Raw genomic sequence first — 57137 nt, forward strand, 5'->3', positions numbered from 1 at the left:
GCGTGGATAGCTGGGTGAAGTGAGCGCGGTAGCGGGATCGAGCGGGACTCGCCGGATGGATGAAGCTTAAGCGGCGAGTTTGACGCGGTTTTACGAGCAGTCGTTTCAAGGAGAGCGCCGCTAAAAAAGCGGCGTTTTTTTTTATTGCAGCACCACTGTTCTACCGACGTCGGATGGCAGCGTCGCGCGCTCATTCCATGTCAAGCCCGCATTCGTCGAGCAGCCAGCGGCGAAACGCACTGACGGCCGGAGTGGCTGCGCGCTGCGTGACGAGCAGATAACCACGCTCGGTCACCACAGGCGTGTCGAACAGTTCGACCAGTTGCCCGGTGGCAAGCAGCTCGTTGACGAGCGGCGTCCAACCGAGCGCCACGCCCTGGCCCATGATGGCCGCGTGAGCCACCAGCGTAAAGCTATTGAACGTAATGCCCCGGTGCGCCGCGGGCGCGTCCAGACCGTGCACGGCGAACCAGTCGGCCCACGAGAGCCAGCGCGCCGGCTGGGTCGGTTCGAGATGCAAAAGCGGCAGGTTCATCAGGTCGCACGGCTCGCGCAGGCCCGGATGCGTCGCGAGAAAGGCGGGGCTGCACACCGGCGTCACACGTTCTGGAAATAGCTTGATTGCGCCGCGCGCGGTCCAGTCCGCGTTTTCGTCGCCGAACGGGATGACGATGTCCGCCTGATCGTGCGCCGGATCGAACACCTTTTGCGAGGTGATGATCTTGACGTCGACGTCCGGCATCAGCGCCTTGAACTGCGAGAGGCGCGGCATCAACCAATAGGTGGCGAAGCCGAAATCGGTGGAGAGCGTCAGCGTGTGCGGCGTGCGTCGTGCGCGAATCTCGGCCGTGGCAACGCGGATCGTATCGAGCGCACTCCGCACCGCGTCGAAGAGATGCACGCCGTCTTCAGTCAGCGTGACGCCGCGATGGCCGCGCTCGAACAGCGGGACACCCAACGATTCTTCGAGTTGCACGACGCGCTGACTGACCGCTGGCTGCGTCGAACCCAGTTCGCGCGCGGCGGCTGTGAAACTGGCCAGACGCGCCGCGGATTCGAACATCGTCAACGCCTGCATTGGCGGTAATCGATCCAGCTTCGACATAACACCCCCTTATAGGCACATAACGATTTGCCGTCTTCACAGCGGCGAATTGGACGGCAATAGTGATGCTCATCGCGGGATCGCACACCGGCTCCCAGCTTGCACCCACACTTGTGATTTTATTCGAGGCGCGCTCCGATGCTTGACACCAAAAAGAATATTCTTATTCTGATGGCTGACCAGATGACACCGTTCGCGCTGGCCGCGTACGGTCACCGTTTGACGAAAACGCCCCACTTAGACCGCCTCGCCAGGCAGGGCGTAGTATTCGAGTCGGCTTATTGCGCGAGTCCTCTGTGTGCACCATCGCGCTTTTCTTTCTTATCGGGAAAACTGCCTTCCGCGATTGGCGCGTACGACAATGCCGCGGAATTTCCTTCGCAAACGCTGACATTCGCCCATTATCTTCGCGCTGAGGGATATCGCACGATTCTTTCCGGGAAAATGCATTTCTGCGGCGCGGATCAATTGCATGGATTCGAGGAGCGGCTCACCACCGACATCTATCCCGCCGATTTCGGCTGGACGCCCAACTGGGACGATGTCGAAACACGCCCTACGTGGTATCACAACATGAGTTCCGTGATCGACGCCGGCCCGTGCGTGCGTACCAACCAACTGGATTTCGACGACGAAGTCACCTTCACTACGAGGCAGAAACTCTTCGATATCGCACGCGAGCGTCATGCGGGCAAGGACGTACGGCCTTTCTGCATGGTCGCCTCACTGACACATCCACACGATCCCTACGCGATTCCGCAAAAGTACTGGGACATGTACCGCGACGAAGATATCGACATGCCCGTGCATCGCGATTCATTCGACGCAGCCGATCCGCATTCCAAACGCCTGCGGCACGTTTGCGAAACCGACCGCACGCCGCCCACCGACCAGCAGATCCGCAACGCGCGCCGCGCGTATTACGGCGCGATCTCTTACGTCGACGAACAGTTCGGCGCGATTCTGGAGGCGCTCGAACAGTCGGGCCTCGCCGAAGATACGATGATCATCGTGACGTCAGACCATGGCGAGATGCTTGGAGAGCGGGGGCTCTGGTACAAGATGACTTTTTTCGAAGGCGGCTGCCGGGTACCACTGATCGTGCACGCGCCGCAACAGTTCGACGCGCATCGCGTGCAGGCGTCGGTTTCACACCTCGATCTGTTGCCGACGCTGGTCGAGCTGGCGCGCGGCGAACAGCCGGCCGCATGGCCCGACTCGCTCGATGGCCGCACGCTCGTGCCGCATCTTCGAGGTAGCGCAAAGGCAATAGATGGGCAGCACGGTCACGATGAGGCGATCGGAGAATATCTCGCAGAAGGCGCAATTGCCCCAATTGTGATGCTGCGGCGCGGGCGCTTTAAGTTCATTCACACGCCGGCCGATCCCGACCAGCTGTATGACGTGCAAGCCGACCCCCTGGAGCGCGCGAATCTCGCGGCTCGCGCGGAATATGCATCACAGGTCGCGTCATTGCGCGACGAGATCGCCCGGCGCTGGAATCTCGACGCGCTGCACAACCAGGTACTGCAAAGTCAACGGCGGCGGCGCTTTCATTTCGAGGCGACCACGCAAGGCACGGTAGCGTCGTGGGACTGGCAACCGTTTGTCGATGCGAGCCAACGCTACATGCGCAACAACATCGATCTCGACACACTGGAAGCCATGGCACGCTTTCCCGCGGTCGAGCATTGATATCGTAAGTTCAGTGTTCGTTCAGTCCTCAACCCACCTACAGGAAGCCGACATGATGAAAAAGCTCTTAAAACAGGCGCTATCCGGCGTTGTGCTGCTGTGCGCGGCGACCGCTTTCGCCTCCGCCGCCGAACCGCAGTCCTGCACTCAAGTGAAGATGGCGGGGCCGGGTTGGACCGACATCGACGCAACCAATGCGATGACCGGTGTTCTGCTGAAGGCGCTCGGCTACAAGCAGAACGTGGCTAATCTGTCGGTGCCGATCACGTATCAAGGCTTGAAGAAAGGCCAGATCGACGTGTTTCTCGGCAACTGGATGCCGGCGCAAGCGCCGGTAGTCAAGCCGTTCGAAGAGGAAAAGTCAATCGAGGTCGTGCATCCGAATCTGAGCAATGCGAAGTTCACGCTCGCGGTGCCCGATTATGTGGCGGCCGCCGGCGTACATTCGTTCGCGGACCTCGCGAAGAACGCCGACAAGTTCGACAACAGGATCTACGGTATTGAACCGGGCGCGCCGGCTAATCAGAACATCAAGAAGATGGTCGATGACAAGGCATTCGGACTCGGCAACTGGAAAGTGGTGGAATCGAGCGAAACCGGCATGCTCACGCAGGTGGAGCGCGCGGTGCGTGAGAAGAAGTGGATCGTGTTCCTCGCCTGGGAGCCGCATGTCATGAACACGAAGTTCAAGCTGACCTACCTCGACGGCGGCGACAAGTACTTCGGCCCGGACTACGGGGGTGCCACTGTCAATACGGTCGCGCGCAGCGGATACGCCGAGCAGTGCCCGAATGTCGGTCGCCTGTTCAAGCAACTCACGTTCAATGTAGATCTCGAAAACGGCGTGATCACGGAAGTACTGGAGAAGAAGACGGGCGTCGACGCGGCGGCCACAGAAGCGCTCAAGCGCCACCCCGAATTATTGAAGTCCTGGCTCGACGGCGTGAACACGGTCAGCGGCGGTAATGGCCTGCAAGCCGTCCAAACGGCACTTGGGGTGAAGTAACGGCGGCATGGCTAACTGCAGGTCGCTGCACGACAGATTTATGTCGCATCCGGCCGAATCGCCACAAATTTGAACCCTTATTCTTGAGCCGTCGACGGGCCTGGCCGGAAATGACAGGCATCGACGATAGCTCTAGTCCGTAGCAATCAGTCTCAACCCGTTTCGAACTGCCCGTCATGCGAGAAGCGCGGCGCGTTGCAATGCAGCGCGCAGCAGGGATCGCCTTATCCAACAAAATACGCAGGAAAAGAGCAGGGGACAATTAGATGAAAAAGAGAAATGCCGTCAGCCTATCGGGACTCGCTATCGCAATCAGCGCCGTCTGCGTGCCAACGTCTGTCCACGCGCAGAGCAGCGTCACCTTATACGGCATCCTGGACGCGGGCATTACCTACGTGAACAATGCCGGCGGCGCCAATCAGTTCAAGTTTGACGACGGTATTTCGTACGGCAACCGGCTAGGCTTCAAGGGCGTGGAAGATCTCGGCGGTGGCCTGCAAGCCGTGTTCGTGCTCGAATCGGGGTTTCACCTGGGCAACGGGCAATTGGGTTTTGGCGGGGCTGAATTCGGACGTCAGGCTTATGTGGGCCTGAAAAATAGCTGGGGCACGCTGTCGTTCGGCAATCAGCTCGACATGACCGAGGAGTTTGCTTACCTATATAACATTTCGGCCTGGGCGAGCGGCTACGCGATCCATCAGGGCGACTTCGATCGGATGAACGGCGACCGCCTGCCGAACTCGATCAAATTCCTGTCGAGCGATTTCTCGGGCTTTTCGTTCGGCGGCATGTATTCGTTCGGCAATACCGCGGGCGACTTCCATCAGAAGAGCGCATGGAGCGTAGGCGCGCGCTACGAACATGGCGCGTTCAATGTGGGCACCGCTTACACCCAGCTGAACAATCCGTACGGCATTTATGCGTTCGACCCCTATGCAATGATCGGCACGCATACATTCCTCGGCCAGCCGACTGTTTCTATCGATCCGGCCACCGGCGCAGTGACGGACCTGTATAGCTCTTCGTCGTTCCCGGTCGACAAGCAAGGTGCGTTTGCAATCGGCGCGGCCTACACGATCGACAAGGTGATGGTGAGCGGCAACTTCACCTACACGACGATCAAGGGTTTTGGGCAGACCTCGCATATGCAGGTCTACGAAGCGGGCGCCTCGTATTCCTTCGCGCCGGATTTGACGCTGTATGGCGGCTATCAGCATACGAGATTCGAAGGCAATCACTGGAACCAGGGTTCGCTGGGCTTGCACTATCTGTTGTCCAAGCGCACCGACGTGTACATTTCCGGCGATTATCTTCGCGCGTCGAACGGCGTGGATGCTGTGATTGGCTACAGCTTCACACCGTCGACCTCGAACACGCAGAGCGACGTGCGTATCGGAATGAGGCATTCGTTCTGATCGGTTGCAGTTCGGGTTCTCACGCGGCTATCGGAATTGGATGGCTTTCCGGCGGGACGCTCGGCGACGCGGACCCTGCCCGCGCCTTGCGGGCGAAAGCCGCTGCGCTTTTCGCGCGGTTCAACGATGGAGCGACTTGCTCAAAGCATGACGGAACAGAGGCGATGGCCGCTGCCGTCTAAACCTCACTGCGCCTGAGCAGATAATCGAGCCCGCCGAGGCGATACCATCTGTACCCATACGGTTCGAGCACGACCGCATGCCGGCCGTCATCGTCCGCCTCGCTGTGATCGTCGGACAGAAGATTGATCAGCCGGTCGTCGCCCGGTTGAGCGCATCCGGAGCGGAATCTCACGGTGCATGCATCGGCGCCGAAGTTATGCGCGCACAGCAGCGAGTTGTTGCGCCAGTCATAACGCAGCACGAGTACGTCGCTTCTCGAACTGCGCAGCACTTCGAAGTTGCCCCAGCTGATTTCCGGCATTTCGCGGCGCATGCGAATCATTCGCTCTGTCCAGTTCAAAAACGAATTCGGGTCGCGCCGCTGGCTCGCGACGTTAATGCGCTCAAAACCATAGGCCCCGCCGGAAATCGCGCGGACCGGCGGTTTTGGATGCTTCGTGAAGCCGCCCTGCGGTTCCGTCGACCATTGCATCGGCGTGCGCGCGCATTCGCGATCGGGCCGGCGCAGGTCGTCGCCCATGCCGATTTCATCGCCGTAGCGCAAGACAGGTGTGCCCGGCAAGGTCAGCAACAGGCTGTAGGCGAGTTCCAGGCGGCGTCTGTCGCCCGCTAGCATCGGTGCGAGTCTGCGACGAATGCCGCGGCCATAGAGCTGCATGTCCGGCTGCGGGGCAAACGCGGCGAACACCGCATCGCGCTGCTCCGGTGACAGGCGGCCCAGATCGAGCTCGTCGTGATTGCGCAGGAACACGCCCCATTGCGCGCTCGCGGGACGTGTCCTCGTCGCAACGAGTGCCTTCTTCAACGGCTTCGTGTCACCGGTCGCGAGTGTGTAGAACGTGCTTTGATTCAGCTGGAAGTTGAACATCATTGGCATGCGCTCTCCCTCGTCGCCGAAGTATTCAAGGTCGGTATTGGGGAGCACGTTGGCTTCCGCGAGAATGATCGCGTTGCCCTCGCGCCACTGCAGAAACTCGCGAAATGCTCGCAGCATGTCGTATTGCTCGACGGGCTCACGCACCTTTGGACCCTTCGCCGCAATCACGAAAGGCACGGCGTCCATGCGGAAGCCGGACACGCCAAGCTGGATCCAGAAGCCCATGATCTTGAGCAACTCGGCGTGCACGTAGGGATTGGCAGTGTCCAGGTCCGGTTGAAAGTCGTAGAAACGATGGAAATACCAGCGCTTGGCCTGCTTGTCGAAACTCCATGTCGACTTCTGAACGCCCGGGAATACCACGCCATCGTTTGCATTGGGCGGTTTGCTGTCGGACCAGACGTACCAGTCGCGATATTTCGAATCGGGATCGCTACGTGCTTCCTTAAACCACGGATGCTGGTCGGACGTGTGATTGACCACGAGGTCGATGATCACGCGCAAGCCCCGCTCGGCGCACGCATGCGTGAATTCGGCGAAGTCGCCGAGCGTGCCGTATTTCGGATCGACGTTGTAATAGTCGGACACGTCGTAGCCGTGATCGCGCCCAGGCGAGGGCTGAAAGGGCATGAGCCAGATGGTTGTTACGCCCAGTCCCTGCAGATAGTCGAGCCGGCGCATGAGACCCTGAAAGTCGCCGACGCCGTCGCCATTGGCGTCCATGAACGTGCCTACCGAAAGGCAATAAACGATGGCGTTTTTGTACCAGAGGTCGCTGAGCATAGGGTCCGTGCGTTGGATCAGAACAATCAACCGTTGAGAGAATGTGCGATGTCGGAACTGGCGTGGTGGCAACGCGGCGCGATCTACCAGATCTATCCGCGCTCGTTTCAGGACAGCAATGGCGATGGCGTCGGCGACCTGACCGGCATCCATGCGCGTCTGGAATATGTTGCCGCGCTGGGTGTGGATGCCATCTGGATTACCCCGATCTACCCGTCGCCCATGGTGGACTTCGGCTACGACGTTGCGGACTACTGTGACATCGACCCGATGTTCGGCACGCTCGCCGGATTCCAGCAATTGCTGGACCGCGCCCATCAACTCGGGCTCAAATTGCTGCTCGACTTCGTGCCGAACCATTCGTCGGACCTGCATCCGTGGTTCGAGGAAAGCCGTTCGTCACGCGACAATCCGAAGCGCGACTGGTATCTGTGGCGCGATCCGGCACCGGGTGGCGGCCCACCGAACAACTGGTTAAGCCGCATGGGCGGCTCCGCGTGGGAATGGGACGAGCATACGGGTCAGTACTACTATCATGCGTTCCTGCGTGAGCAACCCGACCTGAACTGGCGCAATCCGGAAGTGCGCCGGGCCATGGACGACGTGCTGCGCTTCTGGCTGGATCGCGGCGTCGACGGATTTCGCGTGGATGTGCTGTGGCTGCTGATCAAGGACGCCCAGTTTCGCGACAACCCGCCGAACCCCGCGTACCGGCCGGGCGAGCCCGAACATCACCGGCTCTTGCAGACTTACACCGAGGATCAGCCGGAAGTGCATGAAATCGTGCGTTCGATGCGTGCCACACTCGACGAGTACGGCGAGCGCGTATTGATCGGCGAAATCTACTTGCCCGTTTCGCAACTCGTGAAGTACTACGGCACGAATGGCGAAGGCGCGAACATGCCGTTCAATTTCCAGTTGCTCAGCGCGAAGTGGAATGCGGGCGAGATCGCCGGCATGATCAGGGATTACAACAGCGCATTGCCCGAACACGCGTGGCCGAACTGGGTGCTCGGCAATCACGACAATCCGCGCGTCGCATCGCGCATCGGCACGACGCAGGCGCGCGTGGCGGCGGTGCTGCTACTGACGCTGCGCGGTACGCCGACGCTTTATTATGGCGACGAGATCGGCATGACAGACGGGCATATTGCACCGGATGAGATCAGAGATCCGGTGGAGTTGCGGCAGCCCGGCATCGGCCAGGGACGCGATCCCGAGCGTACGCCCATGCAATGGGACAACTCGCTCCCCCATGCGGGCTTTACCAGCGGCAGACCGTGGCTACCCGTTGGTACGACGTCGAGCGTACGTGGCCAGGATCTCGACGCGTCGAGCACGCTCTCGCTATACCGCCGCTTGTTAGGCTTGCGGCGCAGCAACCCCGCGCTCGTGGAGGGCACAATCGAGAATGTCGTCGCACACGGCGACGTGCTGACTTATGAGCGGCGCTGCCGCAATCAACGGCTTTTCATTGCGCTAAACATGGGCTTTGAAGATGCGACCGTGCAATCGCCAGCGGGGGTGCTCTTGCTATCGACGCTTCCCGCTCGCGACGGCGAAGCAGTTGCCGATGGCGTCAACCATATTGCGTCAGGGGAAGCGCTAATCGTTTCTGTCTAACTCTTGTGCTGAGGGTGGCGAATCGAACCATGCACATCGGCGTTAGGGTCGGCCAGTCACGCGCTGCACCATCGCGTAGAGCACCGACATCTGCAAGCCGCGCTTGAGCGCGTAGTTGGGGTCGTATTGGTTGGAGTAGCCCCACCAGTCGGAGCATGCATTCGGGTTCGTCGGTCCCGGCGCAGACGACGCAATCGTGTCGGGATAGACCACCACCAGTTGGTTGGTGTCGGCCCATTCATTTATCCCCGCCTCGGTGACCCAGCGGTTTCCGATCAGTGAGGACTCCTGCAAACAGCCGTGAAGCGCGAGCAGCAGTCCGCAATTGTTCCCTTGTACGCAGGCTTTAGGAACAAAAACGCTGCCAGTTGGACTCATCGAAAGGTTGGGCGACGCGCCGAACTCGGTTTGGTCGAATGCGGAAAGCGTACCGGAGAGCTTTCCGTCGTTGCGCGGTGCCAACGGGCCCAGGAACATCGTCAGCCACGTTTTTACGGAATCGTAGACGGCGCCATTCGCCGAGCAGTGCACCATGTAGGGACTGCCGAGCGTGCCGCATGCAAGTTCGCCGTCCGGCGATTCCCAGCCGTGCTCGGCGGGAAATCCATTGTCGAAGTGAACATTGGCCCCGTAATGCCGGTATTCCGAATTGAGGTCGGCCATCTCCAGCGGATTGACGACCTCGTCTTGCGTGCCGGACCAGAGATAGACGGGCTGCCCGCGCAGATTCGTCGCCTGGTCGATGGTGCCGAGAGACGATTGCGCGTCCAGATACGCCTCCGATACCGCAAGCGTGCTGTTGTACGACGCCTGATTCGTCGGAAGCGTCAAGCCGCCACAGTTTGCCAGGGCCGTCAAGGCTCCTCCTGTGCCAGCGCACCAATACACACCGCCAGCGTAGACCGCGGCCCCTTTGAAGGTCGACGAGTGGGCGACGTGCATCTGTACTGCCGCAAAACCGCCGGAGGAAATGCCGGCGACGAAGACTTTCGATGGGTCGATCCGGTAGCGCTGAAGTTTTATGACAGCGGACGAGACCGACCCACCGTCGGCGGTCAGGCTCGCGGGTGTGGTTGGCGCCTTCTGCGCCGACGCTCGCATTGCAGCGGTATCGGCACTGCTCGAATCGCTACTACCTCCGCACCCGGTAAGGGCGATCACCAACACAGCTGCCGACGCTAAGCGAAGGCCCAACACCGTTGTCTTCATCGTCGTCCCCTCGTCTTCACGGAAGAATCGGATTGCGACGCGCGATGCCGCGCGGCAGTATCGCGGTGTCGCAAGAATCGCTCCTGGGGCGGTGGCAATCGGAGGAGGCCATGACTGCATTGTCCGGCCGTTTCGGGAACGCGCGACACCGTTGGCTGCGGGCGGTCAACCCATTCAGCAGATTTGGGAGGCAGTTACGCAACTAACGGTCATGGACAATGGGCTACCGCGAAAACCGGGCGTTGGCTCGCCTGCGGGGACTGCCTGTGCGGGCAGCGAATGTCACAGGCGGTATGGCTTGCAAGCGGACCGGGCCCCCACGGCGTGCGCGCTTGGACCTGTCCGCGGCTTCCCCGCAGTCCGACCTACCACAGGCTGTCGCGGCCCGCGACGAGCTCACCGACGCGTGCCGCCGGGCCCGCCCTTTCCGCAGCGCTCAGCCACACCTGCCCGTCGCATCGTGCGCATAGCGCCAACTCGCGCGCGTGCGAGGCATCCGGCCGTGACACGGTGGTTTGGTATCCACAGGCAGCGCACGCATAGGTGTAACGCACTTCAGTGGGTGTCTTCATGAACCGCCTCCTCATCGCGGCCTGTACGTAACCGTGTAGCGCCAGTCGGGAGAGTCCGGATCACCGACGCACTCGCTAGTTACCGCTGCCTGCGCTGCAGCCTCGGGGCACGCTTCGGAACGCACCCTGTGCGTTGATCGACAACCCGGCGGATGTCCACTGCCAGGTCATTGTCCCGTGCGAACCGCATGACAAACTCGAATGCGGCCGGGCAGACGCGTTGTAACTCGTGCGCGATGCGCAGGCATTTAAGGTCCTGCTCGATTACCGGCATCGCAAGCCGAGTGCAGATGATATGGATGCCGGTGCCCCGCTCCCCGACGAACAGCGTGATGACCCCGGTCAGGCGTTCGGCCCAATCGCCGGGCCGAAACTGCTTGCGTTGCGACGTCACGCCGCGGATCAGGTAATGGTCAATGCCATCGTCGGTCATGTTGGCGGAATCAATATCGATGCTGTGATTCTACGAACTGCAATCCTTCTGCCGGCTTTCACCAGTCGCGATTACCGGTGGGGGTTTTCCACGACGGCATCACGTATTCCGGCATCGCGGCGCGAAAGCAGACCGACGACAACCCTGACTTCGCCGCGCGTCACCTCATGGAAATCCCCTAAGAAACTGGCCTCGCCGTGAAAGCGGTGGGAAAGATTGGTGCCCACACAATCGCGCCATCGATGCGAACAGGCAGCACCCTGCTGCCGACAAATAACGGAGACTATCGATGCGACCGAATCTGAGCGCGTTTCGCCATATTGCGCTTGCTTCCAGCCTGCTGTTCAGCCTTGCCTCGCAACACGCGACGGCTGCGGATTCCGGCAAGATCACTGTCATGGTCGGGGGCATCACGAAGCTGATCTACCTGCCGGCGCGCCTGACACAACAACTGGGTTACTTCAAGGACGAGGGGCTCGACGTCGAACTGCTGTCGCAGCCGGCCGGTGTCGATGCAGAGAACGAACTGCTGGCCGGCGCCGTCCAGGGTGTGGTCGGTTTCTATGATCACACGATCGATCTGCAGACCAAGGGCAAGGACGTCAAGGCGATTGTCGTGTTTGGGCAGGTGCCGGGCGAAGTCGAAATGGTGTCGACGAAAGCGGCCGATACGCTGAAATCGATGGGTGACGTCAAGGGTAAAACGCTCGGCGTGACGGGCCTCGGCTCGTCGACCAGCTTCCTGACGCAATACCTTGCCGGACAGCACGGTATTCAATCGACGGAATACTCGACGCTGCCGGTGGGCGCCGACGCCAGCTTCATTGCGGCTATCAAGCAAAACCGTATAGACGCGGGCATGACTACCGAGCCCACGGTGTCGGCACTGCTGAAATCGGGCGAGGCAAAAGTGCTCGTCGACATGCGCTCGGTCGAGGGCACGAAGGCGGCGCTCGGCGGCACCTACCCCGCATCGAGTCTCTACGTGCAGGCCGCCTGGGCCGATTCGCACAAGGCCGACGCCGCCAAACTCGCGCATGCCTTCGTTCGCACCTTGCAATTCATCCACACGCATAGCGCGGAAGAGATCGCCGCGAAGATGCCCGACGACTATCAGAAAGACAAGCCGCTCTACGTGAGCGCTCTAAAGGCGTCGCTGCCGATGTACACCGTCGACGGGAAGATGCCGGCCGATGGGCCGGCCACCGTCCTCAAGGTGTTGTCGGCGTTCAACCCGTCGGTGAAGGGCAAGCATATTGAATTGGGCAAGACCTACACCAACGAGTTTGTCAGCTCGAAGTAGACCACTGGCGCGCTCGGCGTGTTCAGGCAATGGCAGATCGCGTCTCACAATGGGGCGATCTGCGCTACCTATCTGATACGCGAGAAACAGGGCGTTCAGTCACCAGAACGCAGTCCTGACGTTGCGGCGCTTGGCAAACATCCTCGGCAGAGGGATACCGAATAACGGGCGAGGATGCAGCGGCGCATATCAGTGAAACCACTTAGTTGTACAAAGGACACGGGAAAGGATCGTGAAGGATTGGGGTAACTAGCATTGCGTCAATTCGCATAACGGATCGGATATCCGACCAGATGGGCTGCAGCAGCCGCGAACAACAATCAGACTTTCAACGCAGCAACTTGAGGAGACGGACTTGAAGAAAAGATACCTTACGCTGGCAGTCGCGGCCAGTGCATTCGGGGCAAGCGGTGCATACGCCCAGTCGAGTGTGCAGCTCTACGGGCTGATGGACCTGAGCGTGCCGACGTATCAGTCGCATGCCAATGCCAATGGCGATCACGTCATCGGTATGGGCATTGGCGGTGAGCCGTGGTTCAGCGGTAGTCGCTGGGGCGTGAGGGGCGCCGAGGATATCGGTTCAGGTTCCAGGATCATTTTCCGGCTCGAGAGTGAGTACGTGGTCGCCAATGGGCAGATGGAAGACCCGGGCCAGATCTTCGATCGCGACGCATGGGTCGGTATCGAAAACGACACGTTCGGCAAGTTCACGGCGGGCTTCCAGAACACCATCGCGCGCGATGCGTCGGCGATCTACGGCGACCCCTATGGCAGCGCGCGGCTGACCACGGAAGAGGGCGGCTGGACGAACTCGAACAACTTCAAGCAGATGATCTTCTACGCAGCCAGCGCGACGGGCACGCGTTACACCAATGGCGTGGCGTGGAAGAAGCTTTTCAACAACGGCATTTTTGCGAGCGCGGGCTATGCCTTCGGCAACACGACGAGCTTCGGCACCAACTCCAACTACCAGGCGGCGCTCGGGTACAACGGTGGCCCGTTCAACGTGTCGGGCTTCTATAGCCATGCGAACCGCGTTGGCTTCACGAATCAGTCGTTCTCGGTGGGTGGCAACTACACGTTCGGCATTCTTCGCGCCAATGCCGGCTACTTCCGCTATCTCGGCAACCAGGGGGCGCTGGGTCAGCGTCAGGACAACGCGTGGACCGTGTCGCTCAAGCTCTCGCCAAAGGGCCCGTTCGACTACGAACTCGGCTATCAGCAGATGCGCGTGAAGAACGCCGCGTACAACGCGGACGGCGACATTCCGAACGCGAACATCGGCGCGTTCGATCCGACGTCGGGCCTGCACAATGGCTATAAGGAGACGCTGTACTGGTCGGCGTTTTACCATTTGTCCAAGCGTACCGAAGTCTATCTGGCGGGCGACTACATGAGGCTTCACGGCGGCTATACGGTCGGAACCACGTTTGGTGCGACCAACCAGCTTGAACTGACGACCGGCGTGCGCACCCGCTTCTGATCCGGGAAACCCGCGCCTCGCGGCTGATTCATCGACGAAATGTGTTCCTGTTGGCGGCGGCGGATCAATCCGCTCGCCGCTTTTTTCTGTTCCGCGGGTCGAGCACGACTACCATGTTCAGAAATACCGCTATCCGTACCGCGCTGACTGTCACGATCGCCTGCTATCCGGCCGCATTGGTGCTCGTTATCGCTGCGTCGGTCGCTGGTCTGAAGGCGGCCAACGCTGCGCTGGAAAAGATGTACTCCGAGCAAACGGTCTCATTGCGCCACCTCGCCGCAAGCGGTGACGCAATTTTGCAAGCGCGGGTCGATCTCGGCGCCTACGAAACGCTCGTCGCACAGGGAAAACCCACCCCCGTCGTGCTCGCGCGCGTACACGCCGGACTGGCCGACAGTGATCGGGAACTGGCCGCCTACCTGGCCCAGCCGCCGTCGGACGCTGTCAGCGCAGCGCGCAACGTAACCCGTATCGTGAGCGAAATCAGTGTGGCTTCGGAAGAACAGTCGCGCGGCATCGAGCAGATCAATCGCGCGGTCACGCAGATGGACAACGTGACCCAGCGGAATGCCGCGCTCGTTGAGCAGGCCGCGGCGGCCGCTGCGGCGCTGCAGGACCAGGCGGGCGCCCTCGACGATGCGGTGGCGCTGTTCCGGATGTCTGCGTCGCCGACGGCTCGAGGCGAGCAAGCGGTCACGAGGATGGTTCAGTTCCGCAACTCCGGACTGTGTCCGCGTGATGCGACATGAAGCATTGACGCGACATACGACCGGTGAAACCACGACGGCACAACCTGTGCGGAACGGGAAGGTCAAACCCAAGTAGGGTCGCGCGCCGGGAGGTGAAAAATGCACAGTCTAGCTATGCTGCGCGGGATTGCGGCTGGCGTTCTTGCCGCAACGCTTTTCTTGGGCTTGGGTGGATGCGATGCGTTGAGCGGACCGCCGGCACCGGAATGGCCAGGCCCGCACGCACCGTATCCGTTCCCGGAGGACGTTCCGCATCGAACGCGCTGATCCTAACGACCTGCCTGCATTCATCGCGGTGGACCGTCACCTCGCACAGAGATTGTGCCCGGAGCTTTCGGGCCGATGGCCGGTCTATGCGGACGTCCGAGGCGACACCGCATGAAACGCGATGTACTCATCAAGTACCGGACTGCATCGCCGGAAAGCGAGGTCTTCGTCCTTGATGCTCCGTGACGTCGCATCGCGGCTCAGTCATCGGCGAGCGGCCCGCGCGACGTCTCGCGACTCGCAATCATGGCCACGAGTGCGATGCCAGCCGCACCCACCAGATACCATGCAGGGGCCAGCCTGCTTCCGGTCGCGTGGATCAGCCACGTCGCAACGAACGGCGCCGTCCCGCCAAACAATGCATTTGCCGCATTGAAGCAGAAAGCGAAACCGCTGTAGCGCACCCGCGTCGGAAAAATCTCTGACAGAAAGCAGGGTAGCGTGCCGTCGTTCATCGTAAGCAGCGCACCGAAGGCGATCTGGATCATCACAACCGTGACAAAACTGGCACCGACCAGTCCTTTGAAGAGCGGCACGGTCAGCAGGGCAAACAGGACCGAAGCGCCGATCAGCATCGTTTTGCGACCGAACCGATCCGACAGGGACCCCATCAGGAAGATGAAGCCGATATAGGCAGTCAGGGAGATCGTGGCGGCGATGAACGATTCCGTTTCGCCCATGCCCATTTCCGTCGACAGGTACGTCGGCATGTAACTCAGCACCAGATAGAACGCCACCGCGTTCAGGCACGTTACGCCGAATGCGATCAGCATCTTGCCACGATGCACGCTCAACAATTCTTTGACCGGAGCACGCGCAACATGATGCGACGTCTCGAGCGCCTTGAACTTCGGCGTATCTTCAAGGCGCACACGAATATAGCGGCCAATCAGCCCGAATGGCGCGGCGAGCAGGAATGGCAGGCGCCAGCCGAAAGAGTGGAGTTGTTCAGTTGTCAGCACCGCGTGCAGGACCGCTACGAATACCGACCCGAACAACAACCCTGCGGCCGTGCTCGCGGGAACGATGCTGGTATAGACGCCGCGCTTTCCCTCCGGTGCGTACTCGGCGAGGAAAGCGGACGCGCCGGCATATTCGCCCGAGGCCGAGAACCCCTGAATGAGGCGAACCAGCAACAGCAGTAATGGCGCAGCCACACCGACCTGAGCATAGGTTGGCAGGAACGCGATAACGAACGTGGAAGCGGACATGATCAGGATCGACAGCGACAACGCAGTCCGTCGTCCAATCTTGTCGCCGAAGTGCCCCCAAACGATGCCGCCGATCGGGCGCACGATGAATGAGATCGCGAATACCGCATAAGCCGCGAGCAGCCCGGTCGCTGCGTCGGTCTTCGGGAAAAACACCACCGCAATGATTGTCGCAAGGTACCCGTACGAAGCGTAGTCGAACCATTCGACGAAGTTGCCAATGAAGCTCGCCATTGCCGCGCGCTTGATCACACTGGCGTCTGGCGCTGCAGCGGTCGCGCCGCTGCCGGAACTGTGCGCGGGCGACATACCTTGCGCTGCGATGACACCCGCGCCTGTCGAACCGGCTGAAATGCCTTTTCTGGTACTCATTTGCCATCTCCAAACGTGAATCTGCGATTACTGTGCTGTGGCTCGTTCATGCAGACACCGGGCCGATAACTGACTTCCCTATCCAGAGACCCGGATTTCCATTGCGCGACATGACACGACGAAAGGTCAATCAATTTGCGTTGTCGTCGTTCTCGTCCGCGGCGAGAGCCGAGCTGATGGGTCATCGGGATACGGAGATCACGGCATTCGTGCGCCGGGATGGACGGCATGTGCCGCAAAATTGCAGGTATTCATTGGTCGTCTCCAAACCAGAACGTTGAGATGTCTGTAGCCGATCGCGACTCTTGTGGCCGCTGTGCCGGCTGCGATTGCTGAAGCATGACGGTGCGATGACCGTTGATAAAGGTCCGACGTCGATCAAGCCCTTCGCTGCATGCGGCACCGCGCGCAGCGCTACGTTGCGTGCTTTCGCGCGTTGCATCGTGATAGCGTTTCACGCGGTTAGAGCCGGAACACTCTTGGTGAAATATTCAGTCGGTGTGAGCGAATAGTAGGAGTTCGGCGATTCGAAATATTTTCGCAATCGACGAAATACTTCCGTATGTCGACATTGAGGGTTAACGATGGGTGCGGGTTCGCCGATGCAAGTCATTGCAACTGCACCATAAGCTGAAACGGGAGGAAGCCCCGCTAACCGGCAATCGGATCGGTGAAGGCGGCATCGTCGCGTCAAGAATTGCCGCCTTTTGCGATTCGCTGTTCCGCTGGAGGTTTTTCGATTGCGCCAACGCCACGTCCCGTGTGAGAAGAAGCGTCGTGCCTTGCAAAGGCTTGCCTGCGCTGGCCGGACAATGTCCGTGCCGCTACATGCGTGCCCTGCTGTCCTTGAGGTGGTCGCGTTACGACGTGGACCCAGGTTCGGGCCAGGGCCACCCTTTTCTCTCGTTGCGGACCACCGCATCCTCCGCTGCGGCCGGCTTGGCCAGAAGCGGCGCGTCAGCCGGAGGAGCCGGATCTTGCGCATCGGGTGACGCCCGGACCACGGACTGCTCTTGGATATTCGAAAGCCCCTTGCCGAACCACGTCACTTTCGTCTGCATGTAGCGGACATAGGTGTGCCAACCAGCAGGGTTGCCGTCAAAAAGCTCGTGTTGAACGGCTACCGCCAAGGCGTCCCGGTTGAGTTCCGCCTCGAGCAGTTCGCGTGGCCACAGGGCGAACGCACTGGCAACGCTCCGGGTAAACGCTGCCACGGTCATCTGTGGTGATAATGCCCGCAGGAACTCGAAGTTCTGCAGCTCGTTTGCCTGTGCGAGGTGCGTCACCAGCGCGCCCGGTTCATTCGTCGTGGCCAGACAGCTCAACGCGTAGAGCATGTCGCCAAGGTGGAGCAACAGTTCTCGTCTGTCAAATCGCTCGTCCATTCGGTGTGTCCGTTGATTCATTCCTTGAGTTGCGCCGTGTTCGGCGCAACGGTTGTCGGGTCGATCCCTATGCCGAGGCATGTTCGTGGAAAGATCGAAAAGAAGCGGTGGCACTGGAAGTCGTCGGCGAGGCGTTGTGGCTGCTCGTCGCGCAGTACGCTATCGCAGATAGCGAGTTACCGTCCGCCGTAGTTGCTGTGCTGTCCGTCCAATACGAAAAGGACAATGCGAACCGAAGTTCGCATTGACGGAAACCTTAGCGCGAAAAAAGAACAGCAACGTTACTGCACGGTGGAAACCGAAGTGACGAACTGCTTTGCAGCTTTATTGGCCGATTCGTAGGTCGAGTTCGCCGCGGAGAAAACCGAATTCCACGCGGCCATAGCTGATTCGCTTCCTGCAGGCGCGCTCCTCTGGAGGCTCTCGACAAAATGGTGAGCGTCTCGCTGCAATTGCTCACCCTGCGCTGCCGCGGCGGCGGAAACTCCGCTTTGAACTTCGGACAGGATTTCATAGACGCTGCGGCCGTACGCGACCACCTTTTCCGCAGCAGGCTGCGCGAAGCCTGCTTGCAATGCAAGCAGCTCGGCGGGATTGCCGCTCGAAAGGGCTTTCGTGACGATTTGCTGCGTTTCGGCAAGAGCGGCCTTGCTGACTTCCAGGTTCAACGCGACCACCTTTTCCAGGCCTGCAAATGCCTTGTTCGCGACGCCAAAAAAGCCGTCCATGTTGGCTTGCTGGGCGGCAATCAACTGCTGAGGGGTAAGAGTGCTCATCATTGCTCCGTAAGGTAAGGCGGCAAAAGGGCTGCTACTGAGACGACACGCGCTGGCACAGCCAGGAGGCGAATGCTGCACCGCAACACGAATCCATTGTACGGGTCGGTTCTTCGGGAAGTCAAAGAGTTTCGGCTACGCGTTTCGCGTATGTTTTTGCGGGGAAAGTTGCGCGGCGGAATGGCATGAGGTCATGAAAAAGTTTAAACATTGTTCTGTTGCATGCGGATCGCCTATTCGATATTCTTCGGGTCGCCTGACGTAGCCCCGGCGCTTTGGAGCTTCAGCCGGGCAACCGTCAAAGCGGGTGTAGCTCAATGGTAGAGCAGAAGCCTTCCAAGCTTACGACGAGGGTTCGATTCCCTTCACCCGCTCCACCGCAAACATGGCCGGGAGGCTGAACGCACGTCGCTGCCAACGACGCATGCAGGCTTAAACGCTGCATCGAGGGTTCCAATCGCTCCGGTTTCGCCAATTCACTGATCCATCATGAGACTGCTGCGGAGGACCATTACTCTTCTGGCCGTTCTATCTGCACTGCTGAGCAGCTGTGGCATCTTTGGATGCAGTGGCGTCGGAGGCAACGGCGGCTTCGCTGCAGGTTGTGGCGTCGGCACACGGTTTTAGTCGATGCATGTGCCGACGGCCGGTATTACTGCCTGAACATCGCGTTAGTCGCCACGGGCTGTAACCGGCGATCGTCAGTACGCGCGAACGTCACGATTTCCACTCGGCGATCCGGCTGCAGACAGGCGACGAGGCGGTCATGCGGCTGGCTGTTGCCGCATTGCGCAACCGGGTCCTCCTGGCCAAGGCCGCGTGCATCGATACGGTCGGCCGGCACGCCCTGCTGGACGAGCAGCGCCTTGACTGCGTCGGCACGGCGTTGCGACAGCGCCAGATTGTAGGTTGAAGATCCGAGGCGATCCGTATAGCCACGCACCTCCATGCGCCCGATGCGCATCGTACGCAGTTTCTCCGCGATGCTGCGGATCTGCGCCCGCCCACCCGCCAGAATGTCGAAGACGTCGCCGCGGTCAAAGGGGAACAGGGCATCGGTGGAAAGCCTCATCACGTTCGATACCGGGGCAGGCGGGGGAAGGACCGCGTTGCGTTGCGCCCTGATCCACTGACCCTGAGCCCAAACATAGCGGCCGTGCTGCCAGCCCCAGTAGCCGCCCTGCCAGGCGTATCCGGCGCGCGGTGGCGGTGCGCTTTCGTACCGTGCGGCTGGAGCGGTGAGCACCATGACCTCCTGCGCCGATGCGGGCATCGACCCGGCAAAACAGGCGGCGATGAAAGCCGCGCCGGCCACAAGGCTCGATGCAATCCGGCGATGTCCGCTTTGTTGGTTATGCGAAAGAATGTTTTTCATGTTATCTCGTGCGAGGTGTGGTGACGTAAGGTGCTGAGCGGCTCCGAGGCCGTGATTGAAGCCTAACGCCGCACGATATGAAAAACCGTAGTCAAGTGTAAGCAAACATGGGCTACGAAATTTGGGATGGTCAGCGGTGTGTGAAATCGCGGGTTGGACTGGCCATTCGTACTCCTGATATTGGCAGCAAGAGAAGCGCGCGACGTGGCCTGTCGATGATATCGTTCAGCCGCTCGCCGCGCGTGCTGAAAAAGGGGCGCGCGAAGTTCGCGCGCCAGTGGGTCCGGTCAGGCTGGCGCGTGCTGCGCGAGCTTGTCGCGCTGCGACAGGTCCTCGACGTTGATCATCCAGTGCACGCCGAAGCGGTCCTTCACTGTCCCGAAGCCTAACGCCCAGAATGTTTTCTCGAACGGCATTGTTACTTCGCCACCGTTGGCCAGGGCATCGAACAGTTGTCTGCCCTCTTCGACGGTTGCTGGATTCAGTGACAGCGAATAGCCGCTGTGCGTGGCGTTAGACTGACTGCAATCGCCGTCCGAGCACATCAGCACCGAATCGCCGATTGCGAAGCTCGCATGCATGACCTTGTCCGACATGTCGGGCGAGACCGGATAGTCGGGGTTCGGCGGCGCATCCCGAAAGTGCATCTTGAACATGGTCTTTGCGCCGAGCGCCTTTTCGTAGAACTGAAGGGCTGCTTCAGCCTGGCCGTAAAAAGTGAGGTAGGGTTGAACCTGCATTGTCGTCTCCTCGACGAGGGAAAAGGATTTTCATTCTAGCGCCTGGCGATGCGCCCTGGACAGCAGTGCGCCTACCGGGCCAGGATGTCGTTCAGCCGCTCGATGCGTGTTCCCGGGCACCCAGGCGCGCTCACCACACCACGACTGAGACAGCTTCCAACGACCTTGAAGCCTACCTCAAGTCATCCTTGGCCTTCTTCTGCAGATGCGGCGGCGATGCGTACTTGCTTGCGAGCTGATGCATTGGCCCGGCGGCCAGGCAGTGCGCCGCGTGGGTTGCGCAGAGGTAAGCCGGTTTGCGGTGAGAGCTTCGGGCTTCTTCCTGTTTTAACTGCTGCGGGCTTATCCATTGTTCGGCGTACGCTGCGAATGCGTTCGCGCCGGCAGTCGTCAGAGCGACGAGTACCAGACTTGCCCAAGGTCCATTTCTTTTCATATTTCCAGTGGTGCGAGTAACGAAAGCTGGTGCTTCATGTGAGGGACGGTGCCGCGCGCATGGCGTTGCTTCCCTTAGGCGATCGTCGCTTCTGGCGCGGCGTGTGCGGCAATCAGCATACCTGCTCATCTGACAATCACTCCAATGCATCGCGACCGCGCTCGAGCTATGGCTCGCGCTCTACTTTCTCGGGGCAAGAGCAAGTTTCCTGCAGGCAACGGTACTCGAGTCGCTCATCCAGGCACTTAGTAGCATCGTGTTCTTTGTACCGGGCGCACTCGGCGTTCAGGAAGGGGGATTTCTGCTCGTCGGCACGGTGCTGGCTCTCAATCCGCAAGTCTGTCTCGCGCTCGCGGGTGCGCGCCGGTTTCGTGACATCATTGTCTTTCTGCCGGGACTCGTCGCCTGGCAGGTGGCGCAATGGCGCGGCAAGCGGCGGGCTCCGGCCGGTTCGGCGGCCGGCGGCGACGCAGCGGATCACAGTGACAGAACGGCAGATGATGAAGTGCAGTCGAAGTACTAAAGCATGCCTCGCCGCCGTTTGGGCGGCAGCACGCCAGCCGCGAAGTAGCACCGTTTTACGCGCGAACTCCTGTCACTTGCCGCCGCAGGGCACCCGCGCCGTTTCGTCGATCAAACGGGAGAGCAGCGAACATGAGCATCACCCTTAATCACACTATCGTTTATGCGCGGAACAGGGATGCATCGGCGGCATTTCTCGCAGAAATACTCGGACTTCCCGAGCCGAAGCCATTCGGGCCGTTCCTTGCCGTGCAACTGGAAAACGACGTCACGCTGGACTTCTGCAGCGATGATCATCAAAAGCGGCCAGACCACTATGCGTTTCTGGTGAGCGAGACGGAGTTCGATTGCATTCTTGCGCGAATACAGAGCCGCGGATTGCGCTACTGGGCGGATCCGTTTCACCGCCGGCAGGGCGAGATCAATACGAACGATGGCGGTAGAGGCACGTATTTCGAAGATCCGAGCGGCCACAATCTCGAGATCATCACGCAGCCGTACGGCAGCGGCGTATAAGAGCGCGAGCGGATAAGCCGCCCGCGCTGTGTCTCGAAGTTCCTGCTATTCGCGTGCGACGACGTCTGCGTCGTCGCAGGTGTAGCCCAATGCTTCGGCGACCTCGGGACAGGTCACCTTGCCGAACGCGACATTCAGGCCACGACGCAGATGTTCGTCATCTGTAAGCGCCTTGCGCCAGCCCTGGTCGGCGATATTCAGGACAAAGGGAAGCGTCGCGTTATTCAACGCATAAGTGGACGTCCGCGGCACAGCGCCAGGCATGTTTGCGACGCAGTAGTGTACGACTTCGCCAACTTTGTACGTGGGGTCTGCGTGAGTCGTAGGCTTCGCCGTTTCACAGCATCCTCCCTGGTCGATCGCGACATCGACGATGACGGAGCCCGGGCTCATCGTATCGACCATCTTGCGCGTAACCAGTTTGGGCGCAGCGGCGCCGGGCACGAGCACGCCGCCGATCAGCAGGTCGGCATCGAGCACGTGTCGTTCGATATTGTCCTGGTTCGAATAGACGGTGATCACCCGCGCGCCGAGCAGCCGGTCCATGCGTCGCAGCGCGTCGACATTGCGGTCGATGACGACGACCTGCGCGCCTGTGCCGACAGCCATCTGCGCGGCATTGGTGCCGACCACGCCCGCACCGAGGATCACAATCTTCGCGGGAGGCACGCCCGCCACCCCGCCAAGCAGGATGCCCTTGCCACCGTGTGCGCGTTCCAGGCTGAACGCGCCCGCCTGAATCGACATGCGGCCCGCAACCTCCGACATGGGTGCGAGCAGAGGTAGTCCGCCGCCGCGTTGCGTGACGGTCTCATAGGCGATGCAGACCGCGTTGCTTCGGACCAGATCGGCGCACTGTTCGGGGTCCGGCGCAAGGTGCAGATAGGTGAAAAGAATCTGGCCGCGGCGCAACATCGCACGCTCGGCAGGCTGCGGCTCTTTCACCTTGACGATCATCTCGGCAGCGGCAAACACCGCTTCGGCGCTGGGCGCCACCTGCGCGCCCGCGGCCCGATACGCGTCGTCCGTTGCGCCGATGCCTGCGCCAGCGCCTGTCTCGACGTCCACGCTGTGTCCGTGCGCGACGATCTCGCGCACGGATGACGGCGTGAGACCGACACGGTACTCGTGGTTCTTGATCTCCTTCGGAACGCCTACGTGCATATTGCCTCCTGTATGAGACTGCCGGTCTGCCCGCAAAAATGATCTGATTCCTCAGACACCCAGCACGAGCGGCGAGCGTTGGCGAGGGAGGCGCCGACGGCGCTAACGCACGCAGCGGGCAGGGTCGCAAGAAACGATCACCACTATCCACCCGATTCCACCTGTTGGCGACGCCATCGCCGGGCGCTTGGCCATTAGCAGGTTGTGACGGGTAGCATCGAAACGGAATGCATGCGGAAAACGAACGTGACGATGAATGCGTTATATCCGGCTATGAGGAGTGATTTCCACGATGGTATTCGCGGTGGGGTAGAAGTTGTTAATGTAATTGCGGTGAATTTTGGTTGAAACACCTGAGTAAGGCGATGCGTGCCCGTTACCTCGCATCGCAGGCGAAAGGCGCCGCTCGGCCGGCGCGCGAGGATCCCGGGGATCGAACCGCCAGTCATCGCGACTAACGCGTTCACGCTGATACTCAAAGCAGTCTGCACAAAGTCGAGTGCGAGCGACTGGCTTGCCGCTCTACGGCAGCGCTGCCTGACCGTGCGTTGATTTCGCACGTCCGCTCTCCTGGGCAACCCGACAGCCCCGATCGCCGCACTTCTCAATCTCGCCAAACTGCGTGTGTTCACAATCGTCGTTGATCACCGCAGTGCAAGTCCCGTTGAACGTCCTCCCGACATCAGGCGTCGATCGTCGCCCCGGCGCGTTTCAAGGTACGACGTCACAGCGCAAACAGCCGTCCACGATGAGGCTCGCGATCTCCCACGCCGGCGAGCCGCAGTGCGTGCCAGGCCATCGCGTAGTTGCTCGATATCACCGGCTTGTTGATCGCCGCCTCGAGCTCCGGAATCAATCCCGCAATGCGCAAGCTCGTGCACGATACGAAAATCGCATCCACGTCAGGATTGCGCGCAAGACGCTCAACGCCGGTTCGCAACGACGCCGCATCGATCCGCGCGACTTCGTTATCGTTCGCATGTTCGAAGGACGCGATGCGCGTAACGCGGTGGCCGCGGGACTCGATATAGTCGCGCATGTAATCGTTGATTGAACGCACGTAGGGCGTGAGCAGAGCCGTACGTTGGACGCCCAGTGCGCGAAGCGCCGCCAGCGCGGCGGTGATTGGCGTAGTACTCGCGGCATCCGGACGCGCTTCGCGAATCCGCGCGAACACCTTTTCCTCCCCAATCACCATCGACGCGGACGTGCAGCCAAACGCCACCACATCGATACGCTCGGCTGGACGGATCAGCGCGACCGCCGGTGCGATGCGGTCCTCCATTTCCGCGAGCCGTTCAGGCGTGATATCCGCCGAGTTGTACACACGGTTTTCGTAGAACGCGACGCCGTCCTGCGTCAGCAAGCCCCGCCATTCATGCTCGATCGTATGATCGGTGGCTAGCACCACCAGGCCGATCGCGGCACGCCGGCAGATGCCGTCGTCCAGCGCGAAATCGAGCTTCATGTAAGCGTCATCCTGCTTTGCGATCGCACTCATTTCGGAGTCGTCCTGTCATGTCGCGTTCGGGTTTGCAGTGCCTGATTTCACTGCCCATTTAAAGGTAGAGGATTGCCGTCGCCTTTGTGTAATCGGTTTATACGCAAATACCCTATATCGTCGCAACGCATACCGGCTCCTATCATAAAAGAAGCGCTGCACTGCGAGCGCCCGGTGAAACCAGCAGTCTCACTGTTGACCTGGCAGGTATGAATCACGCGCAATCGCCCATCTCGTCCGTGGTGCGACGCCACCCGTATATTCATGTGGCGAATCGTCCGATCCCTTTCACGATAAGGAGTTACTAACATGATTGCTCAGACGATTGTGTGGTCCGGTGCAGCGCAGGGCTTGCGTCGAACGACCGTCGCGGCCATGGCGGCCGCCCTGGTTCTGCTGTTCGGCATGGCTCCCGGTTCGGCGCGAAGCCAGGGCACCACCATCAAGATCGGCGTGCCCGTTCCGCTGTCGGGCAGCAGTGCGAATGCGGGCACGGACATCGTCAACGGCGCGAAGCTCGCCGCCGCCAGGATCAACGCGGCCGGAGGCCTGCTCGGCAAGCAGATCGAACTGGTGCCCGAGGACGACGCCTGCGATGCGCAGACCGCCGTGCAGGCGGCACAGAAACTCGTCGATGCAGGCGTGGTCGCCGTAGCGGGCGGCTATTGCTCCAGCGCGGCGCTGCCGGAATCGACAACGTTTCATCGCGCCGGTATTCCGTACGTGCTGGATGCGTCGACCAATCCGCAACTGACCGAGATGGGCTACGACAACGTGTTCCGCACCATCGGCCGTGACGACCAGCAGGGCCCATTCGCGGCAAGCTTCATGAAAGACGTCCTGCACGCGAAGCGCGCGGCGGTGATCGACGACAACACGACGTATTCGAAAGGCCTCGCGCAGAACACCGTGGCCGCCCTGAAGAAGGGCGGTGTCGATGTCGTGTACGCCAATTCGATCACGCCCGGTCAGATGGACTATTCACCGACGCTCACGCGGGTCGCCTCACTGAAGCCGGACGTGATCTACTACACGGGCTACTTCTCCGAAGCCGGTCTGATGGTCAAGGAGGCACGGCAATTGGGTCTGAAAATGACCTTCATGGGGGGAGACGCCACCAACGATCCCACCTTGATGAAGACAGCCGGTCCCGCCGCCGACGGCATGATCATCACGACGGCACCGCTCGCGCAGTTCCTGAGCGGCGCGCATGCGTACGTCGACGACTATACGAAGGCTTACGGGCAAGCGCCCGGACCGTACTCGGTCTATGAATACGATGCCGTCGGGGTCACCGCGAAAGCCATCGCGGACGCGAAATCGGCCCAGCCTGCCGCGATCACGGCGGCTCTGCACAAGATCTCGAACTACCCGGGCGCGACCGGAACGATCGCCTTCAATCCGAAGGGGGACCGCAGCAAAGCGGTGTACATCACCATCATCGTGCACGACGACAAATTCGAACCTCACGAGCGGCAGGATGCGAGCGGACATTGGGTCGCGATGAAGTAGGCGCCATTGCGCACGGCGCCCCGTCATGAGCGACTTCTTCCAGTTCGTCGTCGAAGGGCTGACGACCGGCTCGTTCTACGCGCTCGTCGCGCTCGGCTACACGATGGTCTACGGGATCATCCGGCTGATCAACTTCGCTCATGGCGACCTGTTCATGGTCGGCGCGTTCATCGGCTGGACAGGCCTGATGGTACTTGCGTCCGCGCATCTGCCGCTCGCCCTGGCGCTGCTGATCGCCCTGGTGGCCGCGATGACGGTCACAGGCGTGCTCGGCCTGCTGATCGAGCGGCTCGCGTATCAGCCGTTGCTGCGCGCGCCGCGGCTGTCGATTCTGATCACGGCGCTGGGCGTCTCGCTGGCGCTGGAAAATGGCGTGCTGCTGATCTACGGCGCGGGCTTTCGCACGTATCCGCATGTGTTGAGCCAGGCGGGATTCGAACTCCACGGCGTGCAGATCACCTTCGCGCAGATCGGCATCATCGTGGCAAGTCTCGCGCTGATGCTGGCACTGTATTTTTTCGTTCACCACACTTTCCTTGGCACCGCGATGCGCGCGCTGGCAATCGATCAGGACGCCGCGCGTCTGATGGGCATCGACGTCGAACGCCTGATCCAGCTCACCTTTCTGCTCGGTTCGGTGCTGGCCGCGGTGGCGGGCGTCATGGAAGGGCTTTACTACACGCAGATCAATTTCTTCATGGGCTTCGTGCTCGGCCTGCGCGCGTTCACCGCGGCCGTGCTCGGCGGCATCGGCAACATCCCGGGCGCGATGGCGGGCGGCATCCTGATCGGCCTGCTCGAAGCCTTCGGCGCGGGCTACGTCTCGTCGCAATGGACCGACGTGTTCGTCTTCGGCGTGCTGATCGCCGTGCTCGTGATCAAGCCGACCGGGTTGTTCGGCGAACGCGTCGTCGAGAGAATGTAATCCATGAGCGCCAGCGCCGCTTCCTCGCGTTGGGTGAAGCCCGTCGGCGGCGCGCTGCTGGCCGCCGCCGTGGCGCTGCCCGCCGTCGCCAGCAACTATGTCGTCGATGTCGGCCTGACCATCATCACCTATTCGATCCTGGGTCTCGGGCTGAACATCGTGGTCGGTTATGCCGGACTGCTCGATCTGGGCTACGCGGCTTTCTTCGCGATCGGCGCATACACGACGGCGTTGCTGGAAACCCTGCTGCACTTTTCGTTCTGGGAAACGCTGCCGTTCAGTCTCGCATTCGCCGGGGTATCGGGCATCGTCATCGGCTATCCCACGTTGCGCCTGCGCAGCGACTATCTGGCGATCGTCACGCTGGGGTTCGGCGAAATCACGCGTATCGTCGCCACCAATCTCGACATCACGGGCGGGCCGAACGGCATCTTCGGCATCGCGAGCCCCAGCCTGTTCGGTTTCGAGATCAGTTCGCCGCTTGCGCTCTACGAACTGGGCATGGCGTTCCTCGTGCTGGTGCTCGCGTTCGCCATCCGGCTCGGCCAGTCGCGGCTGGGCCGCGCCTGGACCAGCATCCGCGAGGACGAGGCAGCCGCTGAGGCCGTCGGCGTGCCGACGCTGCGCGTCAAGCTGCTTGCCTATGTGATGGGCGCGCTGATCGGCGGGCTGGCGGGCAGCCTGTTCGCCGCCCGCTTCGGCACTATCGATCCGACCGGCTTCACCTATCTGCAGTCCGTCACGATCCTGATCGTCGTCGTGCTCGGCGGCCGGGGCAGCATCGCCGGTGTGATCCTCGGCGCCATCATCGTCGCCGGCCTGCCGGAGATGCTGCGTTTTCTCAACCTCTGGCGCATCTTCGGGTTCGCGATCGGGCTCGTGATTCTGATGCTGCTCAGGCCGCAGGGGTTGTGGCCCGCGCCGCTGCGCCGCGTCGCGCCGCCGCGCAAGGGCGCTGACGCCGATCAGGCCCGCGCGCCCAGCCATGCCGTCACCGGTGAAACTCTGCTGGAGGTCCGCGACATGCAGCGCCGCTTCGGTGGCGTGCTGGCGGTCGGCGGTGTCAGCTTCATCGTGCACAGCGGCGAGATCGTCAGCCTGATCGGTCCGAACGGCGCCGGCAAGACAACCGTGTTCAACTGCCTGACCGGCGTGATCCGCCCGACTGGCGGCCAGATCGTGTGGTGCGGGGAACGGCTTGCCGGCGGGGCGCCTCATCGCATCGTCCATCAAGGCATGGCGCGCACTTTCCAGGGCATCCGCCTGTTCGGCGACATGACGGCCTTCGAAAACGTCCTGACCGGCATGGATCACCGGCTTCGGACACCGCTCGCAGCCGAGCTTCTCGCGTTGCCGTCCGCGCGCGCCGAGGCGGAGGATCACTCGACCGAGGGACTGCGCTGGCTCGCATTCGTCGGTCTCGCCGAGAGGGCGGGCGAGCGCGCCGCCGATCTGCCCTATGGCGACCAACGCAGGCTGGAGATCGCCCGCGCGCTCGCCAGCAGCCCTCGCCTGCTGCTGCTCGACGAGCCGGCAGCGGGCATGAACCCGACCGAGAAACGCGCGCTGATGGAACTGATCCGGCGAATCCGGGAGCATGGCGTGACGGTGCTGCTGATCGAGCACGACATGATGCTGGTGATGGGCGTGTCGGACCGGATCATCGTGATGGATCACGGTGTCGTCATCGCCGAGGGCCAGCCCGCCGCGATCCAGGCGGACCCGCGCGTGATCGATGCCTATCTCGGCACGGCAGAAAAGGACGAGGCGAGCGACGATACGTCTGGGGAGGAATCGCTGTGGAACTCCTAGAGATCCGCGATCTGCGTGTGAACTATGGGAATGTCGAAGTGCTGCACGGCATCTCGCTGGACGTCGCACAGGGTGAGATCGTCGCGCTGCTCGGCAGCAACGGCGCGGGAAAAACGACCACACTGCGGGCGATTTCCGGCTTGATCCGACCGCGCGCGGGCGACATTGCGATGGACGGCCAGCGCCTGACGGGACTGCGCGCACACAAGATCGTGGCGCTGGGTCTGGGTCATGTGCCGGAGGGGCGGCGCATTTTCGGGGCGCTGACTGTGGAGGAAAATCTGCATCTCGGCGGCTATCTGATCCGGCGTGACGGTGCGGCATTGCAATCGCGAAGAAATCAGCTTTATGCGACTTTTCCCCGCCTCGGCGAGCGACGCAGTCAGCTCGCAGGCACGCTGAGCGGCGGTGAACAGCAGATGCTGGCGATTGCCCGCGCCCTGATGCTGCGCCCACGTATCGTAGTATTGGACGAACCCTCGATGGGGCTCGCGCCGAAACTGGTCCGCGCGATCTTCGGCATGATCGCTGACATCTGCCGCGAAGGCACCTCGGTTCTGCTCGTCGAGCAGAACGCCCGCCAGGCGCTGCGAATCGCTCACCGGGCCTATGTGCTGGAAAGCGGGCGCATTGCGCTCGCGGGGTCCGCCCGCGAGTTGGCTCAGGATAGCCGGGTCCGCGCGGCCTATCTCGGCGGGAGTGCCATCGCGGCAGAGTAACCCGCATACGCATCAAATGAGATCGGATGAAGCAGGCAACCTGCAATGGAGGAAGACATGGCAGAGATCGAAAAGGAAAGGGTCGTTGAAGTCCTCAACCAGATTCTGGAGTCGGAACTGGCGGGGGTGATTCGTTATACTCACTATTCATTTCTGGTGTTTGGATTTGGCCGCATTCCCATTGTGGCGTGGCTGCGGCAACAGGCCGACGAATCGCTGCTGCACGCTCAACAGGCCGGCGAATGGATCACCACTCTCGGCGCGTACCCCTCTCTGGCAATCGGTCCGCTTCTCGATTCGCACGTTTTCGACATCGCTTCCATTCTGCGTGAATCGCTCGAAGCAGAGAACGTCGCGCTCGATCTATACCGGGATCTACTGGCACTGGCGGAGGGTCGTTCCGTCGCGCTCGAAGAATACGCGCGCCAGATGATCCACGTCGAAGAACTGCACGCCGGCGAGGTCGACAAGATGCTGCGTCGCCCCGGAGCGATGACAACGCCGCCTGATCGCGGCACGGCGCCGGCCTGAACTCAAGGGAGAAGCGATCATGCTGAATTACCCTGCTGCCTATCAGTCCACCCAAGGCTCGGCGCTCGACGTCGACAAGACGTTCTATGAGCGCATTGCCTCGCAGCACGACACCCGCACGCTGATCGAATCGATCGTCGTGCCGATCCGCTCGGGCCAGGCGTGGACGGTGCCGGCTGGCCACGTGTTCCGCATCGTCACGATCGAAGGGCCACAGGTTGCCGACCTGAACATGTGGAACCGGCACAACCCGCGCGAGCGCATGTGGGCATCACGTACGCGCCAGTTGCAGCAGGCGCATGTGAGCACGTTCGACCGTCTGTGGTCGACGCTGCCGTTCCTGCGTCCGATGGTGACCATCACGGATGACAGTCTCGCTGGCTACGGCGTCGACGAACACGGCGGACGTGTGCACGATCTGCTCGGCACGCGCTGCGACCCCTATGTGAACCGCATGCTGACCGGCGAGGATTTTCATTTCCACTGTCACTCCAATCTGACGCGCGCCATCGCGCCGTATGGACTGACCGAGTACGACGTCCACGACGTGCTGAACGTGTTCCAGTGCACCGGCCTGAACCTCGAAGACAAATACTTCATGAAGGCGTGTCCCGCAAAGAAAGGCGATTACCTCGAATTCTTCGCGGAGATCGATTTGCTGTGCGCGCTGTCGACCTGTCCGGGCGGCGATCTGTCAGTGCCCATGTGGGGTCCCGACGCGCGCGACCCGCTCGAAGTATGCCGGCCACTCGGCATCGAGGTCTGGCAACTCGCGCCGCAGATGCTGGACGGGTGGACGCCACCGGCCGTCGCTGCCTACAAGGGGCAGCACGGAATGGTGTTGAATCAGCCCCAATGGAAGTGAGACTGCTGCAGCGCGCCTTGATGGGAGTCTGCCTGGCGCAAGGCAAGGCCATCCGCCCCGGATCTTGCACGTGAGGACATCATGAAGGTTATCGTGCTCGGTGGCGGGGTAGTCGGTGTGACAACCGCATACCAGCTACAGAAGGACGGCCATGAGGTCGTGATCGTCGAGCGGCAACCATTAGTCGCAGCGGAAACCAGTTGGGGTAACGCGGGCATGATCGCGCCCGGGCATTCCTTCGTCTGGTCCTCGCCCAAAGCACCCATGATCCTGCTCAAATCGCTGGTGCTGAAGGATCAGGCGTTGCGCTTCAGGTTCTCGGCAGATCCCAGGCTCTACAGTTGGTCGTGGCGCTTCCTGATGGAATGCACATCGGAGAAGGCGCGCCGCAATACCTTGCTCAAGCATCGGCTCGCCGCGTACTCGCAACGCGTGCTGCAAGAAGTGATCGCTGAGGACGCTGTTGAATACGATCGAAGCGACCGCGGAATTCTATATTTTCATCGGACACAGGAAGCGCTGGACCGCGGCATCGAACATATGAAGCTGCTGGAATCGGATGGGCAAGTCATCAGGGTGCTCAGCCGCGATCAGGTCGTCGCGCTCGACCCGTCGCTGGCCGGCGCAAAAGACAGCATCGCGGGCGCCATTTATTGCCCCACCGATGAGACCGGCGACCCTGCGAAGTTCACCCGCGGCCTCGCGGCAAAGATTGTCGCGCGCGGCGGAACGCTTCTGACCGACACCGTTATCGACGGCTTCGAAACCGCCGGGCAGGACGTCGTGGGGATAAGAACGAGTCGAGGCCACGTAAAAGGCGACGCGTATGTGCTTGCGCTTGGCCCTTACAGTTCGGTTGTTGGCCGACGGATTGGCATCGATCTTCCGATTTATCCGATCAAGGGCTACTCTCTCACGATTCCGATCGATGGCCGGCCCTTGCCACCTACCGTTGCAGCGGTCGACGAGCACAACCTGGTCGCGATCTCGCGCTTCGGCGACCGGATCCGGGTGACCGCGACGGCGGAGTTCGCTGGCTACGACACGAGCCACAAGCCTTCTGACTTTACGTTTATGAAGCGCGTGACGCAGGAACTCTACCCCGCCGGCGCCAACTACGATCGCGCCGAAATGTGGGCCGGGCTCAGGCCGATGACGCCGACCAACTTGCCGCTTTTTGGGCGCAAGAACTATCGCAATCTTTATCTGAACACCGGTCACGGTCATATCGGTTGGACGATGTCGCATGGATCGGCGCGGATCACGGCCGACCTGATCGCGGGGCGAACGCCGGCGATTCCGATGATGGGGCTGCTTTGCGGTTGATGCACAGGCATTGGTTCTGATGAGCATATAGCCGGCTTGCCGCCGTTTTAGTAGAACGGCTTGACCTGCGCGATCGCTCACTCATCGCACGTCTTCGTTAAAAACATCAGCGCGCTGATCTCTGAAAAACCCGCGAGATCAGCGACGTCGAAAACCGAATACCGGCGATGGCTGAGGTAGCGCAATGCGACCGAGGCCCGCACCTCATTCACGAGGTCTGTGATGTTATGTTGTCCGAAAGCGCTTATCAGGCGTTGACCGGCAGGCCTTTTCGAATTGTCGTGGGCTTCACGCTGGTTGAGTGCGGCATACTGCCGGCCACGAGCTCCGCAACAGCTTCCGCAGTCGCTGCCGACAGGGTCCATCCCAAATGTCCGTGTCCGGTGTTGTAGAAAATGTTGCGTCGACGGCCGGCGCCCACTTTGGGCAACATGCCCGGCAGCATGGGGCGCAGGCCAGCCCACGGAACGACGCGCGCCGTCGACATGTCCGGAAAATGAGTGCGCGTCCATTTGACGAGAGGCTTAATCCGATCAGAACGGATGTCACGGCTCATGCCGTTCAGCTCAGCCGTTCCAGCAACACGGAAGCGATCAACGCCGAGACGGCTGGTGACGATCTTGGCGTTGTCGTCAAGCAGGCTGACCCAAGGCGCGGATTGCCGGCTTTCTGTGTCATCGAGCCACACCGTGATCGAATAGCCCTTCACCGGATAGACGTTCACGTGGTCTCCCACATACGCGGCGAGCGCACGACTTCCGACACCCGCGCAAATCACTACCCGGTCGAAGTTATCCGTATCGGTCTGACCGCCGTGCGCGAAAGCAATCCTCAATTCACCGTCTGCAGCCTCGGAAATGGACTGCACGCTCGTGTCGTAGCGGAACTCGACTCCCAAACGCACACAGGCTTCAGCAAGACCACGCGTGAACTTGTGAATGTCGCCGGTCGAATCCGATGCGGTGAAGAAGCCGCCGTGGAACTGCCCATGAAGCGTGGGCTCGAGGGCGCGGATTTCGTCGGGGGTCACCGGGCGTCGGTCAAGGCCGCCTTCACGTAGCAATGCATTGGCCAGGCGTAAGGGGTTCAAAGAAGTCCGCCCCGCAGTTCCGTATGTTGGAGCTCGAGGCAATCCGCTTCGTTCTTCAAACGGAGCTGCATCATGACCTCCAATCACCCGGGGGATGCGCTCGCTCCATGGATAGGGCCTTTTCGTAGTCCCGGAAATGAGCGGACCGTACAGCATCAGCGGTGCGACGGTGGATATCGCCGAGTTCCATTCTTGCGCGCGCTGCAATGCAAGATGTCCGCGTGGGCTCGCGTCCGTTGGGGGACAAAGGATGGTTTCCACGCATCGGAGCATCTGCGCGGCAGCAGGATTATGCCGACGCAACCTTGCGCCGGGCATCAGTCACACGGCCATCAGATAGGCCGAACGCGAATGTATGGCCAATCTCGGAGCGTTGGCGTCAGGCGGCGCGCCGCCGGAAGTGGATCAGAAAGCGCCGAACAGACGGTCAAGCGCGGCACCGATCCGTTCCTGTTCATTTTTGAGCGTGCCAATCGACGGACCCAGATCACCTGTCCTGAGTGCGCCGAGCAACGGCGTTTCCAGCACGAACTGTTCTCCCTCGATTTCAATGATGGGCGAGAGATCCTGCGCCACCTTGCTCGCCGTGTAGTTGCCGGTTACTCGTGTCAAGGGAATGACGACGCGCGATATGAGGTTGCCGAGATGGTCACTTTGCACGTCCAGCAGAAACGGTGAGATAGCTTTCGATCTTGGCGAAGGATTGTTGTAAAGGTCAAAACGCGCCATCAAAACATCCGGTACTCTTCGAGGGGCAGGCCATCTCGCTCGATACGCGCATTCATTTCCGCGATGAAATCAGCGTTTTTTTCCTCCCAGGCGCGAACCTCGGCTGCCTGAACTTCTTCGCGCAAGCCGCGTTCGCTTGCCCGCGAGACATTCACGTTCAGTTCCCTGGCGCGTTCGAGGAGATCTGTCGGAAGCGAAACGTTTGTGGGTCTGCGCGTAATCTTTGCCGGGGCATGCGCTTTAGCGCCCCGTTTGGCGGCGTCTGGCCGCACCACAGGTGCATTGATCATGAGCATTTCCTATGTGCATGGAGCATGCGCATAGTATGCCATCATTCCGGCCACCCGCAAAATCCTGCACTAGCCGTCAGTTACAGCTATCAGCGATGGTCCTGTTGCGACGTTCGTTACGCACATTCATTGGCTGACCGTACAGACCAGATCCGCATCGGTTGTTGCGGTTGCCAAGTTCGCGCTCGGCGGCGTGCCCGGCGCTTTGCGACGGGATGGCGAACGCCATTCCTTCTCTACGGTTGCGCAATCGTCCCCCTGCCGCTAATGGTCTTCCTGCGGTGGGAGCGCGAAGAGGCCGAGGACGTGGTGGCGGCGGCACGCGTTGCGGGCAGGCTGCTATTCCCCTGGCGCCTCATTGTTCCCATCTGCGCGATGACCATCTTCGCTCCGGTTATGTTTTTTTCGATTGCACGCCGGCGCGCGTCGAGCGATGCCCGACGCGCTCTTGCTACTTCCCGATACTCACAGCTCAAGCACCAGCTCCGCCGATTTCGCGCGCGACACGCAGACCATGATGTGCGATTCCTTCTCGTCGTCGCGCAGAACGAGGTCCCGATGATCCGCGTCGCCCGCGCACAGCCCGGTTCTGCACGAACCGCAGGTGCCGCTTTCGCACGAACTTGGCACTCGCACGTTCGCGTCGCGCAGCACGTCGAGGATCGATCGATTCGCGGGCACGTCGAACGATGTGCCGCTGCGCGCAAGCCGCACGGTAAACGGCGTATTTTCGCGCGCATTTGCATTGCTTGCACCGAAGCTCTCGAAGTGAACAGTGCCAGACGGCCAGTGTCCGGTCATATCCCGCACGGTGTCCATCAGCGCCTGCGGGCCGCAGCAGTACACGTGTGCGGCCGACTTCGGCTTATCGAATACGGGCCAGAAGTCGAATGCTTTCGACATGTCGCCTTGATCGTGATGAATCTTCACGTCCGAGCGCCATTCATCGCTGGTGAGTTCATCGAAGAACGCCGTGCCGTCCGGATCACGGGCGAGATAGTACAGCTTGAACGAGCGCAGGCCTTCCGCGCGCAACTGCCTTGCCATCGAGAGCATCGGCGTGATGCCAATACCGCCCGCGACGAGGATGAAAGACTTTGCGCGCTCATCGAGGGGAAACTCGTTGCGGGGCGCAGAGACGTCCACGGTGTCGCCCTCGGCCGTATCGTCGATCAAGCTCATTGAGCCGCCGCGTCCGTTGCTGTCACGCTTCACCGCGATGACATAGCGATTGAACTCCTGCGAGTCATTGCACAGCGAATAACTGCGTCGCGAGCCGTTGGGCACCACAACGGTCAAGTTCGCGCCCGCCTCGAACGGCGGCAACGGCACGCCTTGCGGGTCGGTCAGTTCAAAACGCCAGATCTCGCGGGCGATCTTCTCCTTGCTCGCAATGATCAGACGACGAAAACCATCTTCGTGGGGGGGCGTCATGTCTGTCTCCTTCTGACCGATCCGGTCTTGTTGCGTCAACATGATGAGCATGTTATAACTAGATATCTAATAATGCAAGTCGAGAAGCACGATTCTTTCCCATCCTGCTCTCGGTATAAACCCGCGCTTGCCAGTAACAGAAACCCGCCGTAAGCTTAATATTAGAGCTCTAATTAAACGGTAAGAGGGACGCTGTTCCAGCCGGTATCCAGAGTGAAATTCGGAGACATTCAGTCATGACACATTCCACGTTGCACTCTGGGGACTTATCCATCCCCGCCATCGCTGACTCGGCGGAGGAGGAGGCGACTTACCGCAAGATTACGTTCAGGCTAATGAGCTTTCTTTTCCTTTGCTGGGTCCTTAACTATCTCGATCGCGTCAACGTCAGCTTTGCGCAGTTGCAACTCAAACACGATCTTGGGTTGAGCGACGCGGCCTACGGGCTCGGCGTGAGTCTGTTTTTTATCGGCTACATCCTGCTCGAAGTGCCGAGCACGCTGTTGCTGCGCCGCATTGGCGCCCGCAAGACCGTTACGCGGATCATGCTGCTGTGGGGCGGGATCTCCACTGCCATGGCGTTCATGACCGCACCATGGCAGTTCTATCTCGCGCGAACGCTCCTCGGCGCGGCTGAAGCGGGCTTCTGGCCCGGCATCATTCTCTATCTCTCGTACTGGTACCCGTCGAAGCGCCGCGCGCGTATCACGTCGCGATTCCTGCTGGCGATCGCGGTTGCGGGGATCGTCGGCGGTCCGCTTTCCGGGTTCATCCTGCAAAACTTCATGGACGTCTGGGGCTTTCGCAACTGGCAGTGGCTGTTCTTCCTCGAAGGCGTGCCCGCCGTGATTGCCGGTGTCGTCGCTTACTTCTACCTGATCGACCGGCCGCAAGATGCGAGGTGGCTGACCGAGGATCAAAAGCGAATTGTCATTGGCGCGCTGGATGAGGAAGGTCGCAGCAAGCCGCATAACTCGCCGAGTACACTCTTCGCCGCACTGCGCGACCCGCGCGTGTACGTGATCGCTGCGGGATGGGCCACAGTGCCCATTTGCGGAACCATCCTCAACTACTGGACGCCCACGATCATCAAACAGGCGGGCGTTTCGAACCTGTTGCAGATCGGTTTCATGTCGGCGCTGCCTTATATCGTCGGCGCCGTTGCGATGCTGTTCATCGCGCGCAGCTCGGACCTGCGCCTCGAGCGGCGCTGGCACTTCGTCGCGGTGACGACGGCAGGCGCGGCAGGCGCGGTCCTCCTCACCGTCGTCGGAAAGCACTGGCCGGCTGCAATTGGCTGCCTGAGCCTCGTCTCGGTCAGCTATTTCGCCGCTGCGGCCATTATCTGGACGATCCCGCCGAGTTACCTAACGGGCACGGCAGCCGCCGGCGGTATTGGTGTCATAAGCAGCCTGGGGCAGGTGGGCGCCTTCTTCGCGCCTATCGTCCTCGGCTGGGTAAAAAGCGTGAGCGGCAGCTTCTCGGCAGGCATTCTGCTGGTGGCCTTGTTTACGTTTGCCGGCGGTGTCGCCGTGTTGATCGGTGTGCCGAGCGAGGGGCAAAAACGTAACGCGCGACGCACGGGTCCGGCATCAAGCAATTTCACTGTGAAGGAACAGGAATGAGCAAGCTTCAACTCTCTATCGCTGTCGGCAACTACGACCGGATGCGCCCACTGATTGACGGGGACGTGCAGATCGACGGCGTGGATCCCGTGTTTATGCTGCAGGATCCGGAAGAGATCTTCTTTCGTGCATTCCGCCATGCCGACTATGACATTTGCGAGCTTTCGCTCAGCAGCTATTCGGTGAAGACGGCGGCGGGCACGTCGCCGTATATCGCCGTGCCGGTCTTCCCGTCGCGTGCGTTCCGACACAGCTCGATCTACGTGCGCGCCGATCGCCGCATCAACCGGCCGGAAGATCTCAAGGGCAAACGCATCGGCGTGCCCGAATATCAGCTCACGGCCAATGTGTGGGTACGGATGTTCCTCGAGGAAGAGTACGGCGTTAAGGCCTCGGACATCCGCTGGGTGCGCGGCGGTTACGAAGACCCGACGCGCGTGGAGAAAATCGCGCTCAATCTTCCCGAGGGCGTCCTGCTGGAAAACGCGCCCGAGGGCCGCACGATCTCGAACCTGCTCGCAGAGGGCGAGATCGACGGCGTGATCGGACCGCGCGCACCTTCGTGCTTCGAGCGCGGACACCCGCAGGTGAAATACCTGTTCGACGACCCGCAGAACGCCGCGGCCGAGTGGTACGAGCGCCGCAAGCTCTTTCCGATCATGCACACGCTCGGCATCCGCAAGACGCTCGCAGAGCAGCATCCGTGGCTGCCCGGCGCGATCGTCAAGGCATTCGAGAAGTCGAAGGAGGTCGCACTCGCACGTCTGTCCGACACCTCGGCGACGAAAGTGACGCTGCCGTTTATCGAAGACCAGTTGCGCAACGCCCGACGGCTGATCGGCCACGATTTCTGGTCGTACGGCTTTGCGGAGAACGAAAAAGTGATCGACCGTTTCCTCGCCCAGCACCATGCGGAAGGGTTGTCGAGCCGCCGTGTGCGGCCCGCTGAACTGTTTCACCCGGCAAGTCTGGAGAGCTTCAAGATCTGATAGTTCGCCCCGCGGCGCCCGACCTGGAAGCTCGGTCTGACTCTTGTTGACCAGGCTGACGCGAAAAGTTCAGTCACGTCGTACGGCATCGTCGACGCGGACGTGGAGTAAGTGAAGCAGGTGCAATCGAAGGGCGGAGCGGCGAGTTCGATAGTGCAGCAGAATTCCGGCATTCTGGCGGGTTCGCGCTGGGGCATGGAAGGCTCCGAGGATCTCGGTGGCGGCTACGGCCCGTTCCCAGCGGAGGAGCGCGGCGGGGGCAAGGGTCTGCCGCGCCTTGACGGAAGTGGTTCACGCGTCGGTTTAGGCGATAATTGTCGCCACTTCAGTCAAAACGGCGGTGAGGAATGTATGGCAACAGTGCGTTCTACGGGCAAGTCCGGTGCAGAGAAAAGCGACCCCATTTTGCGGCACTGGCGCGAAGCGGTGCCCGATGATCGTCTCGCTCACCTGGTCAAGGATGCAGCCCGCGCGATGGTGCGCGGGCTTCAGATGCGTCTCGCACAGCATGAGGTCTCGTTTGGCCACTGGGCGTTCCTGCGGGTACTGTGGGTCAAGGACGGGCTCACGCAAAAAGAGTTGAGCGACGAGACCGGAACCACGACGCCCACTACGTTCAGTGCAGTGCAGGCGATGGAAAAACTTGGCTACGTCGAGCGCCGTTATGCTCCAGGCAACCGCAAGAACACGCATGTGTATCTCACCCCGCGCGGCCGGAACCTGAAAAAGAAGCTTGTCCCGCTGGCCGAAGAAGTCAACGAGATCAGTGTCGCCGGATTAAAAAGCACCGAGATCAGTGTCGCGCGGAAGGTTCTGCTGACGATCATCGAGAACATGGCACGCGACGAATCCGAGTCGCACGACCCGGCGCTGCGCATTCCGTCGACGCGCGAAGTGGGCAACCTGATCGCCGCACGAGGGGAAGAAGTCGGTCAGGAGTGAGGCGCAGCGCGGTATCTGATCAAGGAAAACCCTATCGCGGCGGGCGGCGGCATTGCGTCGACGCTTCGTGCCACTCAAGCGTTGGGTGCCCGCGTGCCCGTTCAGGTCGAGGTGCAGACGCTCGATGAGCTAAATAACGCGTTGGCTGGGGGCGCCGCGGCGATTCTGCTCGATAATTTCTCGATGGAGGCGATGCGCGAGGCTGCGCGTGCTACCGCGGGGCGCGCCCAGCTGGAAGTCTCGGGAGGTGTGACGGAGGAGACGCTGCGCACCATAGCCGAGACCGGTGGATCACATTTCGTTAGGTAAGCTGATGAAAAACGTCAGGGCGATCGATTTTTCGCTGCGCTTCGCAGCGTTTGCCGGCTAATGAGAGCGGGCGCATATATGCGCCCCGTGGAAGTTTGGGGGGGTGCCCGTTGCCAGCTCTCCCGATTTCCAACCTGTCCTGCTTGCCGGAAGCGCCGATATAAAATTCCTCGTTTCAACTGTACAGGGATCAGTTCACACCGAACGTAACGAGAGCTTTGGCGCTTACCTGGGACTATCAAAGCATGACATCTGCGCCCGTTTCACTCGACTTCAGAATCGCGATGCAAATTTCCAGCGTGCCCTTCGCCCATTCGCCATCGTGTAGCGGCCCGCGTCCGTCCACCACTGCGCGATACAACTCGTCGATGACTTCAGCGCGCGGCACGGCAGGTGCAGGCAGCGGCAGGATTTGGCGCTCTTCGTCGCCGTAGACGACGATCGAATCGGGCAGCGGGCGCAGGTCCGCATGCTCGCAAGACACGATGATCGGGCCGAAATGCTGATGAAATCGCTGCGGTTCGTCCCCGGCGGCCGTTGGCGGCTTGTATGCCGATCCGCCGTAGGTCCCGGCCGCCTTGAGCCTCGCTTCGTCTCCTGAGAACGCGAGCATCTCAAGCCGGCGGCGGGCGCTGCCGTAGGTGGCGGGGCTCGTGCGATCGCCCATTTCGCCGATCCACCCGCTCCACTCTTCCGTGTTGAAGTGGCCGTAGCCGCTGTACGAGAGCGAAGCATAGGCGCCGTTCTGGAACCAGATCAGCGCTGAATAAGCGCCTTCGGTCGGGCGCGACGGATCCCACCGGCCGACGCTCGCGCGCAGCCGCGTCGCGCGCGAGCCGGCGAGCATTCGCACGATGTCGACCTGGTGCGCCGCCTGGCTGAAAACGGCGCCGCCGCCTTCGGCGGTCGCCAGCTCTTCAGGTCGGCGCGGGCGATACAGGTAGTCGGTGTAGTTGACGGCCTGGATCATTTTCACCGCGCCGAATTCGCCGAGGTCGATCAATTCGCGCGTGCGCAGGTACGGCGTGTCGAAACTGTGGCAATGGCCTACGATCAGATGCACATTCGCTGCGCGGCATGCAGCGATCATACGATCGCAGTCCGCAGCGGCGAGCGCCATCGGCTTTTCAACCAGCACGTGTTTGCCTTTCGCCGCTGCAATTTCCGTGTGGCGCGCGTGGAACTGGTGCGGACTCGCGACGTAGATGATCTCGACGTTGGGGTCGTCCGCCAGGTCTGCCACGTCCGCATACGTGGGCGCCGCGAAGTCGGCGGCGAACTGCCGCCGCGCTTCGTCACGTGGATCGCACGCAGCGACGAGCTGGACTCTGGGATCGCGCAGGAAGGTCGGTAGCATCAGCGAGAATGCCCGTCCCAGTCCTGCGACCCCGATGCGCAAACGACGCCGTTCCATGGCCGTGTGCCTCCTGTTATTGCTTGACCTGATAGTCCGTCGCGAGCGCGGACGGCTGGTCGGCGGGCTCCGGGTTCTTTTTGCTGACGTAACGCGCGGCATACATGCGCCAGTCCATTTCCTTCGGCACGACTGCCTGGTACGAGCACACTTGCTCGGGAATCGCTTTCGCCCCGGTACCAATTGCTTCGCCGTCCTTCTCGAATTCGGCGAGCGCGTCGATCATGCGGCGGCGGAATTCGACGATCGCGAGGTCGCTTGCGCCGAGGCGCTCGTCCGAGCGGTTCGCAATCGGGCCCATCGTGACCCACATCGCAATGTCCTGATTCGGGAAGCCCGAGATGCCTGTGAAATTGCCGGCCTTCATTGCCTGGCGGTCCTGCCAGAAACGGTTGCCGTGATTGCGCAGCGGGCGATAGTACTGGTCGAGATCGATACCGACCTGCTGGCGCAGGAACTTGCGCCAGGTTTCGCTTTCCGGCGTCGTCTCGGGATCGCCCCAGGCGATGAAGTAGAACGCCGTGTTCGTATCATCCATCGGCACGTTGATGTTCGCGACGTTATAGAGATTGTTCGGCGGAATCAGCACCGTGCCAGGCGCCACGAACACTGTCGAGCGTACGTAGTCGTGCGTATTGGCGTTGAAGATCGGGCGTCGCAGCGCGGCGTAACGGAAACCGTAGTCGGTGCGCTCGACCTGCAGGCGCGGGGCCTTGTCGGTGGACGGGCGCAGCCAGTTCTTGTCGGTCGCTTCCGCGCCGCCCACACGTGCCGGCACAAAGTCGGACGAATGCAAGCTCGAGCTGTGCGCGGAATCGATCGCGCCTTCCAGGATTTGCGCCCAATTGCAAGGCAGCAGGGCTTTCGCGATGCTTACCCGAGTGTCGGCGGTCGGCGCCCAGGCCGGCCGCACGAACGTGGGAATGGCTTCTTGCGGGCCCATGTACGCCCACACCATGCCGCCCCATTCCTGCACCGGATAGGCCTTGTGCTTGACCTTGTCGGTCATGCAGCTCGCTGCCGGCTCGGACACCATTTCAAGCACGTTGCCTGCGACGTCGAACTTCCAGCCGTGATACAGGCAGCGCAAGCCGGCATCTTCGTTGCGGCCGTAGACGAGCGACGCGCGACGGTGCGGGCAGTACTCGTCCAGCACACCGACGCGGCCTTCCGAGTCCCGGAATACGACTAGGTCCTCCCCAAATACGCGCGCTTTTACCGGCGCGCCATCCGGCTCGCTCACTTCCTCGATCAGGCAGACGGGGGTCCAGTGGCGGCGCATCAACTGCCCCATCGGGGCATCGCCTTCGACGCGGCACAGAAGTTCATTTTCTTGGTGGGTCAGCATGTTTGTCTCCCGGCGAGAGGTCGCCTTCATCAACAGGTATTGTTGAACTATATTAGAGATCTAGTGAAAATGGCAAGCACCTTTTTGACGAACGTCCGGGGAAGTCCGCATGCCGAAGGTGCCGCTTGCCGGGAAAATATTCGATCCCTAATATAAGGAAACGGGAGTCAGCGCCGATAATTGCGGTGAGTACAGGACACGACTCACCTTTTCGGGTTGATTCTGTTCCTGGTCAGCTTTAGCCGACCCCAATGCGTACGCGTCCAAGTGTGGCCCACCGATCGAAGCCTGATCCGAGGCGCGCACCTGTCCTCCAGGAGTCGCCCCACGTACTCAAAGAGGGCGGCGGCGCACCAGGCGCGACAGGCTGAGCATCGCGGCGGCCATAGCGAAGATCGCCCCGGTAGTCAAAGCAACCGGACCTGCGTGACCCGGGGCCACCATCAGGATGAGCGCGGTCAGTACAGCGCCGAGGGTCTGCCCTAGCGTGCGTGACGTGCCGATCATGCCGCTCGCGTTACCCGTCCGACCCGGCGGCGCGGCGGCGAGAATCGCCCTGTTGTTCGGCGTCTGAAACAATCCGAATCCGATCCCACACACTGCCATGCGCCAGCCGATTTCGAAGGAACCCGGGTGTGCAGGCAACAGCGCGAGCAGCGCCAGACCTGCGGCCAGAATGGCAAGTCCGAGACCCCCGAGCATGCCGGCCTCGTAACGGTTCGACAGCGTTCCAGCGAGGGGTGCCACGATAATGATGGCGAGCGGCCACGGCGTAATCAGCGCGCCCGTCTCCATTGCGCTGTGCCCCAGCGCGTCCTGGAGCATGAAAGGCAGTGACACGAACGCCAGCATCTGCGCGGTGAAAGAGCAAATCGAAGTGAGCACGGCGAGAAGAAACACGGGTTTGAGCAGCAGGTCGACGGGGAGCAGCGGTTGTGTGCGGCCCCGCTCGCGACGCACGAGCAGCCACGCGCAAAGCCCAGCTGCAACAAGCTGGATCACGACACCTGCGCTGATCCCATTGCTGTGACCCATACGGTCCACGCCGAGCACGAGCAGTCCGAATGCCGCCGCATTGAGCAGGGCACTGCCGTAGTCGTAGGGTGTTTTGGCTATTGGCGGACGGGGTAGCGCGGAGAAGCTGACGAACAGCGTTATAAGCCCCAGCGGTACGTTGATCGCGAATAACCACGGCCACGGCGCAACGGACAGAATCGCCGCCGCAATCGTGGGACCCGCAGCGGTAGAAATCGAAACGATCGAAGCATTGATGCCAACGCCACGACCGAGCAGCCGCGACGGATAAATTGTCTTGACGAGTGCGGTGTTAACGCTGCTGATACCTGCCGCACCGAAGCCCTGCAAGACGCGCGCGAAGATGAGCGCATCCAGCGAATGCGACATCGCGCACATCAGCGAAGAGCAGGTGAAAAGCGCGAGGCCCCCCATATAGATGCGCGCGTAGCCCACACGGTCACCCAGCGACGACAGCGGGAGTAGTGACATGATGATCGAAAGCTGGTACGCGTTGACGATCCACACGGACTCAGACGGACTGGTGTGAATGGTCTTCGTGATGGTCGGCAACGCGACATTTGCAATCACGCTGTCGAGCATGCCAAGCGCTGTAGCAAGTGAAATAGCAAGGACGCCGAAATAAAACCGGCCGCCGGTCAATCCATCCTGCTGCGTCGCGGACTGTTGCATGGAGCGTTTTATGCGGTGGGGTCGTCGCTTTGCGCATCGTCCTGTGCGAAGGCATTGGCGCGCGCAAGGTTGTCGATGATCGCAAGCAGTGTCTCGCGCATGATCGCGACGTTCTTTGCCGGAATGCCGGCAAGCGCGATCTCGTTGACTTCCTCCGCGGCAGGCACCAGCAACGCACGCAACGACGCGCCCTTGGACGTGAGAAACACTCTGACCTGCTTGCGGTTGTCCGGCATTTTGTGGCGCATCACGTAGCCCAACTTCTCCATCGACTGCAGCGCCGAGAAAGTCGTAGGTTCCTTCACGCCGGCCTGCTCGCTCAATTGCCGCTGCGTGATGCCGTCTGTCTGCCAGAGGATGCGCAGAAACGTCCAATGACCATACATCACACCGTGTGCCTTCAGGCGGGTTTGCAGCGCACTTGACAGGCCACGGTAGGCGTCTTTGACCAGATGCGCGATGCGCTCGTCATTGCCCACGCGCGATGCGGATTTCGGTGCCTCGGTTCTGGCTGAGTTCATCTTGTGCACTTGGTGAGTTAGATACGTCATCTTAATAGATGACTAAGCAAAATTGTTATTTACCATTAAGCGATCCGGCGATTGCATGCACCGCATATATGAGTTAACCCTAGCATCCACCTGTTTCGCGAAGATGATAGTATTGCCAGACTATAACTTAGGTGCCTAAGTAAAAACAAGGCGACGAAGCGGCGGTGCCGAAAGTGGAGGAGTGCCGCACCCGCGTCGCCTGAGGCATCGAAGTTCCTGTCTTGACAGGAACGCTGCGAGACGAATATCAACGAAGGAGGCCTTATGAAGAAGTGGATTGTTCTGGGTGCCGGGCTAGGCGTTGCCGGTACAGCATTCGCACAAAGCAGCGTGACACTGTATGGGTTGCTCGACGTAGGAGTGAACTATACGAGCAACGCCGGCGGAAAGCAGCTTGTCAACATGACTTCGGGCATGTTGAACGGCAGTCGCTTCGGGTTGCTGGGCAGGGAAGACCTGGGCGGTGGACTGGCGTCGGTATTCCGGCTCGAGAACGGTTTCGACATAACGAACGGCAAACTTGGACAAGGCGGTTTGATGTTCGGTCGTCAGGCGTACGTCGGGCTGGCAGACCAGCATTACGGCACCGTGACGCTGGGTCGCCAGTATGATTCGATTGTCGATTTTGTCAATCCGTTTGCCGTTGCCAATACGTGGGGCGGCCCGCCTCTTGCTCACCCCGGCGACGTTGACCAGATGGCGCACACCAATCGTACCAACAGTTCGATCAAGTACATGAGTCCGGACTTGTACGGCTTTCGTGTCGGCGGTCTGTATGGGCTTGGCGGGGTGCCAGGTGACTTCTCACGCAATCAGATTTATTCGCTCGGTGCTAACTACGGGCACGGTCCTTTTACCGCTGGCGTCGGCTATCTGAACGTGCGTCAGCCGAACGTCTCGTTCTGGGGTGATACGGGTGCGCCCGCTGCTCCATCGAACGGCGTCCCGGGTGCAAATTTCGCCGGCTCGCCGGTGACGACAGGATTTGCATCTGCGAATTCGACGCAGGCGATCGCGGTCGGTGCGGCGTACCAGATTGGATCGGTGAATCTCGGTGCGAACTATTCGAATACGCAGTTCCGGGGCCTCGGTAATCGATCGGCCGGACCGGTTCCAGCCGGCGGCATCAGCGGAACGGCAACGTTCAACACGGGCGAAATCAACGCCACCTGGCAGGTAACGCATGTTGTTCTGCTCGGTGCCGTGTACCAGTACACGAAGACATCCGGCGTGAGTGGCCGCACGGGTGCATCCTACAACCAGGCCGCACTTGGCGCTCAGTACGCACTTTCGAAGACAACGCTGCTTTACCTGCTTGGTGTCTACCAGAAGGCGAGCGGTACGGATTCAACAGGGCACGATGCTGTTGCGTCGATCTACAACATCACGCCGTCTTCAACGAATCACCAGGCGTACGTGCGCCTCGGTCTCGAGAAACGCTTCTGATGCAATGAAACTGGAACTGTCCCGGCGCCCCAGCTGCGCCGGGAGAGTCCCGCTGGTCGCCGGTCCGTCGAGCATCGGGCCGACCTCCACGAAATCCCGTTCCTGCTCGAAACCGGCCTCCGCTGGTACCCTCGCTAAAGCTGAAACACACAGACTGCACGCTCCAGATTCGCGGCCTGATCCTGCATCGATTGAGCGGCGGCGGCTGCCTGCTCGACCAGGGCCGCGTTTTGCTGCGTGACCTCGTCCATCTGGTTCATGGCGAGCCCCACATGCTCAATCCCACGGCTCTGCTCACTCGACGCCGCTGCGATCTCGCCCATGATGTCAGTCACGCGCGCCACAGCCTGCGTGACCTCAGTCATCGTGCGGCCCGCCTCGCCGGCGAGCGCTGAGCCGTCCTGAATCCGTTGCACCGACGAACCGATCAACTCGCTGATTTCTTTCGCGGCGGACGAAGCCCGCTGCGCGAGGCTGCGCACCTCGCCAGCGACGACTGCGAAACCGCGCCCCTGTTCGCCGGCCCGCGCGGCTTCCACTGCGGCGTTCAGCGCGAGGATATTTGTCTGGAACGCGATGCCCTCGATCATGCCCGTGATATCGGCCACCTTCCTCGAGCTGTCGTTGATCTCGTCCATCGTCTGCACGACCTGCTCGACGACCGTGCGCCCCCTGCGCGATACGTCCGACGCCGTGGCGGCCAGCGTGCTGGCCTGCTGCGCGTTGTCGGCGTTGTGTTTCACGACCGACGTGAGCTGGTCCATCGCCGCTACCGTTTCAGCCAGCGACGAAGCCTGCTCTTCGGTGCGCGCCGAAAGATCGAGGTTGCCAGTCGCAATCTGCCTCGATCCCGTCGCAATGCTTTCGCCCGACGAGCGGACCTCGCCGATTAACTGCACGAGGCTCTGCTGCATCTGTGCCATCGATGCGAGTACGCTGCCGGCCGGTGCGTTCGCCGCGTCGACGCGACGCAGGTCGCCGTGCGCGATTTGCTGCGCGATCGTGCGGAGCAATGCTGGTTCCGTGCCAAGCGCGCGCATGATGCCGCGCGTGACCAGCGTTCCGACCACCATGGCGACCAGTGCGGCTGCAATGCAAACACCGATCAGCAGCAATCGTTGGCACGCAAAATTGCCAGCGTTCTCGGATAGCAGGGCGGTGGAGCGCTTCTGGGCGGCACCGGCGTAGTCGCCTGTAGCCTTGATCAGATTGTCGAGCATGGGGCGCCCGCTCCGATTGATGAGCGCGATGGCGTCGTCGTGGCGGTTCTGGGCTATTGCATTGACGATATTCTTCCCGACGGTTTCATACTGCTGCTCCGCTTGGGCGATCTGGGCGACGAGCGAGCGCGAATAGGGCGTTGCGTCGGTGGGCGGAGACACCATCGTCTGAAGCTGGTGCAGTGCGCTGAGCAACGCCTGGTCCGCGGTATCAAGGCGGGATTGGGCGGCCGCAACGCTTTGCGGAGTGGTTGCCGCCGCAAGGTCGGCCAGGTCGGCAACACGTTGCGCCGCCGAAATGCGGATCTTCTCGGCGACCCACGATCGGGTCTCGACGCCGTTCACGTACAGCTTGATGCCTTCATTGGTCGCACTCAGGGCGTGCAATGCCAGCGCCGAGACGAGTAGCACGAGTGCCACGAGAAGGCCGAATGTCGCCGATAACTTGGCGCGCACGGTCAGTTGCCTGCTGATTGACATCACGTGTCTCCGAATTCGCGTTTTATGGGTTCTTCCGCCCGGTGCACTGGGCAAAGCGCTCTCCTGAGCAACGTCAGGAAATGGCATTAAAAAGCGCCGGAAATGTGCCGGCGCTCTTTTCTACGGTAGCGGCTGCATGCAGTGCATGCGGATCAAATGCCAAAACTTTCGAGGCAGGCCGAGTGGAACAGTTCCTTCGCGTCGAGCAGACGACTGGACAAGCCTTCTTCGTGGTGACGCTTCAGGAAGCGGTTGATCGCGTGTTTGTTCGCCGCGAAACCGTATGACCAGAAATCTTCACCCATCAGCTTTCGAGCGGCGCGCAGTTGGTCTTCGATGAACGGCAGCGTGACTTTGGTGGCCGATGTGTCGGTCAGGCGCGCGAGCGCGAGCGCTTTCGACTTTTCGAATGCCTTCATCACCGACATCGGTAGCCACGGGTGCTGTTCAACGAGCGTGCGGCGGATGCCGAGCGTGTGCATGATCGGGAACAGCTTCGTGCGCCGATACCAGTCGGCGGCGACTGCCTGCGGGTTGTCGAACAGATACTTCACGTTCGCGGAACCGCGGTCGAAACACGACGGTGCACGCGGGCCGATCAACGCATCGATTTCACCGGCTTCAAGCATGCCGGAAATCGTCTTGCCTTCGGGCGCGTTCTCCAGCTTTACGTCGGCGGGCAGGTTCAGCGTGATCTTTTCAACACGCGTCGGGTCTTCGTAGCCACCGCGCAGCCAGGTCACGTCAGACGGCTTGACGCCGTACTCTTCTTCAAGAAAGAGGCGCACCCATACATTCGCGGTCAATTGATATTCGGGCACGCCGATGCGTTTGCCCTTCAAGTCTTCCGGCTTGTTGATGCCGGCGTTCGCGTTGACGTACACGGACGTGTGACGGAATGCGCGCGATGGGAAGACGGGCACGGCGATATACGGCGATGTGCCCGTTGCGGTCTTGACGCAATAGCTGCTCAGTGACAGTTCGCAGATGTCGTAATCGGCATGGCGGAACGCACGAAAGAAGATTTCTTCAGGTTCCTGCAGCAGGAAAGTCGGATCGACGCCTTCAATCTGTACATCTGCGTCAACGAGAGGGCGCACGCGGTCGTAGGGGCCGACCGCCACCGAAAGTTGCAACTTGCTCACACTATCTCCTTCAGGAATTAAAGATCGAGGACCAGCTCGTCCGACTTCGCGCGCGAAACGCAAATCATGATCGCCCTGTCGTGTTCGTCGTCATCGAGCACAAAATCGCGATGATCGGCCTCGCCGGAACAAAGTGTCGTCCGGCAGGCTCCGCAGGTTCCGGCCTCACAGGAGCTGGGCGTTTCAACGCCTGACTCACGCAACGCTGCGAGGATGCTTTGTCCCGGCGCGACATTCACGCGGATGCCACTGCGTTGCAGCGTGACAGTAAAGCCGCTGGATGCATCGCCAGTCGACACGCTGGTGCCGAAATCCTCGAAGTGCACCGCCGGCGATGGCCAGCCCGACGCACCGTCACGCACGGCCTGCATGAGCGGGCGGGGGCCGCAGCAATACAGGTGCGTATTGCCTTCACGAGTTGCGAGCAGTTTCGCAAAATCGAGTGACTGTTCAGGGTTGCCGTGGTCGTGGTGAACCTGAACATGGCTCGACGGCAGCGATGAAAGTTCGGCGAGAAAGGCGGTCGTTTCCGGCGAGCGCGTGCAGTACACGAGGCGATATTGCGCACTGCGTGCATCCAGTTCGGCCATCATTGCGCGCAGGGGCGTGATGCCAATGCCGCCCGCGATCAGCAGGTAGTCGGACGCATCCTCGGTGAGCGCGAAGTAATTCTCCGGCACCGATACCTTCATGCGCATGCCGATTTGCACGTCATTGATCATGCTAAGGGAGCCGCCTCGGCTGTTCGGGTCCAGTTTGACCGCGACAAGGTAACGGTCGCGCTCGCTTGGTGCATTGCACAGCGAATAGCGGCGAGCGATACCCGACGGCGTTTCGATCAGCACGTGCGCGCCAGCCGTGAACGACGGTAGCGGTTTGCCTTCAGGCGAGCGAAATTCGAATTGGTAAATGCCGTCGGCAAGCGCAATCTTGCCGGTAACGTGGAGCAGCATGTTCTCATTCATGTTTCTTCAAACCGGTCTTGCCGGCGTCTCCCTGGATTAAAAGGATTGTGGCGCGCACTGGTGCGTCAGCAAAATCTCGCAGCCGTCGCGCGACGACTGCAGTGCAGCCAGGCAGATCTCGAGGTTCGCCAATCCCCATCGACCACCGTGCAGCGCGGGCCGGCGTCCGGTGATGGCGTCGTAAAACTCCGCGATTACGCGCTCACGTGGTGACGTGTCCGTGCGCAGCTTGAGCGAGGACATGCCCTCATCTGTGTAGACGAACAGCCCATCCGGTGACTGACGAACTTCTCCGCGCTCGCAGCTGACGAGCGTGAGGCCGAAATGCGGTTGATGGGGCGCGCGGCCGGGAATGGCGTGCTTTGCGCGTGCCTGTTTGGCGCGCAATTCGTCCTCGGGCGCGGCGGCCGTCCGTGAGCGTGCGGAGGCATGCGCAGGTGCGTCAAAGCCCCATTCGCCAACGCCGCCGACCAGTTCGGTACTGGCAAAGCGGCCGTAGCCGTTGTAGACAGCCGTTGCGGCAGCACCGTTTGCGAAATCGATGAATACGATATGTGCGCCGGTTGCACTGCGCTGCGGGTCAAAATCGAACGTCCTGGCTCGCACGGAGCGCGCCTCACCGCCACACAGCAGCCGGATGATGTCGAACTGGTGCGCGCCCTGACGGATCGTTACGCCACCACCTTCGCTGTCATCCAGTTCATCGGCGCGCCGCGGGCGATAAATCCAGTCGCTATAGCACCAGGTGTTCACCATCCGGACCTGACCCAGGTCGCCGCCCGCGATCAGGCCATGTATCGCGTGAATCGGCTCATCGTAGCTGTGCGAATGGCCGACCAGCAGCACAACGCCGGACGTCGTCGCAGCCTCAACCATCGATTGCGCATCGGCCAGGCTGACCGCCATGGGTTTCTCTACCAGGACATGCTTGCCGGAACGGCATGCCAACTCCACGTGCTCGCGGTGCAACTGCGTGGGCGAGCCGACATACACGCAATCGAGGCCGGGATGCAGCAGCATCTCTTCGATCCGGGCGTAGGTCGCGATGCCGAATTCGGCAGCCGCTTCCGCGCGGATGTGCTCGACGGGATCAACGATAGCGGCCAGTTCGAATTCGGGGTGATGGGAGAGGGCAGGCAGGAAGGCGCGCGCTGCCGTACCGAATCCGACCATTCCAAGGCGCACACGCCCTGCAAGGTTCGAGGTTGTATTCATGGATGCTCCGATTGCCATTGCCGTAAACTTAGCTAACTAAGTATAGGTTGTCAATTACTCGCTATTATTCACTTCGTCAACCGGCTCTGTGCGTGGACGAGCCCAAGAACACGGGGTGCATGTCGGAATAGGTGGGAAGTGTGTCTCGTAGGTGTTTACCAGCATTGTTACTTAGTTGCCTAAGTTTAATATTGACGGAAAGTTAGCTGTCGAATCATTTCACCGCAACACATTGAGGGAAACCTGTATGTTGACCGCAGAGCAAAATGACGAACTGACGCGCGTTGGGCGCGGCACGCCAATGGGCGACCTGATGCGCCGTTACTGGCAGCCGTTTGCCGCGTTGTCGGAAATGGATGGCAAGTGGACAAAAAGCGTGCGCCTGCTGGGCGAAGACCTCGTGCTCTTCCGCGATCGTCAGGGCAAACTCGGTCTCATCGCGGCACAGTGCCCGCACCGCCGCGCATCGTTCCTGCACGGTATTCCGACCGAGAACGGCATTCGCTGCCCCTATCACGGCTGGGAATTCAACGGCGCAGGGGAGTGCCTGAACCAGCCCAATGAGAAAGACAATCCGGAATTTCGCAAGTCAGTTGCAACAGACTCCTACCCGATCGAGGAATTGGGCGGTCTGCTGTTCGCGTACATGGGGCCGCCCGAACTGAAACCGCTGCTGCCGAAATTCGACGGTTTCGTTGCGAAGGGGGCAATCCGGATGATGGGCCATGTGGTGCTGCCGATCAACTGGTTGCAGATCATGGAGAACTCACTCGATCCGATTCACACCGAGTGGCTGCACGGTCACCACTACGAGTTCCTGAAGGAACAGCAAGGCATCAAGGTCGCGATCAGCACGCACCACGAGAAGATCGACTTCAAGGAGTTCGAATACGGCATGACCAAGCACCGTCTGCTACAAGGTCACTCGGAACAGTCGGACGACTGGCAGATCGGTCACCCGATCGTGTTCCCGAACATGCTGGCAGTCGGCAACGGAAACGAGGCCACGCGCTATTACTCGTTCCAGATTCGCGTGCCGGTTGACGACGAGAACACGCTGCACCTCTGGTACAACGCGTATGTTCCGCCGAAGGCCGCCGAAGTGCCCGCGCGCCTATACGACAAGGTGTACACGTACAACGTTCCCTACAAGGATGCGGACGGCGAATTTATCGTGGACAACGTTGACGGTCAGGACATGATGGCCTGGATCACGCAGGGCAGAATTGCCGATCGCACGGCCGAGAACCTGGGTTCCACCGATATCGGCATTGCGATGTACCGGAAGATGCTGCGTCGCGAAATCCGCAACGTGGCAGACGGGAAAGACCCCAAGGGCATCGTGCGTGATGCAGCGAAGAACGAGTGCATCGTGCTGCCGAACGAGAAGGACAAGCATCACAACAGTGACGGCTTTTCCAGCTTCATGCTGCGCACGCATGCGAAGTATTCGCCTATCGCGCAGGATATTGTGAAGGTGTACGAAGGGCGCGACGCGGGAGGCAACAGGAAGGCAGAGGCTCCGAGCTTTCAGTACTAAGAACAGCGGATGCCCGGCCGGTTTGGGCTGCGGCCGGGCACTGCCACGGACATCACGTGCACAAGACACAGGAAGGAGACAAGCGATGACAGGGCAAACAACGCAAAGTCGCAAGCGCCGGCACTGGATTATTTCGGCGGCACTCGCAGCATCTACCGCATGGCTCGGTACCGCGTCGGCAGAAAGTGTGCAGGATTTCTACAGCGGCCGTACGGTGAACATGGACATCGGCTACTCGGTCGGTGGGGGCTATGACATGTACGCGCGGCTGCTCGCCAAACACCTCGGTAATCACCTGCCCGGCAAGCCGACCATCACGCCACAAAACATGCCGGGTGCGGGCAGTCTGAAGGCGGCAAATTATCTCTACAGCGTTGCGCCGAAAGATGGCGCAACGATTGGCACGTTCGGGCGCACGATGCCGGAAGAGCCGCTACTCGGTGAAGCGGATTACGATGCACGCAAGCTGGTCTGGCTCGGTAGCATGGACAGCGACGTCTCGCTGTGCGTGACGTGGCATACGTCGTCCATCAAGACCTTCCAGGACCTGCTCACGAAGCCGTCGCGCTTCGGCGGTCAAGGTGCAGGTTCCGATCCAGACGTGATGGCGAACACCATCAAGAATCTCTTGCACTCAAAACTGCAGCTGGTGACTGGCTACCCCGGCAGCAACGAAACTGCTCTCGCGATGGAGCGTGGCGAAATCGACGGCGAATGCGGCACGTCATGGAGCACGTTACGCATGCGGCACCCGGACTGGCTGCGGGATCACAAGGTCAACCTGATCGTGCAGATGGCGCTCGAGAAGCACCCTGACCTGCCGAATGTGCCGCTGCTGTCCGATTTTACGTCCGACCTGGAAACGAAAAAAATACTGAAGGTTATTGCAGCGAGCCAGGCGCTCGCCCGTCCGTTCGCGGCGCCTCCCGGCATTCCGGCTGATCGTGCTGACGCGCTGCGCAAGGCGTTCGCAGACACGATGAAAGACCCCGCATTCCTTGCCGATGCGAAGAGCTTGGGTGTCGAGGTTCGGTACGTTTCGCCGCAACAGATCAGCACGGTGCTCGAAGACGTTTACGCCACTTCACCGAATGAGATTGCGAAGGCCAAGGCTGCAGTTGGCGGTCGGATGTAACGCAACAGGTACGTGAACGGGGCGGCACTGCCCCGTTATTCAATTGAGCGATCCATCAACTCATCAGTTCATCAATTGCACGAGGGATTTTTATGACGCTTGAAGAAGCGCAACAGAAGCTTATCGACGCCGGCCGCATTCTGGAAACAAACGGTCAGGGCGATTTCACGCGCGGGCACGTGTCGGTGCGCGTGCCGGGTGACGCGTCGAAGTTCATCATGAAGCCGCACAGCTACGGTTTCGATGAAATCACACCGGAGAATATCGTCGTATGCAACATGGATGGCGAGAAGATCGGCGGCGCAGGGCGGCGTCACAGCGAGGTGTTCATTCACTCGGAAATTTACAAGGCGCGGCCTGACGTGACGAGCGTTATTCACAGCCATCCGACTCACGCCGTTGCACTGTCGGCTACCGGCAAGCCGTTGAAGATGGTCAGTCAGCCTGCCTGCACTTTCGCAGATGGCGTGCCTTACTACACCGACACGGTGAACCTGATCCGCACTGAGGATCTGGGGCGCGGCGTGGCGCGGGCGCTCGGCACTTCGAAGGCGGTGCTGATGCGCAACCACGGTGTTGCGATCGCCGGTCACACCATCGAGGAAGCGGTGATTCTCGCGCTTGCGCTTGATGAGGCTTGCCATATCCAGCTACTGATGGAAGCGGCGGGCGGTGAAGGCGACGTGTTTCCGGACGAAGACGTGCGGCGTCTGCACGATCAGGTGACGCGGCCGGAGCAATTCACCATCAATTTCGACTACCTGCGCCGCAAGGCGAATCGCGCCCTGCGCTGAACGCGGACAGCAACACACGGGCTGGCGGCGCTGCAACTCGCTGTTTCGGGCGAACGCAGCGCCGCTCTTCTATGAGCAATCCGGTAACAACGGAGACAACAACATGTCCGTTTGTCATGCTTTGGCGCGTTCACTGCGCTTATACATTCAACAGGGGCGGCAATCATGCTAAGCGCCGCCGTCCATGCGTTCTTCATCGTGATGGACCCGATGCGACTGCTCACGATGCTGGGCGGCGTAGTGCTGGGCCTCGCGCTCGGTGTCGTGCCAGGCCTTGGCGGCATCGTCGGGCTCGCGTTGCTGATTCCGTTCACCTACCATATCGACGGCTACACCGCATTTGCGCTGCTCCTGGGCATGGCGGCAGTGACTACCGTGTCGGACCTGATTCCCGCTGTTCTATTCGGCGTGCCCGGCACGGTCGGAGCGGCGGCGACCGTGATCGACGGTCACCAGATGGCACGCAAGGGGCAGGCAGCACGTGCGTTCGGTGCAGGCTATATGTCTTCGCTTTCCGGCGGCATTTTTGGCGCGCTACTGCTCGCGCTGCTGTTGCCATTTCTGCGCAAGCTTGTGATGTATGTAGGCTCGGCCGAATTGCTAGCCTTCTGCATTTTTGGCCTTTCCATGATTGCGGTGTTGAGCGGCAAGGCGCCAGTCAAAGGGCTGGCTGTCGCGTCGTTCGGGCTGATGCTGTCGCTCGTCGGTTCCGATCCGCAGACCGGTACGCTTCGCTGGACCTTCGGTTCATTTTATCTGTGGGACCATTTACCGCTTGTACCTGTCGCACTCGGCATCTTTGCGATTCCCGAGCTGGCAGATATGGCAATCGAGCGCAGGAGTATTGCGAGCGTTACCGATACGACAGCCGTCAGCGGTAACCAGTGGGACGGCATTCGAGACGCCATGCGTAGCTGGTGGCTTGTCCTGCGTTGCAGCGGCTTAGGTGCGGTGCTGGGTGCTGTGCCTGGCGTCGGTTCAGCGGTGATCGACTGGATGGCGTACGCGCACGCGCTGCGCACCGAGAAGAATCCGGAATCGTTCGGACGGGGCGACGTTCGAGGCGTGATTGCAGCGGAAAGCTCGAACAACGCCAAGGAAGGTGGTCACCTTATTCCGACGATTGCGTTCGGCATGCCTGCAGGCGCATCGATGGCGTTGTTGCTGAGCGCATTCATGATGCACGGTTTCACGCCCGGCCCGGAAATGCTGACGAAGCACCTCAGCGTCACTTACGCGATTATCTGGACGCTGGCAATTGCGCACGTGATGGGTGCTGTGATTTGTCTGTCGGGGAGCCGCCTCTTCGCGAAGCTCGCGACCGTACGCGTAGGTGTGCTGTTGCCACTGATCCTTGCGATTCTCTTTCTGGGCGCGTTCAACGCAAGCATGAGCTGGGGTGACATCTGTTCACTCGTGCTGTCCGGCGCATTCGGCTGGATCATGAAGCGTCTTGACTGGCCGCGTCCGCCGCTGATTCTCGGTCTGGTGCTCGGTAGCATGTGCGAGCGCTACTACTTCATTTCGACCGAGGTCTACGGTACGGGCTTCTTTACGCGCCCGGTCGTGCTGATCGTGTTGCTGGCTGCGCTGTGGGTCGTGATCGGCCCGGCCGTGCGTCGTGGGTATCGACGCCTGAAGGACAGGAACCCCGCGGAAGCGCTGCCCCGCACGAAAGCGAGGTGGGCCGTGCGCCGTTTCGATCACCGGTCCCTGTTTGCGCTTGTGATGATGCTGATTCCGGTCGCTGCCATCTGGTCCGCGCGCGATTGGAATTTCGGTGCAAGGCTGATGCCGATGACGGCGGCATCAGCAGCGTTGCTTTTCTGCGGGTTGGCCTTCCTGAGACAGCTCGTGACGATCGAAGGCGGCGCGGTAGGTGCTGAAGCGTCGAACGCTCACGCGCACGAAGCACTGCAACAGGCAGAGCCGGTACCGGCGCACCTGGTACGTAGCCGCGGCCTGCGCTTCTTCCTCTGGGTTGCCGGTGCACTGGCGCTGGGATATGGCATCGGCCTGATACCTGCGCTGTTCGTTCTCATGTTGCTGCTCGCGCGTTTGGAGTTTGCCGAGCGCTGGCGGACTTCCGTTCTATTGTCGGTGCTGATGACCGTTGCCCTGTGGGTCATCTTCGATCGCATTTTTGCAGTCACCTGGTCGCCGTCTATACTCGGCAACGTGGTGCCGGCGCTGAGGAATGCGACCGGCGGATTACTGTAAAGCAGCGGGAATAAGCAATGAGCACGATGGAACGAGCAAGAGACATTGAAGCCCCGGTGCGGACCAGCGATAACAGCATGATCTGGTCCGACGCACGGCTGCTGGGCTTCGCGGCGATGGACGATGTGCACAAGGAATTCTACGAGGTGGCACTCGGA

The 57137-nt window shown here is 60.9% G+C and carries 48 protein-coding genes, 1 tRNA gene and 4 pseudogenes (1 of these 53 running past the window's edge); 27 read left to right on the forward strand and 26 right to left on the reverse strand.

What is annotated here, in order from left to right; all coding sequences use genetic code 11:
• Positions 1 to 190: 190 nt before the first annotated feature.
• Positions 191 to 1105 carry a choline sulfate utilization transcriptional regulator gene (locus ABQJ48_RS31525; protein WP_367841858.1) on the reverse strand — a complete coding sequence of 305 codons (915 nt, stop codon included), beginning with the start codon at positions 1103 to 1105 and terminating at the stop codon, positions 191 to 193.
• Between the two features lie 138 nt (positions 1106 to 1243).
• Between ABQJ48_RS31525 and betC the strand changes: the two genes are divergently transcribed.
• The 3 genes from betC to ABQJ48_RS31540 all read left to right on the forward strand — a co-directional run bounded on the left by betC (position 1244) and on the right by ABQJ48_RS31540 (position 5221).
• Complete coding sequence (gene betC, locus ABQJ48_RS31530; RefSeq protein WP_367841859.1) at positions 1244 to 2800, forward strand: choline-sulfatase; 1557 nt, start codon at positions 1244 to 1246, stop codon at positions 2798 to 2800.
• Between the two features lie 52 nt (positions 2801 to 2852).
• A complete protein-coding gene (locus tag ABQJ48_RS31535) occupies positions 2853 to 3806 on the forward strand; it encodes a choline ABC transporter substrate-binding protein (RefSeq protein ID WP_367841860.1) in 954 nt (317 codons plus the stop codon).
• Positions 3807 to 4072: 266 nt separating this feature from the next.
• Entirely contained in the window at positions 4073 to 5221 is a 1149-nt protein-coding gene (locus ABQJ48_RS31540) for a porin (protein WP_367841861.1), read from the forward strand.
• Between the two features lie 178 nt (positions 5222 to 5399).
• Here the strand turns inward: ABQJ48_RS31540 and ABQJ48_RS31545 are convergent, their stop codons facing one another.
• Complete coding sequence (locus tag ABQJ48_RS31545; protein WP_367841862.1) at positions 5400 to 7064, reverse strand: alpha-amylase family protein; 1665 nt, start codon at positions 7062 to 7064, stop codon at positions 5400 to 5402.
• A gap of 48 nt (positions 7065 to 7112) precedes the next feature.
• Here ABQJ48_RS31545 and ABQJ48_RS31550 point away from each other — a divergent pair, with 48 nt between their 5' ends.
• Positions 7113 to 8687, forward strand: coding sequence for an alpha-amylase family glycosyl hydrolase (locus ABQJ48_RS31550; protein ID WP_367841863.1), 1575 nt, complete (start codon positions 7113 to 7115; stop codon positions 8685 to 8687).
• 42 nt (positions 8688 to 8729) lie between these two features.
• Here the strand turns inward: ABQJ48_RS31550 and ABQJ48_RS31555 are convergent, their stop codons facing one another.
• From ABQJ48_RS31555 to ABQJ48_RS31570, 4 genes are all read right to left on the reverse strand, one after another.
• A complete protein-coding gene (locus tag ABQJ48_RS31555) occupies positions 8730 to 9896 on the reverse strand; it encodes an extracellular catalytic domain type 2 short-chain-length polyhydroxyalkanoate depolymerase (protein ID WP_367841864.1) in 1167 nt (388 codons plus the stop codon).
• 365 nt (positions 9897 to 10261) lie between these two features.
• On the reverse strand, positions 10262 to 10468 hold the full coding sequence (locus ABQJ48_RS31560; protein WP_367841865.1) for a hypothetical protein: 207 nt from the start codon (positions 10466 to 10468) through the stop codon (positions 10262 to 10264).
• Positions 10469 to 10547: 79 nt separating this feature from the next.
• Complete coding sequence (locus ABQJ48_RS31565; protein ID WP_367841907.1) at positions 10548 to 10916, reverse strand: DUF3579 domain-containing protein; 369 nt, start codon at positions 10914 to 10916, stop codon at positions 10548 to 10550.
• A gap of 56 nt (positions 10917 to 10972) precedes the next feature.
• Entirely contained in the window at positions 10973 to 11128 is a 156-nt protein-coding gene (locus ABQJ48_RS31570) for a hypothetical protein (protein WP_367841866.1), read from the reverse strand.
• A 62-nt stretch (positions 11129 to 11190) separates the two neighbouring features.
• On the opposite strand from ABQJ48_RS31570, the gene ABQJ48_RS31575 reads away from it, so the two are divergent.
• From ABQJ48_RS31575 to ABQJ48_RS31585, 3 genes are all read left to right on the forward strand, one after another.
• The gene (locus tag ABQJ48_RS31575) at positions 11191 to 12204 is read left to right on the forward strand and encodes an ABC transporter substrate-binding protein (RefSeq protein ID WP_367841867.1); all 1014 of its coding nucleotides are present in this window, start codon (positions 11191 to 11193) and stop codon (positions 12202 to 12204) included.
• A gap of 355 nt (positions 12205 to 12559) precedes the next feature.
• Complete coding sequence (locus ABQJ48_RS31580; protein ID WP_367841868.1) at positions 12560 to 13687, forward strand: porin; 1128 nt, start codon at positions 12560 to 12562, stop codon at positions 13685 to 13687.
• Between the two features lie 113 nt (positions 13688 to 13800).
• A complete protein-coding gene (locus tag ABQJ48_RS31585; protein ID WP_367841869.1) occupies positions 13801 to 14436 on the forward strand; it encodes a Tar ligand binding domain-containing protein in 636 nt (211 codons plus the stop codon).
• Positions 14437 to 14903: 467 nt separating this feature from the next.
• Here the strand turns inward: ABQJ48_RS31585 and ABQJ48_RS31590 are convergent, their stop codons facing one another.
• The 3 genes from ABQJ48_RS31590 to ABQJ48_RS31600 form a co-directional block, all read right to left on the reverse strand.
• Positions 14904 to 16148, reverse strand: a complete 1245-nt coding sequence (locus ABQJ48_RS31590) for an MFS transporter (RefSeq protein WP_473094218.1) — start codon at positions 16146 to 16148, stop codon at positions 14904 to 14906.
• Positions 16149 to 17146: 998 nt separating this feature from the next.
• Positions 17147 to 17671, reverse strand: coding sequence for a hypothetical protein (locus ABQJ48_RS31595; RefSeq protein ID WP_367841870.1), 525 nt, complete (start codon positions 17669 to 17671; stop codon positions 17147 to 17149).
• Positions 17672 to 17952: 281 nt separating this feature from the next.
• Complete coding sequence (locus ABQJ48_RS31600; protein ID WP_367841871.1) at positions 17953 to 18528, reverse strand: phasin family protein; 576 nt, start codon at positions 18526 to 18528, stop codon at positions 17953 to 17955.
• 222 nt (positions 18529 to 18750) lie between these two features.
• On the opposite strand from ABQJ48_RS31600, the gene ABQJ48_RS31605 reads away from it, so the two are divergent.
• Positions 18751 to 18824, forward strand: a tRNA-Gly gene (locus ABQJ48_RS31605).
• Positions 18825 to 19099: 275 nt separating this feature from the next.
• Here the strand turns inward: ABQJ48_RS31605 and ABQJ48_RS31610 are convergent.
• Both ABQJ48_RS31610 and ABQJ48_RS31615 read right to left on the reverse strand, forming a co-directional pair.
• Positions 19100 to 19822, reverse strand: coding sequence for an OmpA family protein (locus tag ABQJ48_RS31610; RefSeq protein ID WP_367841872.1), 723 nt, complete (start codon positions 19820 to 19822; stop codon positions 19100 to 19102).
• Positions 19823 to 20109: 287 nt separating this feature from the next.
• Positions 20110 to 20562, reverse strand: coding sequence for a VOC family protein (locus ABQJ48_RS31615; protein WP_367841873.1), 453 nt, complete (start codon positions 20560 to 20562; stop codon positions 20110 to 20112).
• A gap of 569 nt (positions 20563 to 21131) precedes the next feature.
• Between ABQJ48_RS31615 and ABQJ48_RS31620 the strand changes: the two are divergent.
• Positions 21132 to 21521, forward strand: a pseudogene (locus ABQJ48_RS31620) (lysylphosphatidylglycerol synthase domain-containing protein); the annotation flags it as partial.
• Positions 21522 to 21652: 131 nt separating this feature from the next.
• Positions 21653 to 22036 carry a VOC family protein gene (locus tag ABQJ48_RS31625; protein WP_367841874.1) on the forward strand — a complete coding sequence of 128 codons (384 nt, stop codon included), beginning with the start codon at positions 21653 to 21655 and terminating at the stop codon, positions 22034 to 22036.
• Between the two features lie 45 nt (positions 22037 to 22081).
• Here the strand turns inward: ABQJ48_RS31625 and ald are convergent, their stop codons facing one another.
• The 3 genes and pseudogenes from ald to ABQJ48_RS31635 all read right to left on the reverse strand — a co-directional run bounded on the left by ald (position 22082) and on the right by ABQJ48_RS31635 (position 24701).
• Positions 22082 to 23200, reverse strand: coding sequence for an alanine dehydrogenase (gene ald, locus ABQJ48_RS31630; RefSeq protein ID WP_367841875.1), 1119 nt, complete (start codon positions 23198 to 23200; stop codon positions 22082 to 22084).
• A 404-nt stretch (positions 23201 to 23604) separates the two neighbouring features.
• A pseudogene (locus ABQJ48_RS37925) lies at positions 23605 to 23715 on the reverse strand (LysE family translocator); the annotation flags it as partial.
• Positions 23716 to 23924: 209 nt separating this feature from the next.
• The gene (locus ABQJ48_RS31635) at positions 23925 to 24701 is read right to left on the reverse strand and encodes a maleate cis-trans isomerase family protein (protein ID WP_367841876.1); all 777 of its coding nucleotides are present in this window, start codon (positions 24699 to 24701) and stop codon (positions 23925 to 23927) included.
• Between the two features lie 309 nt (positions 24702 to 25010).
• Here ABQJ48_RS31635 and ABQJ48_RS31640 point away from each other — a divergent pair, with 309 nt between their 5' ends.
• The 7 genes from ABQJ48_RS31640 (at position 25011) to ABQJ48_RS31670 (ending at position 32391) form a co-directional block, all read left to right on the forward strand.
• Positions 25011 to 26213 (forward strand): branched-chain amino acid ABC transporter substrate-binding protein, encoded by a 1203-nt coding sequence (locus ABQJ48_RS31640; RefSeq protein WP_367841877.1) that lies wholly within the window; start codon positions 25011 to 25013, stop codon positions 26211 to 26213.
• A gap of 25 nt (positions 26214 to 26238) precedes the next feature.
• Positions 26239 to 27138 carry a branched-chain amino acid ABC transporter permease gene (locus ABQJ48_RS31645; RefSeq protein ID WP_367841878.1) on the forward strand — a complete coding sequence of 300 codons (900 nt, stop codon included), beginning with the start codon at positions 26239 to 26241 and terminating at the stop codon, positions 27136 to 27138.
• A 3-nt stretch (positions 27139 to 27141) separates the two neighbouring features.
• Positions 27142 to 28950: a branched-chain amino acid ABC transporter ATP-binding protein/permease gene (locus tag ABQJ48_RS31650; protein ID WP_367841879.1), complete on the forward strand. Its 1809-nt coding sequence runs from the start codon at positions 27142 to 27144 to the stop codon at positions 28948 to 28950.
• Positions 28938 to 29669: an ABC transporter ATP-binding protein gene (locus ABQJ48_RS31655; protein ID WP_367841880.1), complete on the forward strand. Its 732-nt coding sequence runs from the start codon at positions 28938 to 28940 to the stop codon at positions 29667 to 29669. Before ABQJ48_RS31650 ends, ABQJ48_RS31655 begins: the two co-directional genes overlap by 13 nt.
• Before the next feature lie 57 nt (positions 29670 to 29726).
• Complete coding sequence (locus tag ABQJ48_RS31660) at positions 29727 to 30200, forward strand: ferritin-like domain-containing protein (protein WP_367841881.1); 474 nt, start codon at positions 29727 to 29729, stop codon at positions 30198 to 30200.
• 19 nt (positions 30201 to 30219) lie between these two features.
• On the forward strand, positions 30220 to 31065 hold the full coding sequence (locus ABQJ48_RS31665; RefSeq protein WP_367841882.1) for an urea carboxylase-associated family protein: 846 nt from the start codon (positions 30220 to 30222) through the stop codon (positions 31063 to 31065).
• A gap of 81 nt (positions 31066 to 31146) precedes the next feature.
• On the forward strand, positions 31147 to 32391 hold the full coding sequence (locus ABQJ48_RS31670; RefSeq protein ID WP_367841883.1) for a D-amino acid dehydrogenase: 1245 nt from the start codon (positions 31147 to 31149) through the stop codon (positions 32389 to 32391).
• 247 nt (positions 32392 to 32638) lie between these two features.
• On the opposite strand, the pseudogene ABQJ48_RS31675 reads toward ABQJ48_RS31670, so the two are convergent.
• From ABQJ48_RS31675 to ABQJ48_RS31695, 4 genes and pseudogenes are all read right to left on the reverse strand, one after another.
• A pseudogene (locus tag ABQJ48_RS31675) lies at positions 32639 to 33463 on the reverse strand (FAD-dependent oxidoreductase); the annotation flags it as partial.
• Between the two features lie 423 nt (positions 33464 to 33886).
• Entirely contained in the window at positions 33887 to 34210 is a 324-nt protein-coding gene (locus ABQJ48_RS31685) for a CcdB family protein (RefSeq protein ID WP_367841885.1), read from the reverse strand.
• Positions 34210 to 34500, reverse strand: coding sequence for a type II toxin-antitoxin system CcdA family antitoxin (locus ABQJ48_RS31690; RefSeq protein WP_367841886.1), 291 nt, complete (start codon positions 34498 to 34500; stop codon positions 34210 to 34212). The genes ABQJ48_RS31685 and ABQJ48_RS31690 overlap by 1 nt, the downstream gene beginning before the upstream one ends.
• A 465-nt stretch (positions 34501 to 34965) precedes the next feature.
• The gene (locus tag ABQJ48_RS31695; RefSeq protein ID WP_367841887.1) at positions 34966 to 35934 is read right to left on the reverse strand and encodes a PDR/VanB family oxidoreductase; all 969 of its coding nucleotides are present in this window, start codon (positions 35932 to 35934) and stop codon (positions 34966 to 34968) included.
• 236 nt (positions 35935 to 36170) lie between these two features.
• On the opposite strand from ABQJ48_RS31695, the gene ABQJ48_RS31700 reads away from it, so the two are divergent.
• The 4 genes and pseudogenes from ABQJ48_RS31700 to ABQJ48_RS31715 all read left to right on the forward strand — a co-directional run.
• Positions 36171 to 37559, forward strand: coding sequence for an MFS transporter (locus tag ABQJ48_RS31700; protein ID WP_367841888.1), 1389 nt, complete (start codon positions 36171 to 36173; stop codon positions 37557 to 37559).
• Positions 37556 to 38548 carry a PhnD/SsuA/transferrin family substrate-binding protein gene (locus ABQJ48_RS31705; RefSeq protein WP_367841889.1) on the forward strand — a complete coding sequence of 331 codons (993 nt, stop codon included), beginning with the start codon at positions 37556 to 37558 and terminating at the stop codon, positions 38546 to 38548. Before ABQJ48_RS31700 ends, ABQJ48_RS31705 begins: the two co-directional genes overlap by 4 nt.
• 351 nt (positions 38549 to 38899) lie before the next feature.
• Complete coding sequence (locus ABQJ48_RS31710) at positions 38900 to 39490, forward strand: MarR family winged helix-turn-helix transcriptional regulator (RefSeq protein ID WP_367841909.1); 591 nt, start codon at positions 38900 to 38902, stop codon at positions 39488 to 39490.
• Positions 39491 to 39505: 15 nt separating this feature from the next.
• Positions 39506 to 39860: pseudogene (locus ABQJ48_RS31715) on the forward strand (beta/alpha barrel domain-containing protein); the annotation flags it as partial.
• A 177-nt stretch (positions 39861 to 40037) separates the two neighbouring features.
• Here the strand turns inward: ABQJ48_RS31715 and ABQJ48_RS31720 are convergent.
• The 4 genes from ABQJ48_RS31720 to ABQJ48_RS31735 form a co-directional block, all read right to left on the reverse strand.
• Entirely contained in the window at positions 40038 to 41213 is a 1176-nt protein-coding gene (locus tag ABQJ48_RS31720) for a Gfo/Idh/MocA family protein (RefSeq protein WP_367841890.1), read from the reverse strand.
• Between the two features lie 16 nt (positions 41214 to 41229).
• Entirely contained in the window at positions 41230 to 42561 is a 1332-nt protein-coding gene (locus tag ABQJ48_RS31725; RefSeq protein WP_367841891.1) for a Rieske 2Fe-2S domain-containing protein, read from the reverse strand.
• A 333-nt stretch (positions 42562 to 42894) separates the two neighbouring features.
• Positions 42895 to 44268: an MFS transporter gene (locus ABQJ48_RS31730; RefSeq protein WP_367841892.1), complete on the reverse strand. Its 1374-nt coding sequence runs from the start codon at positions 44266 to 44268 to the stop codon at positions 42895 to 42897.
• An 8-nt stretch (positions 44269 to 44276) separates the two neighbouring features.
• Positions 44277 to 44789, reverse strand: coding sequence for a MarR family winged helix-turn-helix transcriptional regulator (locus tag ABQJ48_RS31735; protein WP_367841893.1), 513 nt, complete (start codon positions 44787 to 44789; stop codon positions 44277 to 44279).
• A gap of 294 nt (positions 44790 to 45083) precedes the next feature.
• Between ABQJ48_RS31735 and ABQJ48_RS31740 the strand changes: the two genes are divergently transcribed.
• Entirely contained in the window at positions 45084 to 46265 is a 1182-nt protein-coding gene (locus ABQJ48_RS31740; RefSeq protein ID WP_367841894.1) for a porin, read from the forward strand.
• Between the two features lie 134 nt (positions 46266 to 46399).
• On the opposite strand, the gene ABQJ48_RS31745 is transcribed toward ABQJ48_RS31740, so the two are convergent.
• From ABQJ48_RS31745 to ABQJ48_RS31760, 4 genes are all read right to left on the reverse strand, one after another.
• A complete protein-coding gene (locus ABQJ48_RS31745) occupies positions 46400 to 47965 on the reverse strand; it encodes a methyl-accepting chemotaxis protein (RefSeq protein WP_367841895.1) in 1566 nt (521 codons plus the stop codon).
• 152 nt (positions 47966 to 48117) lie between these two features.
• The gene (locus ABQJ48_RS31750) at positions 48118 to 49110 is read right to left on the reverse strand and encodes an ABC transporter substrate-binding protein (RefSeq protein WP_367841896.1); all 993 of its coding nucleotides are present in this window, start codon (positions 49108 to 49110) and stop codon (positions 48118 to 48120) included.
• 17 nt (positions 49111 to 49127) lie between these two features.
• On the reverse strand, positions 49128 to 50063 hold the full coding sequence (locus tag ABQJ48_RS31755; RefSeq protein WP_367841897.1) for a PDR/VanB family oxidoreductase: 936 nt from the start codon (positions 50061 to 50063) through the stop codon (positions 49128 to 49130).
• A gap of 48 nt (positions 50064 to 50111) precedes the next feature.
• On the reverse strand, positions 50112 to 51248 hold the full coding sequence (locus ABQJ48_RS31760) for a Gfo/Idh/MocA family oxidoreductase (protein WP_367841898.1): 1137 nt from the start codon (positions 51246 to 51248) through the stop codon (positions 50112 to 50114).
• Positions 51249 to 51537: 289 nt separating this feature from the next.
• Between ABQJ48_RS31760 and ABQJ48_RS31765 the strand changes: the two genes are divergently transcribed.
• From ABQJ48_RS31765 to ABQJ48_RS31785, 5 genes are all read left to right on the forward strand, one after another.
• Positions 51538 to 52830: a Rieske 2Fe-2S domain-containing protein gene (locus tag ABQJ48_RS31765; RefSeq protein WP_367841899.1), complete on the forward strand. Its 1293-nt coding sequence runs from the start codon at positions 51538 to 51540 to the stop codon at positions 52828 to 52830.
• 85 nt (positions 52831 to 52915) lie between these two features.
• A complete protein-coding gene (locus ABQJ48_RS31770) occupies positions 52916 to 53965 on the forward strand; it encodes a Bug family tripartite tricarboxylate transporter substrate binding protein (RefSeq protein WP_367841900.1) in 1050 nt (349 codons plus the stop codon).
• Between the two features lie 92 nt (positions 53966 to 54057).
• A complete protein-coding gene (locus tag ABQJ48_RS31775; protein ID WP_367841901.1) occupies positions 54058 to 54759 on the forward strand; it encodes a class II aldolase/adducin family protein in 702 nt (233 codons plus the stop codon).
• Positions 54760 to 54924: 165 nt separating this feature from the next.
• A complete protein-coding gene (locus ABQJ48_RS31780) occupies positions 54925 to 56979 on the forward strand; it encodes a tripartite tricarboxylate transporter permease (RefSeq protein ID WP_367841902.1) in 2055 nt (684 codons plus the stop codon).
• 17 nt (positions 56980 to 56996) lie between these two features.
• Positions 56997 to 57137, forward strand: the start of a protein-coding gene (locus ABQJ48_RS31785; protein ID WP_367841903.1) for a bacteriohemerythrin. Its footprint extends 339 nt past the window's final position; only the first 141 of its 480 coding nucleotides appear in the window; the start codon lies at positions 56997 to 56999; the stop codon falls past the right edge of the window.

It is taken from the genome of Paraburkholderia suaedae, assembly GCF_040812055.1.
GTDB lineage: Bacteria > Pseudomonadota > Gammaproteobacteria > Burkholderiales > Burkholderiaceae > Paraburkholderia.

Bases quoted from the DNA above. Each gene is read 5' to 3' on its own strand.
- ABQJ48_RS31525 (WP_367841858.1), bottom strand. From the start codon at position 1,105: ATGTCGAAGCTGGATCGATTACCGCCAATGCAGGCGTTGACGATGTTC.
- betC (WP_367841859.1), top strand. From the start codon at position 1,244: ATGCTTGACACCAAAAAGAATATTCTTATTCTGATGGCTGACCAGATG.
- ABQJ48_RS31535 (WP_367841860.1), top strand. From the start codon at position 2,853: ATGATGAAAAAGCTCTTAAAACAGGCGCTATCCGGCGTTGTGCTGCTG.
- ABQJ48_RS31540 (WP_367841861.1), top strand. From the start codon at position 4,073: ATGAAAAAGAGAAATGCCGTCAGCCTATCGGGACTCGCTATCGCAATC.
- ABQJ48_RS31545 (WP_367841862.1), bottom strand. From the start codon at position 7,064: ATGCTCAGCGACCTCTGGTACAAAAACGCCATCGTTTATTGCCTTTCG.
- ABQJ48_RS31550 (WP_367841863.1), top strand. From the start codon at position 7,113: ATGTCGGAACTGGCGTGGTGGCAACGCGGCGCGATCTACCAGATCTAT.
- ABQJ48_RS31555 (WP_367841864.1), bottom strand. From the start codon at position 9,896: ATGAAGACAACGGTGTTGGGCCTTCGCTTAGCGTCGGCAGCTGTGTTG.
- ABQJ48_RS31560 (WP_367841865.1), bottom strand. From the start codon at position 10,468: ATGAAGACACCCACTGAAGTGCGTTACACCTATGCGTGCGCTGCCTGT.
- ABQJ48_RS31575 (WP_367841867.1), top strand. From the start codon at position 11,191: ATGCGACCGAATCTGAGCGCGTTTCGCCATATTGCGCTTGCTTCCAGC.
- ABQJ48_RS31585 (WP_367841869.1), top strand. From the start codon at position 13,801: ATGTTCAGAAATACCGCTATCCGTACCGCGCTGACTGTCACGATCGCC.
- ABQJ48_RS31590 (WP_473094218.1), bottom strand. From the start codon at position 16,148: ATGGCGAGCTTCATTGGCAACTTCGTCGAATGGTTCGACTACGCTTCG.
- ABQJ48_RS31595 (WP_367841870.1), bottom strand. From the start codon at position 17,671: ATGGACGAGCGATTTGACAGACGAGAACTGTTGCTCCACCTTGGCGAC.
- ABQJ48_RS31610 (WP_367841872.1), bottom strand. From the start codon at position 19,822: ATGAAAAACATTCTTTCGCATAACCAACAAAGCGGACATCGCCGGATT.
- ABQJ48_RS31615 (WP_367841873.1), bottom strand. From the start codon at position 20,562: ATGCAGGTTCAACCCTACCTCACTTTTTACGGCCAGGCTGAAGCAGCC.
- ABQJ48_RS31625 (WP_367841874.1), top strand. From the start codon at position 21,653: ATGAGCATCACCCTTAATCACACTATCGTTTATGCGCGGAACAGGGAT.
- ald (WP_367841875.1), bottom strand. From the start codon at position 23,200: ATGCACGTAGGCGTTCCGAAGGAGATCAAGAACCACGAGTACCGTGTC.
- ABQJ48_RS31635 (WP_367841876.1), bottom strand. From the start codon at position 24,701: ATGAGTGCGATCGCAAAGCAGGATGACGCTTACATGAAGCTCGATTTC.
- ABQJ48_RS31640 (WP_367841877.1), top strand. From the start codon at position 25,011: ATGATTGCTCAGACGATTGTGTGGTCCGGTGCAGCGCAGGGCTTGCGT.
- ABQJ48_RS31645 (WP_367841878.1), top strand. From the start codon at position 26,239: ATGAGCGACTTCTTCCAGTTCGTCGTCGAAGGGCTGACGACCGGCTCG.
- ABQJ48_RS31650 (WP_367841879.1), top strand. From the start codon at position 27,142: ATGAGCGCCAGCGCCGCTTCCTCGCGTTGGGTGAAGCCCGTCGGCGGC.
- ABQJ48_RS31660 (WP_367841881.1), top strand. From the start codon at position 29,727: ATGGCAGAGATCGAAAAGGAAAGGGTCGTTGAAGTCCTCAACCAGATT.
- ABQJ48_RS31665 (WP_367841882.1), top strand. From the start codon at position 30,220: ATGCTGAATTACCCTGCTGCCTATCAGTCCACCCAAGGCTCGGCGCTC.
- ABQJ48_RS31670 (WP_367841883.1), top strand. From the start codon at position 31,147: ATGAAGGTTATCGTGCTCGGTGGCGGGGTAGTCGGTGTGACAACCGCA.
- ABQJ48_RS31685 (WP_367841885.1), bottom strand. From the start codon at position 34,210: ATGGCGCGTTTTGACCTTTACAACAATCCTTCGCCAAGATCGAAAGCT.
- ABQJ48_RS31690 (WP_367841886.1), bottom strand. From the start codon at position 34,500: ATGATCAATGCACCTGTGGTGCGGCCAGACGCCGCCAAACGGGGCGCT.
- ABQJ48_RS31695 (WP_367841887.1), bottom strand. From the start codon at position 35,934: ATGACGCCCCCCCACGAAGATGGTTTTCGTCGTCTGATCATTGCGAGC.
- ABQJ48_RS31700 (WP_367841888.1), top strand. From the start codon at position 36,171: ATGACACATTCCACGTTGCACTCTGGGGACTTATCCATCCCCGCCATC.
- ABQJ48_RS31705 (WP_367841889.1), top strand. From the start codon at position 37,556: ATGAGCAAGCTTCAACTCTCTATCGCTGTCGGCAACTACGACCGGATG.
- ABQJ48_RS31710 (WP_367841909.1), top strand. From the start codon at position 38,900: ATGGCAACAGTGCGTTCTACGGGCAAGTCCGGTGCAGAGAAAAGCGAC.
- ABQJ48_RS31720 (WP_367841890.1), bottom strand. From the start codon at position 41,213: ATGGAACGGCGTCGTTTGCGCATCGGGGTCGCAGGACTGGGACGGGCA.
- ABQJ48_RS31725 (WP_367841891.1), bottom strand. From the start codon at position 42,561: ATGCTGACCCACCAAGAAAATGAACTTCTGTGCCGCGTCGAAGGCGAT.
- ABQJ48_RS31730 (WP_367841892.1), bottom strand. From the start codon at position 44,268: ATGCAACAGTCCGCGACGCAGCAGGATGGATTGACCGGCGGCCGGTTT.
- ABQJ48_RS31735 (WP_367841893.1), bottom strand. From the start codon at position 44,789: ATGAACTCAGCCAGAACCGAGGCACCGAAATCCGCATCGCGCGTGGGC.
- ABQJ48_RS31740 (WP_367841894.1), top strand. From the start codon at position 45,084: ATGAAGAAGTGGATTGTTCTGGGTGCCGGGCTAGGCGTTGCCGGTACA.
- ABQJ48_RS31745 (WP_367841895.1), bottom strand. From the start codon at position 47,965: ATGTCAATCAGCAGGCAACTGACCGTGCGCGCCAAGTTATCGGCGACA.
- ABQJ48_RS31755 (WP_367841897.1), bottom strand. From the start codon at position 50,063: ATGCTGCTCCACGTTACCGGCAAGATTGCGCTTGCCGACGGCATTTAC.
- ABQJ48_RS31760 (WP_367841898.1), bottom strand. From the start codon at position 51,248: ATGGTCGGATTCGGTACGGCAGCGCGCGCCTTCCTGCCTGCCCTCTCC.
- ABQJ48_RS31765 (WP_367841899.1), top strand. From the start codon at position 51,538: ATGTTGACCGCAGAGCAAAATGACGAACTGACGCGCGTTGGGCGCGGC.
- ABQJ48_RS31770 (WP_367841900.1), top strand. From the start codon at position 52,916: ATGACAGGGCAAACAACGCAAAGTCGCAAGCGCCGGCACTGGATTATT.
- ABQJ48_RS31775 (WP_367841901.1), top strand. From the start codon at position 54,058: ATGACGCTTGAAGAAGCGCAACAGAAGCTTATCGACGCCGGCCGCATT.
- ABQJ48_RS31780 (WP_367841902.1), top strand. From the start codon at position 54,925: ATGCTAAGCGCCGCCGTCCATGCGTTCTTCATCGTGATGGACCCGATG.